We start from the raw sequence: 54,595 nt of genomic DNA, 5'->3' as shown, positions 1-54,595 counted from the left end.
AATGAGCGTAGTGATGGATAGTAAAACGTTCTGCGCGGGCAATTAGCTCAGTTGGATAGAGTGTCAGCCTCCGGAGCTGAAGGCCACAGGTTCGAATCCTGTATTGCCCGCCAATTATTTCAATAGGTTACAGTGAAAAGGTGAGTAAAATTAACAAATTTTACTCACCTTTTTGCTTTCCTGATTGTACCCCGACACTAGGTATTAACACAGGAAGTAATACGGGACTATCCGGGATTAACCGGGAAGATACGGGAGCTAACGAGGGATTTGGGTAGAAATTTCGGTCAAATCGTTTTTGACACTAAAAATGCCGCATTTGGATGAATGCGGCATTTGTTTTTAACACTGATGTGATCTTATTAGCTGATGGGGATCACGTAGTCTCTGCCGCCTGTATCAATGTTTTCGTCTAAGAAAATCCGGGCCGTTTGGGCCTTCTTAAAAATAATAGCCTTTCCATTCTCTGTAAAGCCTAAATGGAGTATGTTTCCGTGTGCTCTGTATTGCGCGGGAACGTCAGCATCGTTAGGGACTTTGAATTGAATCCACGTTACGTAAATCACTTCATTATTGTCTGAGGCTGGATAGTATGGGGAGCCTGTATATATTCTTTCAAACTGCAAGACATCGCCGTACTTGTTCCAGCCGGGGCATTTGGTCTTAAGGGTCGGGATCGCATGATTTATCAAGTCTACGGTGGCTTGCGGGGTGTCCTTGGGCAGCTCCAGCTTTACTTCCGATCCACCGCACCCAACCGCGACAAATAGCAGTAAAATCATCAAGGGAATTAGTTTTCTCATCAGTCCTCCGTGTGTTGTTTTGCTCAGTTTTTAGGGCAAAATGAAATCAGCTTTTGAAATAAAGTCAGTCCATCACCAATAAAATTATACCTAAATCTATTTCTGCAAGCATAGTTAACTCTTTGTAATATCAAAGAATTAACTATGTTTGCTTTGTCGTTTGCTCTAAAAACAGAGCAAAACGAAATCAGTTTGAATCACTGTCTGTAAGGTATCTGTTGGCAGACACTAAAAAAGTTAATCGTCAGAAACTTTAGGAGCGTCCACCACTTCCTCGTTGATATCGCCATTCGGTCCATATGTGGTGATTTTCAGCTTTCCGGTCAATGGTTCGGCATATCTAGCCTGCTGTCGTAGCTCTCTATTCTCCTGTCTTAGTTCCCGGTTGTCTTGCCTTAATTCTCGGTTATCTTGCCGTAATTCCTTTATTTCTTGCTGGAGTTCTTCCAGCTGGTCTTTGTGTCTATTTGTGGCTTCATAGTCCTTGGAGGTCTCGCGGACCAGGTCCTTTTCTGCTTTTTGCTCCCCTTTTTTTTCTCCGTTTCCTGTCAGGAGCCAATCAAACGACACGCCGTAGGTATCTGCAATTGCAACGATAACATCAGCATTTGGTGTACGCTCGTTGCGTTCGTAATTGCCGAGTGTGTTTTGGGCAACCCCGATTGTGCTTGCAAACATCTTTTGGGGTGTTTTGCCGCGAATAATTTTGATTCTTTCGCCTATGCTCATAGTGTTAAAGTTCCATTGCTTAAGATTAACGCAAACTCTAACACCCGAAAGTCTTTGTTAATCGTGTGATATGTAAGACTAATTTTCTAAATATCACAAAATTAAACTTTAACGCAAAAATGAGGTTGAATTGAACTCAATTTTGTGGTTAAAAATAACTTGTGGGTGGTTGAAAAAAACAGCTCTTTTTTAAACTACCTCACTGCACACGGGGCGGTCAACGTCTGAGGGAATGTGTCTCTCGGACGTTAACCCCCTAGAACCCCAGACAGTGAATTGAAAATGCGATCAGAACAGGCCCCTCTTTTTGACCCAGTAGCAACGCAGATAGGCGATCTTGATGCAGCAATAGCAACAGCTATGCATCAGGCGTTTTCGCGTTGTGGGTTGAGCCGTGAGGAGGTTGTTGACCGTATGAATAACGTAGCTGTTCGTGGTGGGTTCAAACTGACTAAGGGGAACGCCCGCAAATTGACGGTTGCCACTTTTGAAAAGTGGTTGTCGGTGGCGGAGAAACATCATCTGCCTACCACCCGCGCTATCAATACATTTTGTGCTGTTGTTAACGATATGAGTCCGTTGCTTGCTCAATTGCAGGTACATGATGCTCAAATCATGACGCGAGAGCAGGCGGTTAAATGCGAACTTGGCGATCTGTATCTCGCCAGCAAGGAGACGAGGAAACGGATGAGAGAACTGGAGGGCCAGTTATGAATCAGGCCGCATCAGGAACAGGTATTGACCGTGACGCATTTGCAATCCGCAGATGTCTGAAGAGGGCAAAGACCAGCATGGCAGGTGTGGCCCGTAAGATTGAACTGTCTCCACAGCTGGTACAGCAGACCGTCAATGGAGCGCGGAACAATCACAAAGTTCTTAGATACTTGCTTTATGTGATTGAATGTCCGCCTTCCATTTTGGGATTGCCAAAGGGGTTGGTGAATGAATTTAACAAATTGAAGGGGAAGATATGATTAAAATTGAAGCAGTTGCAGTCTGTTTTAGTTGTCAGGGTTTGTTTAACGATATTGGACGTGCTCCTATATCAACTCCTTGTCCTAACTGCGGTATGGGGTTGGATTTTGTAGTTGCTCCTATGATTGTTGAGGCCCTCGCTGGCTTTATTGAAACTGACGATGAATGTGAGGACTAAATATGAGACTCGAAATATTACGCAAAGGCGCGAAAGGTAGAGCATGGGACGAATTTATCTACGGCGTAAATCATAACGGAGAGGTTGATGGCAACCTTGATGAAAATACTCTTAAATTTGTCCGGTCTGTGCTTGTTAAAGAACTCGCACGTGTTGACGCTTTGATCGAGGCTGTTGGAGTCAAACCGGATTATACAGCAGCTACAGCTGCATCTTTTGGTCGTGTCACTGACCTGTACGGCTGTGTTTTTGTAAAGGGTAAACAATACGCGACTGGATGCTCTCACGGATCAAGAGTGGCCCTCATAGATCGCGGTGATGTTGTCGAAATGCTGGACCCTGTCACCATGAGCTGGGTTGAATTGCAGCCGCAGCCTCTCGCAATCTCCGCGTAGGTAATTATGACTCAGGTAAACATCACATACACCACCCAAGAGCTTGTCGAGCTGCTTTCTGTTACCGCCATGACTGTCTCCCGCCGTGCCAAGCGCGAAGGCTGGCAGTCACAGCCCCGTCCGGGCCGTGGCGGCGGCAAGCTCTGGGTGGTGGCTTCCATGCCTGAGTCAACCCGTGATCAAATTTCCGCCTCAATCACCTCGCAGATGCAGGCGGAACAGCCGGAGTCCCTAACTCCCTCCAAACCCCAACTCCCGGCTGTTCTGCCTGTCAATCTTGCTGATTGGCAGCGGGAAATCATGGAAGCACGTTTGATCATACTGGCAGAGGTCCAGCGGATCGCGGTCATAGATGGCATCATTAAAGCTGAAAAGCGTTTTGCCAAGATGGCCCGTACCGGGGAACTTTCCCAGTATTATCAAGACCTCATTGCTAAAGCCAATGCCCGCAAGGGTAAAGCGAGGGCTTTGTCCGCTTCTACCCTGCGGAATTGGCGCAGGATCAACAACAAGGAAGGTGCGGAAGGACTTGCCCCCAAGGTGACGCAAGCTCCCCTTGAAAAGCAATTTCCATCATGGCTTTTGCCGTTCCTCCGTGCATGGCGTTTGCCCTCAAAACCGAGCATTTCGCAGACTTACTACGACCATAAAGACGATTTAAATTTGCCTTCTCTGCGCACAGTTGAACGCAAGGTAGCCGCGCTGGGTGAACTGGAGAAGAACAAAGGGCGGCTCCTGCCACGTGAAATTAAAAGGTACAAGGCTTTTGTCCGCCGTGAGACTAAAAACCTTAAGCCTACTGATGTCTTCACTGGCGATGGTCACACCATGGATATGTATGTTTTGCATCCGGCACACGGTAAGCCGTTCAGGCCGGAAGTTACCAGCATCCTTGATGTGGCAACCCGCCGTTGTGTTGGCTGGTCAATTGGCTTGGCAGAGGATTCATGGGGTGTTGCTGATGCCATACGTATGTCGGTTGTAGATCACGGCATACCTGCAATTTTCTATGTTGATAACGGTGGTGGTTTTAAAAACAAACTTCTGGATTCTCCGGGCATGGGCATACTTGCAAGGCTTGCCGTTAGCAAAGAACACTCCCTCCCGTATGCATCACAGGCACGTGGCTTGATTGAACGCTTTCAAAGGGAGCTGATTAGAAATGCCCGGCGCATGCCCGGTTACTGCGGCATGGATATGGACAAGGAAGCCGCGCAGCTCGTGCGTAAAAAAGCCCTCAAAGAGATCAAAGAAACCGGGACCACCCGCCTATTCCCCACTTGGGAACAGTTCATGACAATGATGAACGAGCTTGTGGCTGCATACAATGACCGCCCACATTCATCACTGCCTAAATTTACTGACCCCACCACTGGCAAGAAACGCAATCAATCTCCTAATGAACGCTGGGCTGCTCTGGAATCCAAAGCTGACATCATCATTCCTGATGAATCAGAAGTTGCGGACCTTTTCCGTCCCTACGAAATCCGCACCGTGCGCCGCTGTGAGATCAACCTTTACCGCAACCGCTATTTTTCCAAAGGACTTGAGGACTATCACGGCCAAGAAATGCAGATTGGCTACGACATCCACGATGCCAGCAAGGTCTGGGTCCGCGATCTGGATGGACGCTTCGTATGCGAGGCCGGATTTGAAGCGAACTCGGCTGACTACTTCCCCATGCCGGTCATTGAGCAGGCCCGTGAAAAACGCGCCAAGGGCCGCGAGAAACGTCTGCAAGTTCATATGGACGAGGTTCAGGCCGAGCTGCACGGCATAGGTGGAGCTATTGAGGCTGCCCCGGTTGCCCAGAAGCTCAAGATGACTCCTGAACAGGAGTTGATTGAAGCCGAGCTTACCCGTGAATTTGAAGAACAGCAGCACGGTACCGTGATTGACCTTAAGGCCGAAGAACCAAGTAAAGGCAAGGTGCTGAACCTCAAATCTGAACCGTCCAGCCCCATCCCTTCAGACCCGCTGGAACGCTTCCGTCTTGCCCTTGAGCTTGAAGAACAAATTTCCCAAGGCATTAACGTGGATAGCCGCCTTGCCGTATGGCTGGGCAGCTATCAAACCCATGCTGAATACATCACCAACAAACAGATGTGTGAAGATTTCGGCGTGGCCGCAGTATTAGGATAATTTAGGAGGATTTATGGCACTGGATGCACAACCTGCACTGCTTACCAACGTAACCTTGTTTACCGAGCTGATGAACCGTTTGCTCAACACCCCGGATCACTTAACCCCGCTTGGCGTGTTCTATGGATTCAGCGGCTTCGGCAAGACCATCAGCGCGACTTTTGCCGCCAACAGGCACGGTGCGCTTTACCTTGAGGTCGGGGCATCATGGACCGTCAAAAAATTCTGCCAGATGGCTCTTAAAGAGCTTGGAGTTGTTCCCGCCAAGACCGTAACCGACATGGTTGAGCAGCTTATTGAAACGCTGGCGATTGAGACCCGGCCTTTGATCATTGATGAGTTCGACCACATCGCCCGCATGGGTGAAAAGAGCGTCAACATCATCCGCGAGATTCTGGATAAAGCACAGATTCCCGTCATTTTGATTGGCGAGGAATACCTGCCTAGCAGCCTGAAACGCTGGGAACGCTTTGATAACCGTGTTCGTTCTTGGGTTGCAGCACAGCCTGCCTCAGTGAGTGATGCCAAACGCCTTGCCAAGATGTATGCCCCGGAGCTGACCATTGCCGATCCAGTAATGGAAGACATGGCAACTCAGGCCAACGGCATTGTCCGCCGCATTTGCCACGGTATTGAAACAGTCCGTGAAGCCGCTTCTTTGAAAGGATTATCCGAGGTTGAGCTGAAAGACGTAGCAGACATTACCTACTGGCAGACACGCCCGGCAGCGAGGAAACACTAATGAGCAGACTCCCTGTAGATCAGCAAGCAGCCAAAAACGCACCTCGTGGGCAGGAGCATTACTGGAAGGTAATGCAGCAGCTGGATTGTGAAGCTGGCTTTACTGTGGATGCGGTCTATCGCAAATGTAATGGACCTAAAAATCAAGTTAGAGACTACATCGGCAGGCTGCATAAGGCCGGCTTCTTGGAGGTTGTCCGTTCAGAAAAGGAAGGCATCATCACCCGCCATTACTACACCATAGCCAAGCGGAGCCGTTTTGCTCCCAAAGTGCGTAGGGATGGGACAATTGTTTCACCGACCAAACGGGAAGTTATGTGGCGGACTATCCGTATGCATAAGCGGGTAACACGTGACGACTTGGTTGTCTGGGCATCTCTGCCAGAGGTTCCAGTTAAACCCAATGATGCACAGGACTACCTCAAGCATTTGACGAAGGCCGGGTATCTCAGGAGGAACGGCAAAACCTACACCCTTATCAAAAACACTGGGCCGCTGCCCCCTAAAATTCAACGCATTAAACAGGTGTTTGACCCCAATTTAAACAAGGTTGTCTGGACACCGAAGGAGAAAGCATGAGCCGCACCAGCACAGTAGAAACCGCCAATGAAGCATGGGGCGCGGCCCCGGATTGGGTGCTGGCTTTGGCACAGACATGTGACGAACTGGAATCCCAGCACCAGACAGCAAAGCGGGTCGGTATATCAGCCACCGCAGTTAACCAGATTTTGAAAGATAAATACCCCGGCAACCTCGGCAACGTTGAAAAGAAGGTCAGGGCTGCGCTCATGACCGACAAGGTCAGCTGCCCGGTGCTGGGTGAGATCGGCAGCAGCCAGTGTCTGGAAAATCAGGGCAAGCCGTTCAGCGCGGCCAGCTCGTTGAAAGTCCAGCTCTGGAAAGCCTGCCAGCAATGTGAACAGAACCTTAACCGGAAGGAGTAAATTATGAGTGAAGCAGTAGAAAGCAGCAGCATCAGTTGGAAGCTCAAGAATTGTGTAGGCCGTGTGAGGCTGTTGGCAGACAAGCTGACAGGAAGGGAGCGCGAAGAAGCAAACGAGATCGCATCGGCAATTGGTGCGGAGCTGGAGCGCGTGGCCGGGCTGGAGCACGGAACAACCATTAACTGCGGAGAGGAATAGCATGGAAGGCTATATGGAAGATGCCCAAGGGCGTTTGGTGCCCTTGGGACAGGTAAAAGAGATCGACAAGCAACGGCATGAGACAGTTATGGAACTGGTGGCACAGACCATGTCCATGCGTGAAGCTATGTCCGCTCTCAAGAGTAAGTTTGTGGACGATGTTGAAACTTTTGTCCAGCTCAGTGCCGAAGAATACGAAGTGAAGATCGGAGGCAAGAAAGGCAACATCACCCTGTACAGCTTTGACGGCAAGTACCGCATTCAGCGGTCTGTCAACGAACATTTTGCCTTTGATGAACGCATTCAGGCCGCAAAAGAGCTTGTTGATGAATGCTTGAAAGAATGGACCGAAACAAGCCCCGGTGAACTTAAGGTTGTCGTTAACGATGCGTTTCAGGTCGATAAGGAAGGCAATATCAACGTCAACAGAATCCTCGGTCTGCGCCGCTTGAAGATCACAGACCCACGGTGGAAACGGGCCATGGATGCTATTAGCGACAGCCTGCAAACAGTAGGTTCAAAGGCTTATTTCAGGGTTTCAGAGCGTCAGGAAGACGGCTCCTATAAATATCTGCCGCTGGATATGGCTAAGATTTAAAGGAGGCCGAAAATGGAATTTAACTGGGATTTAAACGAGGAAGAAAAAGCCCTTGTGAATCTGATTGTTGACCGGGCAGTTGACCTTTGCGCTGAGCATGAAATTGAGGTTGGTGACCGGGTTGAACTGACCATGGACATTACCACTACCCATAACCACGCATGCAAGCTGGACTTGGAAAAGTTCCTGAATGCAGAGGATATGGATTTTGCTCATGACCTCATGTTGATTACCAATACCCTGAACAGAAATACCGGGCAGCTTGAAAACGGAGCTATTCCTCGGTGCGTTAAGCGGGAGGGGTAGATCATGAATAAAGAAACAATCCTCACCGTAGTTCTGCAGCAGAACTTCCGGGCGCGGGATCGCGATGTAGAAAAGATCGTGGATGCCACACTGGAAGCTGTTGGTTACGAATACGAAAATGAATCCTACGTTAGGGCCGGATCAGATAAAGAATTCAGACCGATCCCTGCGCCCCAGTACAAGAAGGACTACGCAAGTCGGTTTATCCGCGTAAACCGCGAGTCCGCATATGCACACGGACGGGACAGAGTTAAGAAAGGCACCGTCTGGTTTATCTTGCGCAGGCTGCCCGCCAAGGAGGCTTCCACCTCAGTCAGTCTGCCCGGTGAACCCAATGACCGCTGGCTCCATGTGCAGCGTCTGTGCAAGGAATGCGGCAGCATCCTCAAGGAATACGTTCCTGAAAGCTGGATAGCTGACGGCGGGATCGTGTTCTTGGAAAAGGTGGAAAAGTAAAGCGAAACAGCCCTGCGGGGCTGTCGGCGGAGCGTGGTGGCTTCGTCCTGATGAGCAGCCTGCTCTGATGAAAATTAATAGGTGGATATGATGAATACTGAAATCAAAGAAGAAATGACGGTCGATGTCACACCTGCTTGGGAAATAACTATGCGCGTTCTTGCCGAGTCCATATTTTCCCGTGCTCCAGAAAGGAATAAAACCGCGATCGATGAGATTATCCGAGGCGGTCAAATTTTAGACCAGCTTATAGCTGAAAGAAATCTCACAAGAGTTATCAACCATGCTGACGACAGCAACGACATTATTGAAAAAAGAGTGGCATTAAGAAAGCAGATGAGAGCGGTAAACAATACAGGCGTTGAGCTTGAATGCTTCGATTGCAAACGCAAAGTACGGTTGATGTACATGTATAAATGCCGTGATTGCGGTCTGTATTTTTGTCCTTCTTGCGCCACAAAGCATTTTGAACCGAAGGACTTGCTGAGTCTTTTGTGGGCTGTGGCTGCACAGGGAGAGCGTGGGCCTATGCAGAAAGGTGTGTTTGAAATCGTGCATGGAATTTTTGAACGCCGTGGTCTTTCAGTTAATGATTTGTGTGTTTGGAAGGAAGCACAGGAAGGCTAACCATGGGCGAAAAACGCAAAGAAGCATTTTCTATCCTACTCAAGAAGACGAGCAAGACGTATTTGAAAATTAAGCTCTATGAGTCCTCCTTGTGGGCAGATCAGCCCGGAGCCGAGGACGGCAAGTATCGCGTAAAGGTTGCTGGAAGCTGGTACTCCCCAAGGAACACTAAATACGATTTTATGACCCTGCATGAAGTGCTGGCTTTGTTCCGGGACGGCCTGCTGTCTCTAGTTGATGACACGCCCAAGCCGCAAACCAAGCGGATTAATTTTCCACGCGGGACACGGGTTCGTGTGCCGAATGGTCGGACAGTAGATGGAGTTCCGGTTACTGACCTTGGTTTTGTCTCTCCCCCTTGTTTTCTGGGAGCGGATCAGCAGCACTATATAATGGTCAATATCGCAGGTCGTGGACGAGTTCCGGTCTTAGTTAACGAGCTGGAGGTGGTTTAGATGAAAGCTAAAGAGATTCAAAAGCATCTTTCCAAAATATCAAAACAAACCATTATCGAAGTTTCTGCTGTGATGTTTGAAAAGGTTTTGGATGAAAGTGACCATGAAGACTTTTTCAAGGCGTTAAAAGAAAAGGATACCTACAACAAGCGGCAGCGGCTATGTCAGAAGGCTAAAAGAATGGGGATAGTAAAATGAGTTTCCGCAATAAACTTATCGGCAAAATCAAACTCGGCTGCAAGCAGCTCGGCTTGGACGATCCTGAAAGACGTGATGAGTATGAAGCCATGCTTTTTAATCTTACAGGTAAACGGTCCAGTGCCAAAATGAACGCCAAGCAGCTGCACATGGTCATCAACCATTTGGAAAACTGCGGTGCTGTCTTCACCAACAAGGGCAATAAGCGCAAGCACAGCAAAGCAAAGAATCCGCAAGTCAGAATGGTCTTCGGCTTGTGGGCAGAACTGTACGAGCTGGGCGGCGTTGACGATCCCAGCCGCGATGCGCTGACCGCATGGGTGCGCCGCATGACTAATGACAGTTGCGATGGTCCTGATTGGCTGACCCCGGCGCAGTCCCAGCAGCTCGTTGAATCCCTCAAACAGTGGATAGCACGAATCTCATAGGAGGTTATTATGTCTACATCCTCATGGCCCCCGATGTTGCAAGAACTGGCTGCCACTATTGGCCGGGAGCCTGCACTTGTTCTGGCCGAGGAAATTGGCGGAGTTTCGAAATATATTCCGACCAAGGCCACAGCCAGCCACGAGTTAGCGAAGTTGGTTGGTGTGGAACGTATGGCGGTGCTTTGTGAAGTTTACGGCGGTGTCCATCTGACCATTCCTCGTGGCGTGAATCTTGATCCTGCCAAGCCGCAGATTAAAGAACTGCTGGGCAAGATGTCGGGGCGTAAGATTGCTCAGAAGTTAGGTGTTAGTGAGCGGTACGTGCGCAAGGTAGCCAATGAAGCCCCGAAGCCTCAGCAAAGCATGCTGCCCGGCTTATAGTTGACAGTAATTTAAATCCTCGTTTAAACATCCCTTTAAAGCCCCCGGCCAGAAATGACCGGGGGCTTTTCTTTTGCCCGGAACTGTTCCGGGTGCCTCCTTTCCCGCCTCCTGCCGTATCTATCAAATTCATAAGATTACATATCAAATTACTGATCTACTGATCTAAGGAGGTTCTCGTGTCCAAAAAAATTGTTGATGTGTTCCGGGTTGAGAGGACAGAGGCTGCAACCGTTTCGGCTGTATGCGTGGATGGCAAGGCTATTTGCTGGTTTCTGGAGGAACCGTGGAAAAAGAATCAGCCCAATATCTCGTGCATCCCCGCTGGTCGCTATGTCATGAAGCGTGAATTTTCCCCGTCTAAGCAGCGCGACCTGTGGACCATTAAAGACGTGCCGGGCAGAACCTACGTGCGCATCCATACCGGCAACGATCTGGATGATACCGAGGGTTGCCCTCTGACCGGTTCTACGCCTGACGATAGCGGCGATAAGCGGAGAGTGAATCAGAGCACTGCGGCTTTCAAGCAGTTCATGCAGGCCATGAACGGTGCCACCGAGGCCGAGATTGTCATTACCGAGGTGGCGCGTGCCGTTTATTAAGGGCTGTTTAATCGTTGCATGGGTAAGCTTTGCTTGCTGGGCCGTGTGTTCAGGTTTTGCCCGGCTGCTGTGCTGGATAGGAAGTCACTTTTAATCAATCAGGAGAATCTAATGCTGATGCTGTTTGTGAATCTGGTTATCGTGCTGGCTGCAATTGCGGCATGTGTCTGGGGCTGTTTTAATCCCAAAATCAACAAGAAGAGCTTTAAACTCCTCTTCTTTCTCACCGGGCTTGTACTTGATGTTGTTGCCGTTTTTGCATGGGCATTCAGCGGTATGTGGCCATGGGTTAATTGGGTGCTGCTTGTTCAGGTTGTAGGACTTGTCCTATGGGCTCGTTTCGGTTCGAGGCACTGCGGCACCCATAATTACGATGCCTATGACCCCGTTATACTTGCCATTGTAATTGCGGCAATTGATCTGATTTCTTGGCTTTCATACGCCGTGTGGGGGTAAGTCATGATCGGTTCAATTTTAGACCTCGGCTCCACTATCATTGACAAAATCTGGCCTGATGCCGGGGAGCGCGAAAAAGCCAAGCTTCGGCTCATGGAAATGCAGAACCGGGGTGAACTTGCCGACCTTGAGGCGCGTGTCAAAATCATGCTGGCCGAGATGTCTGGCAACTGGTTGCAGCGGTCTTGGCGTCCGATCCTGATGCTGACCATTATTGCTATCGTAGCCAACAACTACCTGTTGTATCCGTATCTGGCGTTATTTTGGTCCAAGGCTCCGCACCTTGAGTTGCCCACGCAGCTCTGGTCTCTGATGGAGCTGGGGCTGGGTGGATATGTGGTCGGGCGTAGTGCCGAGAAGGTTGCTAAGACTTGGAGGGAAAAGTCGTGAACGCAGTTGAATTGATCTCAAAGCAGGAAGAAGAGCTTGATCGGTTTCGCAGGGTGGAGTTTGCAGCTCTGAGTGCTGGCGACAAACAGCAGCTTAAGGATTTGAACTCCAAGCGCGATATTATGCTTAAACGCCACGAAATGGAACGTGAAGCGTGGAGTAAAGAGAAAGCTACAGGCGGATTGCACGAGCTTCTTATCCGCATAGATGAACGGGTAAAATCCATTCAGGAAGAAGTATCTGAGATTAATGGGGTACGGCGTTGCCATACCTATGCGAAAAAATTTCGCAATCTTGAACGCGCTGTCTGGGGAACCGCAGCTGTGGTGGCCGGGGTGGTTGGGCGTGTTGTTTATGAGGCTTTTAAATGAGTACCGAAGCAAGCCTAATCGCTGAGATCAAGTCGTGGATACCCACCATAGCCTTTGCTGGGCAATTCGTAATTGGCTGGTTTCTGTACAAGCTTGATAAGCGGTTTGTCAGTAAGGACAGTTGCACGAGCTGCCGCAAAGCTATCACCGATGAAGTTGCCAAATTAAGCAAGTCTGTTGACGAACTGGACGATCGTGTTGGCCGAAATGAGGTGTTGCTTTCCAAGCAGCCGACACAAGAGCAGTTCAACCAACTCAACATCTCCATGGAAAAACTATCCGGCGGAATGAACGTACTAACCGAGCGTATTGACGGGGTCAAAGAGTATCAGGCGTCGTTGAAGGAGCTGGTCCTGCGGGTAGAAGATTTTGTCAAGGAAGCTAGTAAGGAATAGGAAATGAAGAAGTACGAAATTTTTGAGCATGAAAATCTGCGAAGCTGCGTTCTGCGCACCCTTGAAGAAACACCTTCCGGCACCATGAATGAATCCCTGCTGGATTCCATAGCGCACGGTGCATACGGCTTTGACTCCAACCGTAAACGCATGGTCCAGATTCTGCGCTGGCTGGAAGATAAGGGACTGATAACCATTGAAGCAATTAACGAGAATTGCCTTGTGGCTGAGATCACCGCAGCCGGTGCGCGTGTGGCTCAGGGTGTTGAAGTCTTCCCCGGCGTGAAACGTCCTGAACGCAAGGCGTAGTCATGGCAAAGCGCAAAGGCCGTGGCCGTCCATCATCCATTGATCTTCTGCCGGAAGATTTACGGGTTGCGATTAATACCGCTTTACGCGAGCGCAGGTTGACCCAGAAGCAGATTCTCGACCACTTCAATGAGCTACTTGAAGGTCGTGGCGCGGAGCCTATCAGTAAGTCTGCACTCAATCGTTATGCCCTGCATATTGAAGAAACCGGATCAAAACTTCGTGAGGCCCGTGAAGCTGCCGCAGGCTTGGTCGGTGGGCTTGGTGAAAGTTCGGATACTGATCTGGGACGTGCTGTAACTGAAATGATTAAGACCATGGTTTTTGATGCCGTGCTTGACCGTAGCGATGAAGATGAAGCAGGGCCGGACCTTGACCGTCTTAAAACTCTTTCCATCATAGTTGAGAAGGTCGCCAAGGCCAGCAAGCTGGACTCGGATCGCGAATTCAAAATCCGTGAACATGTTGAGGCACAGGTCAAGAAAGCTGCTGCCAAAGAAGTTGATAACGTTGGACAAGAAAAAGGACTTTCCACCGACACCATCAGTGCCATTAAATCCTCCATCCTCGGTATCAAGGTAGAGAAATGAGTAAGAACCCGGTAACCCGTGAAGAATGGGCTGATCTACGCACTCAGTCCATGCAGGAGTTCCCGGATGTATTGCAGGCCGGGGGCAGCAAGATCAATATCTTCCTTGATTACCAGAAGGAAGCTCACCTCGCTATTGAGGATCACCCCCTTACCGTTATTTCCAAGTCCCGCCGTATCGGTCTTACATGGGGCATCGGTTCCACTGCTGTCCTGACTTCAGCCGCGACTAAAAGTGCCGGAGGGATGGACACCCTCTACATCGGCTACAATCTGGACATGGCCCGCGAGTTTATCGATGTATGCGCCATGTGGGCCAAGGCATTTAATCAGGCAGCCTCGGACGTAGAAGAATTTGTTTTTACTGATGATGGTAACGCTGGCGATAGGGATATTAAAGCTTTCAGGATTAATTTCGCTTCCGGCTTTGAGATTATAGCTCTTTCTTCCCGGCCCCGTTCTCTGCGTGGTCGTCAGGGCCTTGTCATTATTGATGAGGCCGGATTCCATGATGACCTGCGAGAATTGATCAAAGCCGCAATGGCTTTATTGATTTGGGGCGGTAAAGTTGTAGTAATTAGTACACACGATGGTGATGGTAACCCGTTTAACGAGTTATGTGATGACATCCGCTCCGAGCGCAGGCCGGGTAAATTAGTTGAAATTACATTTGATGATGCCCTTAAGGATGGCTTGTATCAGCGTATCTGTTTGATCACTGGAGAGGAATGGTCTCCAGAAAAAGAGGCCGAATGGCGGCAGGACGTAATTGATTTTTATGGCGAGGATGCTGATGAGGAGTTGTTCTGTATTCCGTCTAAAGGTTCCGGGGTTTATCTTAATACTACTTTGATTGAGGCTCGTGCCGTGGAAGTTCCGGTTATAGAGCTTGCCCTTGAAGATGCTTTTACCTTCAAGCCAGAAGAAGAACGTGAAGCATGGATGAATGACTGGCTGGAAGAGAATATACTTCCGCTGCTGGAAGAACTACCTAAGGGCTTAAATCATTGTTTCGGGGAAGACTTTGCCCGTGTGGGTGACCTTACATCTATCTGGCCCATAACTATTAAGCGTAACTTACGCCGTTTTTGTCCCTTCCTTTTTGAAATGCGCAATGTCCCTTTTGAGCAACAGAAACAGGCTCTTTTTTACATTGTTGACCGGTTACCCAGATTTCAAGGCGGAGCAATGGATGCCACCGGTAACGGTTCTTATCTGGCAGAAGTTGCTGCCCAAAGGTACGGCGAAGGTCGGATTAAGCAGATACATCTTTCCGATAAATTTTATTCTGAACATATGCCCAAATTCCGTAGGGCATTTGAAGACGACATGACTACAGTGCCTAAGAATGCAGATGTTGTCATGGATCACCGAGCAATCAAAAAGGTTAACGGAGTACCTAAAGTCCCAAGGGGAGATCGTACTATTGCAAGTGGGGGTAAAGGCAATAAAAAACGTCATGGAGACTCCGCTATTGCTCATTTTTTGGGGTACTATGCAACGCTTGAATGTGAAGGCTACCAGCCTATGAAATATACCCCTGTAAAAAGTCATACCCAGACAAGGCTCGTCAGAACCGGCCTCGGAATAAAAGGACATAAAGGACTATGGTAACAATACTTGATCAGTACGGGCAGCCTATTAAGAAGGAAGAGCTTACAAAAGAAATTGCAGCTCCGTCCCTGACCGGAGTGCGTAATGTCTGGCAGGGAGCGGTGACAGGTGGTCTTACCCCAGCTCGGCTTGCATCCATCATCAGGTCCGCCCAGGAGGGAGACATACTTGACTATCTGACTCTGGCTGAAGAAATGGAAGAACGTGATCTGCATTACCGTTCTGTTTTGTCTACCCGTAAGCTTGCCCTTGCCGGGCTGGAGCCGACCATTGAAGCCGCCAATGAGGATGACAAGAAAGCCGTAGAAATCAATGAGGCTGTGCGTGAACTGATCGAATCACCTAGCTTTAATATGCTCCTGTTTGATCTTGCAGACGGTCTTGCTAAAGGTTTTTCAGTGGCTGAAATAGACTGGGAGACCCGGTCCGACAAATGGGTGCCACGGGGATACGTATGGCGCGATCCTCGCTTTTTCTGTTTTGATAAGGTCAGTGGTAACCAGTTACGCATGCTTGATGATGCTGATCCGGTTAACGGTGTTGAACTTCCGCCTTATAAATTTATCGTGTTTAAACCCCGTTTAAAGAGCGGGATTCCTATACGCGGCGGTCTTGCCATGCTTGCCGCTTGGGCGTTTGTCTTCAAGTCCTTTACTCTTAAAGATTGGATGGCATTTATTGAAGTCTTCGGCATGCCCGTGCGCCTCGGTAAATACGGTCCGTCTGCCTCTGATAAAGATATTGAAACCTTAATACGCGCCGTTGCCAACATCGGTACCGATGCCGCCGCAGTTATCCCTGAATCCATGGTCATGGAATTTGTGGAAATAGCTTCAAAGGGCGGGGAAAAGGTCTTTGAAGGTAAGGCGCGTTTCCTTGATGAGCAGGTCAGTAAAGGCATTCTGGGCCAGACCATGACCGCAGACAGCGGCAGCTCAGAAGCACAGAGCCGTGTCCACGATGAAGTGCGACAGGACATTTTGACAGCCGATGCTCGGCAGGCTGAAGCCTGTGTGCAACAAGGCTTGATCATACCTTATGTTGATCTGAATTACGGTCCGCAGGAACATTATCCACGATTCCGTTTACCCGTCCTTGACGAGGAAGATGTTAGTGCATTGGTGGACAACGTTGTCAAACTGGTCCCACATGGCCTGACGGTTTCAATCGCTGAGATTCGGTCAAAGCTCGGCTTGCGTGAACCAAAAGATAACGAGCCGGTGATTTGCATAAGCTCTTCAGAAGTACCCCAAGTCAGCACCGAAGAAACCGCAGCCAATCGGGCCATGAATCGTCAGCAGGTAGACGAACTGGACGCGCTCAGGGATGAAGGGCTGAATGAGTGGGAGCCGGTCATGGCCCCGGTGGTGGATCCGATCCGGGATGCGCTGGCCGAGGCTGAATCCTATGAAGAAGCACTGGAGCGGCTGGAAGCTGTTGAAATGGATTCAAGTGAATTGATGCGCTCCCTTACCAAGCAGGCTTTTAAGGCTCGTGGTTTAGGCAACGCTGATGGCTAGATTTACTTTTGAGGACCGTCCGCCCAAGGAAGTGGTTAATTTCTTCAAGGGCAAGCAGCTCACCACCTCTTTTGATTACCGTGAGGTGTGGCAGGAGGAACATGCCTTTGGATTCACCGTAGCCAAGGCCACGGAGACGGACGTCCTTACTTCTATTCGTGACGAGCTGCTGAAAGCGAAGCAGCAAGGGATACCTTTTCCGCAATTTAAAAAAGAGCTGGGACCGCGCCTCCAGAAGCTCGGCTGGTGGGGCAAGAAAGATGTTGTTGATCCATTAACCGGGGAAGTTGTCACAGCGCAGCTCGGTTCTCCGCACCGGCTACGGGTCATTTATGAATCCAACATCAGAAGCGCAGCCAGTGCCGGGCAATGGGAACGCGCTCAGAGAACGAAAAAGGGGCTGCCCTACTTTATATATGAATTAGGCCCGTCCCGTGAGCATAGGCCGCAGCACGTTAGATGGGCCGGGACTATTCTGCCTGTGGACCATGATTGGTGGACAACTCATTTCCCGCCCAATGACTACGGCTGCAAGTGCCGGGTACGTCAGATTACACGTGCTGAAGCTGCTGATCTGGGTGGCGAAAGCACGGCCCCTGAAACCAAGTTCGTTGAATACCGCAACAAGCGCACAGGTGAAGTTACCTCGGTACCGGAAGGCATTGGCCCCGGCTGGGCATCCAATCCCGGCAAGGTGCGTGGCGAAAATCTGGACAACTTTCTGGCCGGAAAACTGGAAGGTGTGAGCCAGAACCACGCGCGGATCGCGATTCACGATCTAGTCAACTCCTTCCGTTTTGAAGGGATTTTTAAGGGAGAGGTTAAAGGCTTTGTCCCGGTGGGAGTTCTGCCGCAGAAGCGCATGGCACAGCTTGGAACGCAGTCCCGTGTAATCAGATTTTCGGATTACACAGCATCAAAGGGCGATGACAAACACCCGGATGTGAAACAGCAGGACTACGCGCTGGTGCAGTGGTTGATGGAAAACGGCGAATGCGTAGAAGACAAGAAGAGTCACTTAACTTTTATAGGTCTTAAGGATGGTAAGCACTGGAAAGCTACGGTGAAGAAAACTCAGGACGGTAAGGAGCTTTACTTGCAGACATTGCATCGCATTATGCCAGATCAGGCGGAAAGGATATTAAAGCGCAAAAAATAACGAGACTGGAGGGGCGCATAATCCTCACGGCTCATTAACTCCGTAGCAACGGAGAAACCGGTTGTGCTGGCTCAGTCTCGTAATTCTTCTATTGATAATTTATAACCTAGTTCGTTAGGAGTCAAGCACTTGAGGTAAACACTGTTACTATACCCGTTTAAATGCCGTTTAATTTTTCATTTTTAGCAATTTATTAATCACGTTACCATGTTGCCAATATAAACGCCGTACACGGCGTTTATATGCGCATAAAAAAAGATCAAGCACCCGGAACTGTTCCGGGTGCTTTTTTTGTTTCCAGCATGCCACAAGCAAACCATGAAAAAACAATTTTCCACAAACCGAGCAACAGCAGTAGCGATCTGCTTTGAGCTGGGAGATTCCAAGGCCGCGCCGGAATGGGTTGAATTGATTCCCGCCGGGGATCGCGTTGAAGGACGTGATGGCCGTAACTGGAAGAACAATCCCGAAGCTGTGCTTGCAGCTTTTGCGGCGGACCTTAAGACGCCGCCCATTGATTACGAGCACTCAACCGAAATCAAAGGGCCGAAGGGTGAACCCGCACCCGCTGTAGCGTGGATTGTGGAGCTGGAAATCCGTGACGGTGCCACATGGGGCCGCGTGGATTGGAACGATGAAGGCCGTGAGGCTGTTGAAAGTCGCAAGTACCGTTATCTGTCTCCGGTGTTTAGCTACACCAAGGATGGGGTCATTTCCCAATTGCACAGTGCTGGTCTTACGAACATGCCCAACCTCCATCTTACCGCCTTAAACCAAGAAAATGAAACCACGGAGGAAGATGTGGACCTGAAAGCGTTGTGCAAAAAATTGGGTCTGCCGGAAGACTCCTCAGAAGAAACCGTAATGAATCGCATTGCGGAGCTTCAGGAGAATGATTCCGGGAAGGCCAGCAATTCCGAGCAGCCGGTGGACCTGCTTAAGTATGTTCCCCGCTCAGACTATGACGCGGCTGTCAACCGTGCCAATTCCTTTGAGCAGAAGCTTAAGGATCGTGACGAAGCAGAGACCGACAAGGCCATCAATAAAGCTGTTGATGATGCTATCGCAGCTGGAAAGATAGCCCCGGCGAATAAGGCGTTTTATGTCGCGTCCTGCAAGGCCGAAGACGGGCTGAAAAACTTTGAAGAGTTCGTCAAGAACGCGCCGGAGATTGTCTCCAGTGCGAATGAAGACAAAAAGCTGGAAACGAAGCCGGGCAGCCTGACTGATGAAGAACGCGCTGCCTGCCGCCTGACCGGGACCAGTGAAGCTGATTTCCTTAAAGAAAAGGAGGCTAAATAATGGCCGCTGTTACAAACGCACTGCTTGCCGCGCTGGGGGTAACTTACCGTACCGACTTTAAAGCCGGTCTGGCTATGTCTCCGAATCACTGGAATCAGGTTGCAACCGAAGTTCCGTCTACCTCAGCATCTAACACATACGGCTGGCTTGGTGAAATGCCCAGCCTGCGGAAATGGATCGGTGACCGCGTAATCAAGGATGTTGCCGCTCACGGCTACTCCCTCACTAACGAGTCCTATGAAGGGACTGTCGGGGTAAAACGCACAGACATCGAAGACGATGCCGTCGGCGTATATAAACCCCTCATGCAGGAACTCGGACGTGCTGCGGGTATTTTTCCCGACCAGCTTGTATTCGCGTTGCTGGGGGCTGGAGAAGCAACACTCTGCTATGACGGGCAGTACTTTTTTGACACCGATCACCCTGTAGGTGCTGGAACTATCAGCAACGTAACTGCTGGAGCTGCACAGCCGTGGTACCTGCTTGACTGCACCCGCGCCATTAAACCCCTCATTTTCCAGAGCCGCAAAAAGCCCAAGCTGGTCAGCATGACCAAGGAAGACGATGAGCAGGTCTTCACCTCAGCAAAATTCCGTTACGGCGTTGATATGCGTTGTAATGCTGGTTTCAGCTTCTGGCAGATGGCCCACAAAGCAAAAGTAGAACTCAATGCAGATAACTTTGAAGCTGCTTATGCCTCAATGCAGGAACTGAAATCCGACGAAGGCAAGCCCATGGGTATTACTCCTTCACTGATGGTTGTTCCCCCGAAACTGCGGTCTGCGGCAGCCAAAATCGTAGCCGAAACCAACGAAAATGCCGGAGCTAACCCCAACGCCAAGATCGTTGATGTTCTGGTTTCACCTTGGCTTTAAGGAGCGTTTAAATGATCAAAATTAAAGTATCCGCAGTTCCTGAAAGAGGCTTTTGTCGTTGCGGTAAACGCTGGCCCCATGAAGGAGCAATCGTTTCCCGTGAAGACTTCACCGATGAACAGTGGGCGATCCTTCAGGCTGAAAAAATGATCAAGCTGGAGCCGGTTGAAGATGAACCGGACAAGGAAGAGCCGGAAGAAACCGCAACCGGCCTCAGTGCCGAAGAAGTGAAAGCAATCAAAGACGGCATTGCCGGTTCCGAATCTTCCGAAATCCTTGAAGACGAAACCAAGAAAGCTTTTGACGCAAGCAAGGAACGCCTTGCCCAGCTTATTGATGTTTTCACTCAGCTCGGTCCCGATGACATGACTCAGTCCGGCACTCCCTCAGTCAAGGCTGTTGAAGCTGCTCTGGGTGCAGATGTTACCGCCGCAGAAATCGGCGAAGCATGGACTTTCTACCAGGCGAGGCTGGAAGAACAGACCGGGAAAAACAACGAATCCGGCGAGGCTGAATAATCATGTACGCGACTGAAGACGATCTGTTGACCCGTGCTCCTGAAGTTGATGCCGATCCCGGTGACGCCAAGATCGTCACGGCTCTGACAGACGCTTCATCGCTTATCGATATATATTTGTGCAAGCGTTGGGCGGTTCCGGTTATGGAGCCGTCCAAGGCACTGGAAGCACTGGCTAACATCTGCATTGATCTGGCCTGCTACAAGGTTTGCCGCCCAGACAGTGCGTTGTCTGAAGACTTGCGCAAACGTCATGAGGACGCAATCAAGCTGCTGGAGAAAATCAGCAAAGGCGATGTGAACCTGCCGGGCATGAATGAGGACGATGATTCTAATGAAGCGACCACCAGCAGTGCGGGGGCCGTGGTTGTAACCGGCCCGCCTCGTCTTTTCGGGCGCAACAAAGGATACTAGAAATGTCTGTTCAGATTGAAGTTGACCTCACAGCCTGCAAACAGCTGGCAGAAGTCATGAATCAGCTTGCGGAGCATCCGCTTTCTCATGATGCGCTGGACACCATCGGGTCGCAGCTTGAATCTGGAGCACGGCGTAGAATCCAGACCGAGAAGGAAAGCCCGGAAGGTGACGCATGGGAGCCATGGGCCGAGAGCTACGCCAAGACACGCGGTGATGAACATTCCCTGCTGGTCTCCGGTGGTTTCATGCAGGATTTGCTTGACCACTTCGTTGATGATGATTCAGCCGTTGCCGGGTCAAATCAGGTGCAGGCAGCTATCCACCAGTTCGGCGGGGAAACCGGGCGTGGACATAAGACCATTATCACCGCCCGGCCCTACTTAGGAATTTCCGAAACAGATGAACGCTATATAGCAGATGCCATCATGGCAGACCTTGAGGGGGCTTTTGATGCCTAACAGTGCATTGGATGGAATGAAAGCAGTTTTTAAGGAGCATTTCCCGGATTGCAAAACTGTGAAGAAATACACCGGACGGTTTACTGCCAAGGATATTTTCACAGTATCTACACGCAACCCGGCAATACTGATTTCCAGCTTGGGCATTATTCAACGTCCCCCTTACAGCGGAGGTCGTCTTGGGATAATGCGCGTAGCGGCATTTGTGCTGGTGACTCCGAGCAGGGACGAAAGCAAGCATAGGGTTGATCCGGGTGACATCGCTTTAAATCTGGTCGGACGCATCATGCTGATGCTGGACGATGAGTGGAAAATGCAAGCACCCGAAAATGTATCTGCCAACAACATGTCCGCATCCTGCAAAGGAACTAATGCCTGCTTGTGGGCCGTGAGCTGGGAACAGTCTATTGAGTTGCAGGACGATAATCCGCTTGTCGAGGAATACGAAGGCGTCACCCTCCGCCCCATCATGCTCGGCCAAGCCCCCAACATCGGCGCGGATCACGAAGACGACTACGTCGAAATAGTCAGCGCAGGGGAAAATGATGCATCGTAATTTGGATAAAACCGTAGCCGATCTTATACGCCGCTTTGAGAATGTCCTGCGCATCGGCAAGATTTGCGAGGCTGATTATGAAAAGGCCTGTGTCCGGGTTAAATCCGGCGATGTGGTCACTGATTGGTTGCCGTGGATCACCCAGCGCGCCGGGAAGGACATCAGCTGGTGGCCGCCCACGATTGGAGAACAGGTCATGATTCTGTCTCCCGGCGGGGATCTCGCACAGGGCGTGGTTCTCCCCGCAATATTTCAGACCGCCGCCCCGGCCTGCGGCAATCGTTCAACGCTGCACCGCCATACATATCAAGACGGCGCGGTAATCGAATACGATGAAGAGGCTCATTTTCTTCATGCCTATGTCCCCGGTTCCTCACTGCTGGAATGCGATAACGACATCAAAGCGGTAGCCGGTGACAACATTATCGCCGTAGCCGGTGACGATATTAAGGCCACTGCGCTTGAGGGCAACATCGATGTCACCGCCAACAAAGGCAACGTCGACATGACCGCAACTGAAGGCCAGATTACAGGCCGCGCCAAAGGCGAGATTGCTTTTGAAAGTGAAACCGGGGTTAGGATGTCCGGCCCCTATCTGGACTTGGACGGAGTTATCAGAAACGGCCTCGGTCAGCATGGCGGTGGTGGTGAGATCAGAGGTCAGATTGATCATCGTGACGGTGATCTGATCCAGCACAACTGCGACACTATTTCTATGGGCGTATCCAATGCGCATCACACCCACCCCGAAAACGGGGATGTAACCAGCGAACCCAACGGAGGAAATGATGGAAACTAAAAAATATAACGTACTCGTGCGTTTTCGCATTCACGGCAAAGGTTGGCAGGAAGCCGGATCAACTGTGGAAATGACCGAAGTGGAAGCACGTTACCTGCTTTTGGAAGGTAAGGTGGAAGTGAAAAAGGAAACTTCCACTAAGACTTCCAAAAAAGCCAAAGCTGAGACCGAGGGCTAATCATGCAGGGCGTGTGTGCGACTACGGGCAAACCGCTGGCCGGTTATGCCCATCTTCATCAATCCATTCAGGACATCCTGACTACTCCCATTAATACGCGCGTGATGCGCCGGGAGTATGGCAGCGATGTTCCTGATTTGATTGACGCGCCCATGAACGCCGACACCCTCATTGATGTGTTTGCCGCTGTGGCCGTGGCTCTGGACCGCTGGGAACCTCGTTTCAGGTTGGAGCAGGTTTTCGTGACCAGTGCGGAGCCGGGCCATTGGGAATTGGCTGTGGAAGGTGAATATCTGCCGGATGGTGAGACCATTAAGCTTGAGAGGATAGTGCTGTGAGTATCGCTGCCGGATTCAGCCGCATTGACCTTGCCAAGCTTCCAGCTCCGCAGGTTGTTGAAGAGCTGGACTTTGAAACCATCTTTCAGCGCAAGCTTGCAAAGTTCAAAAAGGATTACCCTGAGTATTCCTCAATTGTTGAATCCGATCCTATTTATAAGATTCTGGAGGAAGCAGCTTATGATGAAATGAATCTCCGGCAGGAATTCAATGATAGAGCAAAGTCTTTAATGTTGGCCTATGCTTTCGGTCCTAATCTGGACCATCTTGCCGCACTGGTTCCCATTGAACGCAAGCTGCTTGATCCGGGTGATCCTAATGCCGAGCCTCCTATAGCACCCACTTATGAAGGTAATGATGATTTCAAAGCACGCACCCAACTTGCGCCGGAAGGATTCTCCGTGGCCGGGCCGGGTGAGGGCTACAGATTTCACGCATTAAAAGCTGCCGAAGTAAAGGACGCACGTTCCCGGCGCACGGCTCCGGGCTGCATTGAGCTGGCCGTGCTGGGTCGTAACGGCAACGGCACCCCCTCGGCGGAAACCATCACCGAAGTTGAGAACATATTTTCAGACCGCACAGTTCGTCCGCAGGGTGATCTGTTGACTGTCCGGGCAGCTGAGATTGTTGAGTACGAGATTGATGCCGTCCTGACTGTTGCCAATGGCCCGTCCGATGCTGTGGTTGCGGCTGCCGCTGAGGATGCCGCGCAGAAATACGCTGATAATGCCCACCAGATTGCAGGTCGGGTGACTCTTTCCGGCATCAACGCCGCACTGACTGTTGCGGGTGTGGTTGATGTCCAGATGCCGAAGCCGGTTGAAAGTCTGGCCTGTAAAGAATGGCAAGCTCCGTATTGTACTGCAATCAATATTCAGGTGGTGCAGTTATGAGTGAATCTCTGCTCCCCCCTAATGCCAGCCAGCTTGAACGGGCTGCCTCTGATGCTGCCCGAATTGATGACCTTGATCTTACACCGGTTAGCAATCTGTGGAACCCGTGGGAATGCCATATTTCTGTTTTGCCGTATTTGGCTTGGGCCTTGTCCGTGGATGTTTGGGACGAGGATTGGCCGGAAAAAGTAAAGCGCACCGTGGTTGCTGAGAGCATTGGCTTGCACTGGATCAAAGGGACTCCCGGCGCGGTTGAGCAGATGTGTGCGGCCCTTGGTTACGAGGTGGATGTGCTTGAGTGGCCCGAATATGGCGGTGGTCATGACCGCTATAAGCTCCGGGCTTACGGGCGTATGGATGAAGCTGATTACGAAAACATCCTGATAGCTGACCATGTTGCCAAACGGCAAAGTCAAGAGCTTGATGCCATTCAGATTCCTTACACAGAACAGGCAGCCGCAAGTGTAGCCGGGCTACCGCGTATAGGATTCTCCATTACTGGCAGCTTAAGCAGTGATGTTACCTCGGAAGCTGCCCCGGTAGCAGGAGCTGCAATTGTTCGCATGAGCTTTCCGATTACCGGAATGCTGTCACCGACAGATATATCTACATCAATTGAACACATAAACACCGCCGGAATGATCCGGCTAGGATTCAGCATAACAGGAGCTGCGGAATGAGTGATTTCAGAAAAATGCGCTGGCCCAGCAAGGGAGCCGACCTTCTGCTTAAGACGCAGGCTGGTACAAAGTTAGTTTTGAAAAATATTCTGATTGGGGCTGGAACATGGACTGATGAATTTCAGGCCAGCGGTGCTCCTGACGAGCTGGTTGACGTTCGCAGGAAAATTGCCGTTACCAAAGTTGAGCAGGATGGCACCAAAGTAGTTGCCTCTGGATTGGTGACTAACGATGATTTGGAAAACGGATTTCACGTTACCGAGTTGGGTGTTACAGCTGAACATCCTGATTTCGGTGAAGTTCTGTATATGGCCGACTGGGTTCCCCTTGAAAAGGCATCGTACTTTCATGACAAGAGTGGAACTCCGCTGGAGGCCCCAGTCAGTGTTGCGGTCACAGTGTCCCCCAATGCAGAAGTTGGAATTGTAATTGAAGATCGTTTTTACAGCGCATCGTTGCTCGATCTCGATGACCATAACAACGACAAGCACGCCCATCCCAACCTGTTTAAATCCATGGCCGCCCCCCAGCCCACCATGCTGGCTCCGGTCAACGGTGATGACAACGTAGGCGCAACTCCGCTGTTGCGCTGCCTGCCGCACAGCACCATACTCAAGGGGCCGGAACATTACGCCACCACATGGTTGCTGACCGAGGCGGCTGATACAAAATTTGCAACCCCTATCCATGACAGCGGACCGTTGACTACAGCTCTGACTGAATATGAGCTACCCAGCGGTATTGTTGTCGAGTCCCACCAGTACCGCTCCGCATGTATCCACCATGTCTCCGGCGGGCTGATCAGTGTCCGCGCCGAGGCTACACTCTGGACCACCCGCGCAGAATTCACCTATCCCAAACGGCCCACTATGCTGTTATCCAGTACTACCAATGTATACGAACAGCCCATGCTGTCCATGTCCGCATTTGAGGTTGTGGGCGGTGCTGATACTCATGCAGCTGATCAGTATCAGGTTAAAAACGGTGATGGCGTGGTTATTTGGACCTCACCGGAACTGACCGCAGGCGAACCGTATAAACTGATTGCGGGGCTGCTGAAAACAGGCCGTGATTATACAATTGAGGGTCGTCAGCGCGGCACCGTACTCGGTTGGTCTGAGTGGGCCATCGGTGTTGAAATCCATACCGCACCCGCATTTGTATCCGCAGATGAGGCGGTCTATGTGGGCGACACATGGCTGGAGTACATGCAGGCCAGCGCAGCCGGGGTTGCGCTGGATACCGGAGCTGTGCTGCGCAGTAATCCTGTGTTGCAGGATGTGGGCGAGGGGAACTGGATTTCGCATCAGGTGCGAGTTGTTATGCGCCTGATCCAGCTGTGGTCGCTGTTGCCTGACACTTCCAATGCGAAATTGGTGATTGCAGGTAATCCCGGTATCAGCGCAGGGGATAAACTGTTGTTGGATAGCGGTATTGTTAACGCGGGCAGTGTGGCATTCAGCGATTTTTCTGGGTTCAAATCATGGGCGTTGCCTGCTGATGATAAAATCCGCTGTGTTGATTACAGCGCCGGAGAATTATGGATTGGTTGCGATAAAAAATTATATCGTTGGAATGGGACTAGCTGGGACCCATTTGTATCCTCCTATGCAGGATCGCGGGAATGGCAGGGTGTTGCTATTCATCCTAATGGTTCTGTCTGGGCTGTGGATATGTATCGGGCCAAGTTGCATCGGAGGTTGCCGGGTGAAACTGAGTTTACCCCGGTATATACGCATGCTGGATATAACGCAGGCCCCAGAGCCGTGGCGATTATCAATTCAGATACCGTGGGAGTGCTGATCTATAGCGGGGGAGTGCGTACGCATGATGCAAAAACAGGAGCACTGGTAACCGAAGTCCTTGATGGAGGTCCCGGAGTGAGTTTGACTCAAGCATTGGCCGTTGGTCCTAACGGAGAGCTGGTTATTGGTGGTAATGGTTTCCCTGTGAAACGGTCCATTGATAATGGACGGACATGGCAGGATATCACCGCAGCAATACAGTGCAAATCTCTGGATTATGACGATGATGGAAATTTGTTTATCAGCTGGTATGCTCATCCGAATAGATATCTCAAAATGATCCCGGCAGGATCATCGTCCCCATCTGTTGTGGTGGATAACGTCTATGTTAACGATATATCGTTTTCTGCAGGCGGTAAATTTTATGTCGACGCAACAGCGACTACTCCGATTTTGTATGGTGATACATGCGCGACTGAAATTGATATCACGGCTGCCGCTTTGGATAATCCTCCTGATGCCGCCGCCCCAGTACCCGCCATCGCCGTAGCAACCGGAGCCGAGGACGCGGTATTCACCGCTGACGACTACACCGCCGTCAGCATCGAATCCGCCACTCTCATCACCGATGACGATCCCGTCAACCCCAACGCTGTAGTTATCGACACAGCCGAAACGGTCGAGGCCACCTCGTTCCGCAAAATAGCGGTGCAGGTGGAACCGCCTGTGGGAACCCTCACGGCGGCTGATGAGGTTGTTATTAACATGGATAAACAGGGGTAAAAATATGCTCGATATCATCAAAAAAAATATACCGACTATTGCCGGATGGATTTTCGATTACGCCCGTAAACACTCCAGAATGGATGTTGTTTGTGGTGGCAAGGCATACAAAATTGACGTGAGGCTGGTCGACCCTAACATGATCGGCACCCCGACTCATGACGAGTTGGCCGCCGCAGAGACTGCACTGGCAAATGCCCAAACAACTGAGGAAGTACTGGCCGCACAGGGTCAGATGATTAACGTTTTGCGGACTGTAGTTATAGGCCGCAAGGAGGATTAAACATGGCTTTAACTGATTATCTTCACGGATGTGAAGTGCTTGAAATCGACAATGGAGCCAGACCCATCACGGTGGTTAAGTCCTCCGTTATCGGTCTGGTTGGCACCGCACCTGATGCGGACAACGCTGTGTTCCCTGAAAATGAACCGGTGTTGATTGCAGGCAGCCAGCTTAAGGCTGCCAAACTCGGCACCGGCGGCACACTGCCCGATGCCATAGACGGCATATTTGATCATGGCGGAGCTACTATTGTGGTGGTCCGTGTTCCTGAGGGAGCTGATACCGAGGCTACAATTTCCAATATTGTCGGCAGTGGCGCGAATCATTCCGGGGTTCATGCCTTTCTGGCTGCTGAGTCCGAGGTAAAGGTTACACCTCGTATCCTGATTGCCCCCGGCTTCACCTCCCAGCGGATTTCAAACGCAGCCAACCCGGTTGTATCTGAGTTGGTAGGAATATGTGACCGTACACGGGCTGTGACTGTCGCTGACGGTCCCAACACTACCAACGAAGCGGCAATTACATATCGTGAGGATTTTGGCAGTGGACGTGTCTATGTAGTCGATCCTCCGTGCATGGTTTGGGATACAACCCTGAATAAAAACATATGCAAACCCGTCTCTTCACGTGTGGCCGGACGTATCAGCTATACAGATAGCAAGTTGGGTTATTGGTGGTCACCGTCCAACCAGTTGCTGAATGGTGTTACAGGTATTGCCCGGCCTATTCAGTTCAGCATGAACGATGAACACAGTGATTCCAATTACCTGAACTCCCACGAAGTTGCGACAGTCGTTCACCACAAAGGATACCGCCTGTGGGGAGACCGTTCATGCGCGACTGATCCGCTATGGGCGTTCCTGTCCGTCCGCCGTGCTCACGACATGGTTTATGAATCCATTGAAGAAGCCATGCTCTGGGCAATTGACCGCCCGTATTCCTCGCAGCTGCTGCGTGATGTAGCCAAAAGCGTGAATAAGTTCCTGCGTCATCAGACAAATCTGGGTGCGCTGTTGGGTGGCAAGTGCTGGCTGGACCCCGAACTCAACTCACCCGAACAGTTTCGGGCAGGACGTAGCTGGTATGATTTCGACTGCGAAGCTCCCGCGCCTAACGAACGTATGACTTTCAGGGCGCATCGTAACGGCAACTATTACAACGAAATGGTAACGCAGGCCATTGCCGCATAAGGAGGAAACATGCATCGCGATTTACCCAAGGTACTTAAAAATTTTACGGCATTTGTTGATGGGAATGCCTATCTGGGGAAAGTTACCGAGCTTGAGCCGCCGAAGCTCAAGCTGAAGATGAACGGACACCGTGCTGGCAGCATGGATGCCGAGATTAAAATTGATATGGGTATGGAACCTCTGGAAGCAACAGCAACGTTTGCTGAGTATACCCCTGACCTGTTCAAGAAGTTCGGCATACTCAGTGGTGATGACGTCATGGTGACCTTCCGTGGTGCTGTCCGCCGGAATGGAGCTGAGGCAGAAGCGGTCATCATAGACATTCTCGGCACATTCGAAGAGATGGACCCCGGATCATGGAAAGCTGGCGATGATTCCAGTCTGAAAGTAAAAATAGCCATCAACTATTATCAGCTGGAAATTGCCGGAGAAGAACTCATCGAAATTGATGTCCCCAACTCTATCCGCAAGATTGACGGTGTGGATCAGCTGGAAAGTGTCCGTACCGCGCTGGGCATTAAATAACCATTTAAATGAGGCGTTAAAATGAACAATAAAGAAGAAAAAGAACAGAAGGAAACCCAAAAAGGAAAAGTCCTTCCCCCTGAGATCCGCACCATCAAGCTGGCTTATCCTGTCACAATTGAAGGTGTGACCACGGATACCGTGACCATGCGGCTGACCAAGATTAAAGATGTTCTGGAAATGGAAAAAGCAAGCGGATCACCGCTGCTGAAAGAAGTGAACCTCATAGCGAAGCTGTGCGGTGTACCGTCATCTTTTATCGAAGAACTCAAAGAGCACGATTACGAGCAGTTGCAGAAGGTTCTGAACGGAGAAGAGGTAGAGAATGCCCCTTTATCCGATCCGCAGGAGACCTCCGAGTCTGGTGCGCCCGAACAGCCCGCGACTTAGGGCAACCCCTCTCTGAAATATTGGATATGACCATCCCTGAATTAATTGAATGGACTGAGGTAGCAAAGCAGTTATGAAAGAAATGGTAGCCGGAATTCGCGTTACAGCGCGGACAGATAGCAAGCTGACAAGAGCACTGAATGATACCGAGCGCGGGCTTGAGGATGTGGGTAAGACCGCAACCCGGCAGGCCCGTGTCATCACCCGTGCTTCCGAGCGTGAACAACGCGCTACTACTAAAACCAGCCGCGCAACCTCAGTCCTTTCCCGCACGTTTGACCGTGCTGGGCAGTCTGCCCGGCGTTATGGCCAGAAGCTGAAGGCCAATCTTAAGCAGCTCCGTGCAACGGAGAAACTGACGGCTGCCACCGGGCGCGGTCTTGATGCTCTGGATAACCGCTACACGGCAATGGTATCCGGTCTCGGTTTGGGGGTAGCTGGTAAGCAAGTAGGTGATTTGCAGGAGCGCATGGTGCGTTTGAAAAATGCTGCCGGTGCAACTGATGACCAGATGGATAAGTTGAAATCAACTATCTACGCTGTAGCCAAAAACAAGGACATTCGTATCAGGCCAGACGAGCTTCTTGGGGCAGTAGAAGAATACGTTGCCAAAACAGGCGACTTTGAAAGTGCGTTTAAAAATGTACGTGCTTTAGCTTTAGGTATTCAGGCTTACGGCTCTTCTGGCCTTGAGATTGGCTCCTTGTCTGCTTCCAGTGGTAAAAGCTTCGGCATTGAGAATATAAGTGAAATTTTAGCTCTTATCTCTTCTCAGGGTGATGTCGGCGCAGTTGAGGCAAAAGACATGGTTACCTACTTGCCGGAAGTAAGTGGTGCCTATGCTGAAACCCTGAATAGAAAAGGGATGGAAGGTTTAAGGGAAGTGGGAGCGCTATTACAGGGGCTTCACGGGGTTACCAACAATGTGTCTGCTTCTTCTACAGCGGTTCAGGCTTTCCTGCGGGAATATAGCGGGCGCGGTGATCAGATACGCGAAAAATTTGGAGTCGAAGCCACTGGCGATGATGGACGTAAAAAGGCTGTCCATCAGATTGTTAATGAGATTCTTGCTGCTGTAGATGGTGACATAGATAGAATAACCAAAAGCGGGGTTTTCACAGGAGACTCCAGTAAGCTTTTTCTCGCCTTCAAGTCGGAAGAAAATAAAAAGACTCACGATAAAGCTATATCGGTCAGCTCAGATGAAAAAGTTCTGATTGAGAAGTCACGAAACATGGCTAAAACGTTTAATGCTGGCCTGACTTACATGGGTACAATCTGGGAACAATTTGTGGATAACAAATTGTCCGGGATTGTCGGTTGGGCTGGTGACTATCTGAGCAATTTTTCCACTAAAGCCGTTGAGAACACCTTAGGCGTTTTGTCGACTGCCGCCATCGGAGTGGGCGGTCTCCTTGCTGGTCGTAAAGTATGGGGTGGGATCAAAGCTACACGTGATTTTTTCGGCAAGGGCAAAAATGCTTCTGTTGCAAGCACAATTTCCGAAGGTGTCACCGCTGCCTCCAGCGGGATCACGCCCGTCAAAGTCACCAACTGGCCCGGCGATACTTCACTCCGCGGTGCTGATCTGGGTGACGGCAAGAACCGTAAATCCGGCAAAGGCCGTACAGTTCGGGCAGCGCGTACCGCTTCCAAGTCCGGTAGATTCTCACGGATAACCGACAAGGCTGGAGCATTTTTCAGTAAATTCAGTAATAGTAAAATTTTTAGGACGCTTGGCAAAGCAGCCGCCCCCGTTGGCGTTACTCTGAATGCGTTGGACCTCGTTGGCGCGGTCAGCTCCGGTGATTCCAGCCAGATTGGCGGGAGTCTGGGAGGCATGGCCGGTTCCGCAGGCGGAGCCATGGCCGGGGCGGCTCTTGGCTCTGTTGTTCCTGTTGTTGGTACAGCTCTCGGTGGAATTCTCGGCGCGGTCCTCGGCTCATACGCCGGGGAGTTTGCCGGAAGCGAGGCAGCGGAGCTGGTCACCCATACCGAGACAAATAACATTGATAATACCACACGCACAGATTCCACCCAGCAGATAGTTAAAGAGGTCCATCAGCATCAGGGCGACACTGTAAACCACTTCCATATCACCCAGCAGCCCGGTGAATCAGCCGAGGCTCTGGCCCGCAAGGTCATGGCGATGATTGAACGCAAACAGCGGAATAACGGAGCACTGCACGATGGCGTCTAGTAGAGTAATGATGAAGCTGGGAGACTACTATAAATTTTCCATTGATACTGCCGCCTATCAGGAGCTGACTCGTACTACATCATATAGATGGGCAAAGCAGGAGCGCATTGGCAGGTTGCCTGCCCGTCAGTATGTCGGGCCGGGCGATGATGTCATTGAAATGTCCGGCCTGATATTTCCACAATTCCGTTCCGGCCTTGAGCAGCTCAACAAGATGAGAGCTGAAGCAGGTAAAGGCAAACCGCTGGTGTTGGTTGATGGTCGGGGTAAAGTGTGGGGCAAGTACTGCATTGAAGAGGTCAGCGAGAAGCAAGGCCCGGAGTTTTTCAAAGGCGGCGCACCCAAGCGGCAGGAATTTGGATTGAAGCTGGGCATCTACGGCGAAGATAAGAAGGGTAAAAAATGAGCACTACATACATGACCATAGACGGCGATATGCTGGATGAACTGTGCTATCGCCAATACGGGCGTGAAGGTGCCGTCACTGCCGTGCTGGAGGCCAATCCCGGATTAGCCGCTAAAGGTACTAAGTTTGAAGCTGGCGTGGTTATCATCTTCCCTGATCTGGACGAAACTGCCGAGCAGGCCGCAACCATCAAGCTGTGGGATTAGCCATGACACCCAAGTTTAAAATTTTAGCTGACAGCGTAGATGTCACTGCCAAGATTGCCGACAGCCTGAAACGTTTGGTCGTGACCGATAAGGCCGGGCAGGATTCTGATGCAGTTGAGATTGAGCTGGATAACCGCGATGGAGCTATCGCCATTCCGCGCACCGGGGCCGAGCTGGAAGTGTTCATGGGCTATGCAGAAACGGGCCTAACCCGCATGGGGCTATTTACAGCCGGGGATATTACTGTGTCAGGCCCTCCTGATACTCTGACCATTCAGGCTCATGCCGCTAATATGCGTATTTCCCTCAAAGCTCCGAAAACCAAGAGCTGGGATCAAAAAACTATTTCCGACATCGTTAAAACTATCGCCGCAGACCATGATTTAACCCCGGTTGTTGCCCCCGCGCTCGGCGGGATCGCGCTGCAACATATTGATCAGACTGAGGAGTCAGACCTCCATTTTTTGACCCGCGTGGCTGCGGATCACGATGCCGTTGCAAAGCCGGTTGAGTCTAAATTGCTGTTTGTTCCGCGTGGTGAAGCCAAGTCGGTCAGCGGCAAAAAGCTGCCATCCATAGCCCTCAAGCGTACCGATTTGGAACGCTGGGATATGATCGCCGCCAGCCGAGGTAAATATAAAAGTGTCAAAGCATACTGGCACTCGTTGGACGATGCCGAGCGCATGACCGTAAAGGTCGGCAGCGGCAAGCCCTGTTTTTGTCTAGGAGGCTCCAGCGCAACCCCGGCTGAAGCCCGCGCCAAGGCGCAAGCAAAATTCAACGAACTGCAACGCGGTACCGCTACATTATCACTGACCACAGGCGGCAATCCTACCATTGCCGCAGAATGTGCATTGGCGGTTTCCGGCGTTCCCGGTCTGGAAGGAGATTGGACGATTCAGCGGGTGGAACATTCGTTGGATGATAACGGCTACATTTGCCAGATTGAATGTGAAACACCCACCGGGCAGAGCAAGGGACTGGTTTAATGAATAAGGAAAGACCGCTCTTCATGGCTTTGAAGACAGAGCACTATCTGCCGTTCCGTTCTGGGGAAAAGAAATATGAAATACGTCAGTACGGGAAAAGGTGGAATGAAGATACATGCCGTATTGGACGGCTCGTATCAGTTTCACACGGCTACCAAAAACGGGGCCGTTTAATTCGCGTTGTAACCGACTTTAAGAAAATTTCCGGCTCACAGCTCAACGAAGCAGATAGAATGGCAGTAGAGGCCATTTGGGGAGCCGAGGCACTCAAGAAAGAGTATGTTTTGATCTACTGCTAACGCTATAAAAGCTTTTAATTGCAGTTGGTTAAATATATCTTTGACAGCTAAATAAGTCAAGAAAAAGACTGGCGATTCAGCAAAAAAAGTGCTGAATCGCCGGGGTACGATTTGGAGTAGGTCGGGGGCAGCAACCCCCAACCGGCGCGGTGTTCGAGCACCGCACCACGGCCCACCGTGTTGCACCAACAACACGCCGAGATAACCCGCTACTCCGTTAGCGTGATCACGCGGATAAGGTGGTTATCATTTGGGCAGACGTAAAACAACCATAATGAAAGCTGAAATTAGATGCGGCCAGTGCGACAAGCTGCTGGCAAAAGGACATGCGACTGACATTGAGATTAAATGCCCCCGATGCGGGACATACAACCACATGAGGGCCACGAGCACCAACCAGCAAGCCGGTGAGCTTCCCAGAAGGGACTCAAATGGCAAGAAAACCATTTCATCCACCGGAACCGGGAGAAATTACGCTCCCAACTAGTGAGACCAAGGGTTATATCCACGGTACAAAGGCTGTGGCCGGATTCGGCAACAAGGACTATTATGTAATGAAAATCCCGGTTGCTGAGGCAAGGGATGTCATTATTAAACACCATTACTCACATCGGATTGTGAACAACAGCTACGTGCATCTGGGCGTGTTTATGGACGGTAAACGGGTCGGGGTATTGCAGTTCGGCTATGCTCTAAACCCTCATCGTGCTAACAGCATCGTAGCTGACACGGTGGTCGGCCAATATCTGGAGCTGAACCGGATGTGGCTGTCTGATGAGGCCCCGCGCAACAGCGAGAGCATGGCGATTTCATACGCCATTAAGTATATCAAGGCGGCTATTCCGGGCTGTGCATGGATTCAGTCATTTGCTGATGAACGGTGCGGCGGGCTGGGTGTGGTCTATCAGGCTAGCAACTTTGTGTACTGCGGCTTCCATTACACCACATTCTATGAGCTGGACGGCGAGGCTTATCACCCCATGCTGCTGACAGCCCACAAGAAGATGGGGCAGCGTGGCCGCTATCTGCGGGACAATCTGGACAGGGCTGTGAAGTGTAAGCTAAGACAATTCCGGTACATCTATTTCATCAAAAAGAACTGGCAACCACGCCTCAAGATGAAGACGTTTCCGTACCCTAAACCATCGTTAAATTAAGGATATAAAAATGGCCGGGACAGACCCCACAAAAATAGAGGTTCGCCCCGGCCAAAATTTGGCGAGATTGGTGTTAAAAGCGGGTGGCGCGAGTGTCAAAAACGAATGCCGCGCTACACTGATATTTCAAGCCTGTTCGCGTGAACAGGCTTTTTTTATAGTCTTTTAAAAATGTTAGTTTTTCTACAGGAAATGGAAATGACGCTGGATCATAGACTTCTAGACTCAGCTGAAGCTGAGGGTCGCAGCTCAATTACACATGGATGAAAACCGCATCCGTAGAACACAGACGGTGGCATGCATGAAAAAATGGTCATAAACAGCCCCACCCAACTACTTCATTCCTCCCCATACCACAGATGAATACTCACCCTCTGCCGGGAGCTCGCCGCCAAGGCTGCTGCCTATACTCAGTGACTTGAAGACAGACCGGGACTGGGGATCGCATTTACCGCTCTGTTCTTTGCCATCGATGGTTATTCCGATTCCTCCCGCATTCCACGAAACACTTATTTTGTGCGCTCTCCCTTTTTTCCAATCTTTAATCTCCTGACCTATTACGCAGGACGGATTTCCATTTTCCCAGCGAATAAGTTGCAAAAAGTCCTGCGGAGTTTTTTCCAAATACATGGAACCGCGGTTCCAATCCTGACCGTTAAAAGCGAGTAGAACGCGTTGCTTGCCATCACCTGCAGACCAGTCCGGGATAAAAGTGAAAGAAATTTCCCCGGCCTTAGGGCCAGATGAGTCTGTTTGCGGAGTCACAGCGGTAAAAAACTGGTCACGCCCGGAGACAAAACCTTTTTGGCCATTACCTGCAATCCGTCTCCCGCTCAAATCGAGATCATACCAGTACGTAGGAGTACCCTCTCCTGTTTCATGCAAGCGAGCGGATTGCTCTACACTGAGCGGTGCCTGAAAGATCATCAAGTCATCGTACTGGGCTGCTGCCGGGAATTTATTTTGATGATCCGCGCCCAGATGCAGGGTTCTGAAGTCCGGCTGAAATGGCTTTGGCAAGCCTGCGACAGCGTACTGTTTACCATCAAGATAAATGGACGCTTTTTTGCGCTCCCAGACAATGCTCAACGTATGCCACTGTTTTGAAAGCTTTGTGGGCGGTCCCTGCACCATGCCGCTGTAGCCATCTTTAAAGAAAATAGCCTGCAAGCGGTTATCCGGGGTCAGCTCCAGAAATACCGATCCCTTATCCCACTTCGGGCCTTTGCCCATAAAGAGCATACGCTTGATCTTTTCATCCTTCCACTCAGGCAGGATGCGGAAAGATATAGCACCCTCCCCGGCCCGATTTTTCTGAACGAAACGATACCGCAACCTTGAATCCGGACCGGTCTTGAAAGAATGTTCGCCGGTCTGACTGATGTGCTGTTTTTCAATGATCAAATTGTCTGCCAGCCCGGAGACAATACTCGCCTTGGAAGCTCCGGTTGTGGAACCTTCACCGCCTTTACGCAGATAATCCTGCATGCGTCCAGCATCATATTTTGTAGCCCGGATGGATTGGAAATGGACCAGAATGGGGTTGGTTCGTACCCCTTCCTTGAAATCCTTGTGCTGTTTGATGAGCCGGTCCTCAGCAAGCAGGGCCGGGACCTCCCCGCCGGGATCGGAAAAGAACTCATGAGCCTGCACCAGCCAGATGGTATCGTATTTACCTGTTTCGCCACGCAAATCCACATGGCTGAAAGCCTGAATAATTCTCGGATCGCCGTCGTCGCCGAAATAATAGGTGAACGGCTCATAAATCCACGGCGCGCTGAGTACTACAGCCTCGCCGGGCTTGATCTCTTCCGCAATAAACCCGGCAACCTCGCGCCACTGCTCCTTGTCATAGGTGGTGTAGTAAAGCCAAAGCCCATGGGCCGTGGCAGTCAAAAACAGCCCCACCGCAGCCGAGCGCAAAAACAGAGGCGAAAAACCAGACATAACCATCCCCAGAAACATGCAGAATCCGGGCAGGAATTGAATGGCATAACGTTCCACATAGATGGGTGAAAACACCAGCGAAACAGCAAAAGGCGTGACTACCGCACACAAAAACCAAAGAGACAGGAAAAGAACGGACCGGGGTCCTTGCGGGATTTCCAGCGGCGCACTGAACCGCTCCCGCAAAGCCGGAATCAGCTTCACAATCACAAATCCTAGCACTGCCAGCACTGTAACCGCCAACGGGAGCACTCCGCCCGCCAGCTGGATAAAAGTCCTGTAAGCTGTAATGTGGTCCGGGACCATTACCCACGAACCAGGGCCTTCCCCACCAAGCTTGGCCAACACCTGCTTGAGCAAAAAATACATCCACGGCCCGAACAGGACCAGCGCGCCCACGTTCACCGCAACCCAGTTCACGAATCTCTTGAACCGCTCACCGCGCCTGCCAGCCCAGTCCACAATGTAATAAATCTGGTGGAAAAGGATGATGAATACAGTAAAGGTGTGCGTATAGAGCATCAGGGCTACAGCTGAAGCATAATAAGCAATATTTACTTTATCCTGCCGCTCGATGAATTTTAGCAGACCGTGGCAGCTCATGAGAATGGCACAAAGCAACATGGTATAGCTTCGCGCTTCCTGCGAAAAATTGATGCCCATGTAGGAAACTGCCAAGAACAGTGACCCAAGCAATGCACCGTTACGATTCATCAACCGCAGGCCGACTTTATATGTCAGGTAAACCGCCAGCACCCCGAAAATGGCCGAAATCATACGCAAAGCTGTTTCCGAAATGCCGAAAAGATCAGTCCAGATGCGCATGATGAAAAGGTAAAGCGGAGGGTGAACATCACGGGCGCAATATTCAATTATCCCGGCGAAGCTTTTGGTGGCATAAGCAACGGTCTGCCCTTCGTCGATCCACAAGCTTTCATCTGCAATACCGTAAACACGCAGCACTGTTGCCAGCAGTAAGATGAGCCAAAGTGCGTAATTATTTTTATGTGCCATGTTTGCCTCCGGCAGCCCTGCCGGGGGCCTTAAACCCTTTGAAAAGGGTTTAAGAATCCCAAACTTTTTTACTAGGGCTTCGCCGCTTTGTTTGATGCTTTGCGCTGGTTTACTTTCCCTTCTCGATCTCCAACATTTTTCTCGCAAATCTCAACGTTTCCATATCTGTTTTCAATGCTTCCTTGAGCAGCTCCAGCATTTTGCTGGCGGTGTCATACCAGTTGTCCGGGGATTCGTTCAGTTCCAGTCCTCCGGGATCGCCCTTGCTGCGGTTGTAGAGTGCTCGGGCAGCTTCGGGAGCCATGCCCGGCAGGTTCTCGCCATACTGCTCCGCGGATTTGCGCGCGGGCAGGATGTATTTGTTTTTGAGGCGCATAAAATCAGCTCGTTCGGAGGTCAGGTGGTGGAGCAGTTCAAGCGCCTGCTGCGGATATTTGGTACGTTTGTTAATGGCGTAGCCACGGGTCCAGATATGGTTGACCCTATGCGCTTCAGGCTTGAGCATGGGCAGAAATCCCACAGTCACATGTTCAGGATGCACCGGAAAGCCCACGCTCTTGGAAAGGCTGAGCAGGTACCAGACGTAGTTGCCGTTGATGGACAGACCTGCCCGCCCGGAGCGGAATTCGCCCTCAGCTACAACATGATCGAACTTCTCGTAATCAGGCTGGTTTTCCTGCACCAGAATCTTGAAGGTTTTATAGGTTGCAATATGCGCGGCAAGACGGTCTTCCTCTTCCTGACCATCGAGCACAATCTGCAGCAGGGTGTAATAAAATTTGTAGAGATTCAGCCCCTTGGAAGGAAAAATCAGTCCTTGGATGTTGTGCTTCTTTTTGATGTAACGACTGGCGGAGACCAGCTCTTCCAGAGTCTGGGGCAACCCTGAGGGCGGGAGCAGGTCCTTGCGTCCATAAAGATATTGCACCCCGATGAGCGCAGGCAGGCCGTAAAGCTCTTCCCCGCATTTATAGCCGATAACCGCAGGCTCCAGAAAATCCATTTTTTCCCGACGCGGCAGGCTGTCATACCATTTGCCCATGGGCAGGAGCAGGCCTTCACGGGCAAAAGAGGCCGCCCAGCTGCCGGGCATTTCAATAATATCCGGCTGCTCTGCCTGCGGATCGCGCAGCATGCGCAGTGCTTCTTCGTGAATGGTCCACTCGCTGTATTCAGGAATGAGCTTAACTTTAATTTCCGGGTGGGTTTCCATGAAATCATTAATGGAACCAATATCAGTGCTGTTTTTTTCAAAGACCCGGTTCACGTCCCCGTATACTGTCAGTATAGCTGGATTATCAGGAGTTGGAGATTTGGCACAGCCCGCAAATGTAGTGATAAAAAGCATAAAGATCAGTAAAGAATATCTCATTGATTCCTCCTATACATGGCGGATTCCAAGATTAAACCGTTTGTTTCAAGAGTAATCGCTTTATTGATTTGTCCGGTATCATACTTTCCGGCCATGAATCCTTTTTCAATATCGTGCAGGGGAAAAAGCTCCTGCACAAGTTTGCGGGTGTAGGCATTGTTAAACAGGGCGTCCCAGCAGAATGCTGTTGCCGTGGAAACCCAGAACAACGGCAAGGAGGTATCGGCATAAGGGCTGATGCATTGCCACTCGGATTTGCCTCCACTGGTAATAATAGCACTTTGAGCCACCCACGGGCTGCGGTCAATTCGTCCGGTATCGGCTGCAGTAAGCTTTGCGGTTTTCTTGAAGCGTGCAGCCTGAACTTCGTAAATAGTGCGGATAAGTCTATCCTGCTCACTGCCGGATCGACCCAATTCCATAAGCATCAATGCAAAAGGCGTGGACGATATGGCCGGACCGGATTTATTGAACGGGACATTGATCCCGTAGACATTTTTGAAGCCGAGTTGCGGACGGTAATCACGCGTTTTCCACGCATCAAGATTCCAGAATTTACAGGATTCGGCAGCGTATGAAGGAAGGCCGAATCCCGCTTCCGGCTGAAGCTGTTCCTTGTTCAGATAAACGGACATGCTGAAAATCCCACCGTCCTTGACCAGCCGTTCCGTGCGCATGCGCTGGAAAATTTTATCGCAAATGGGCTTAAATTCCGGGTGCAGATCGGCGGTCTTTTTAAGCCAGAGCAGCAGACGTCCGATGTCCGGACCGTTCCAGCCGATTCCGCTGGAGGTGGGTTTCTGATCCTCCCCGACCATGCGTGCGGAATCCGCGAAATAAAGCTTGTTGGGCAGTTCGTTGTTGTAAAGGTCCATGGAAGACAAGGTCTGAAGCATAAGTCCGGCCCGCTGTTTAAACTCAGCATCAGTGATGATTTCCAGAGCGTGAGCCGCGTTAAGCGCGGCAAGAGAGGTTCCAATCTCCCAGACCGTGGTCACCGCATAAAGATCAAGTCCGTTGTAAAGCCCGGTGGCAGGCTGATAATTGCGCTGAAAATATTTCCATGCAATGCGCGCAGCACGCATGTATTGCTCGCTGACTGCGGGCTTTTTCTGCTGTGTGGATGCAGCGTAAGATGCCGCAGCTGCCGCCCCGCTGTGATCGTGAGGAACCTCTTTCAAATGTGAGGGCAGCACAGAAGTCTGATTAAGCACAGGACGCGGAATAGGTATCGCTCCGAAATTCTGCTCATTGAGTTTCGCGGAACTTTGCGGCTGTCCCCAGACGCCTTCGGAATAAGGAATTACCGTAACCGGAGCTTCAACCCCATCGTCCAGTTCATTCCAGATTTGGTCGGCAGTCATTTCCCGACGCAATCCCGGTGCGGGTCGCTGGTAATGTTTCAGCCCGAACAACTTCCAAGCTGTTGCCAGTCTCCCTGCTTCCGGGGGCAGATTAACTGCCGGACCGGCAAATCCCGGCGACTGCCCTGTTCCCACTGCCGCAGGGCCGGAAGCACCGAGCCGGGCCATTTCAAGCTGCTGATCAAGGGTTGAACGAACCTGCTGCCAACTCATGCCTGCGCGGGCGAAACGGGCTGTTGCCATCCCCCATGATTCATAGGCCCTTGCATTTCCGGCATTTTCCGCCGCACGCGAAGCCATGACAAATACCAACCCACTTACTTCCGGAGAAATACCGCGCAGATTGCGGGCCAAATCATCCAGCAACAAGGCCGAAGGATCATATTTTCCGTTCTTGTAAAGAGCCACTGCCTCGGCGAAAGTGGGGCTGGAAACCAGCTGTCCCACCCCATCAAAAGCCGCATGGCTTATGGACACGACAAAGATCAGCAGAATTACGAAAAGAATTGTACGCAAAGACGTAAGCATCACAGATCCTCCCTTTGCCGCTTCGGCAGGCAACGCGGAAAATCACTCATGGGCAATTCTTTACGCAGATAGAAATCTATATAACTCGGCTCCTTGGCCACCTTCACCAGCGCACCGTCCAAGCGGTGCAGCAAAGCCTCGAGGACCACCGCATTTGTCTCCAGCACCATGACCTTATTGATACGCCAGTTCTTCTCGTAGCGCCCTTCGAACCAGCCGCGTCCTTCCTCAAAAAAACAGCAGGCCGCTGCAGCCATGATGAATTTAGTGTAATCCGTATCCCAGAGGGACCACATGCCGAAGATTGCCCGGGTGGAAAACATGGCCAGATCATAATGCATTTCCCCGCCACGGGAGATGGTCGGCCAGAGCTTACCCTCGGCAGTTATGGTGCCGATGACCGCATATGGCGGCTTGTCGACCCCGTTTTCGCTACGGGCAGTCATGATCCCCTCACGGCGGTAACGCTCTTCCTGAATTTCATAAATTCCACGGGCAATGGCGCAACGTTCGAGGGCATCGTCACCGCTGTGATGTTCTTCAGGCTTGCCCAGATCCGAATAACCGAACTCCATCCCCTCCAGCAAAAACGGTGTGGATGTGAGATAAACCGGGACCCCGGTGGTAATGGAATCACGCGGATCATAGGGAATTTTGCGCCCGTAAATTTCAATATACCTGAGTGGCGAAGGAACAGAAGACTTCACACCAATGCCCCACATTTCATAGCCACGCGCGGCATACCCTTCCCAGCCCAACCGGCCTTCATGGATGAACTCAGTCTTGCCGTTCACAAAACGCCCACTGCGCAAGGTGTCGTTTTTATCGATAACCATACAGAAATTCCAACGCAGCACGGCCCGGTCCACACCCTCGGCAAAGAGCGGATATTTGGTTTTCAGCACCCGCAACCAGATCAGCAGCCGCCCGATATCCATGGACGAGAATCCGGCCTTACCCGGTTTCATGTCAAAGCCGACCATGCGCCCGGTATGCGAATTGTAAATAAGATTAGGCAGCTCCCCGGCGTAAAGCTCCATGGCATTGAGCCACTCCACCAACTTGCCCACCCGCTGGCAGAAACGGCGTTCATCCAGAAGATCCATTTCATGAGCCGAAATAAGTGCGGAAAGGTAAGCAGCAATCTCACCTATGGAGGTGTAGGGATAATTCTCCGCCGCGTTGACCAGCCCGGTCTGGGGATTGTAATTCTTCTCGAAATAGGTCCACGCCACCTCGGCAAAAAGTTGCCCACGATCCGAGAGACGGTGGCAATTGGTCAGCACAATATCGCCACGGTCTTCGAAATCGAAGCCGCATTTGACTGTTTCGTACACTGCTCCGCAGCCGGATAAAAGGCTAAGCAGAATTAGGGTGAGTATGACTATATATCGTTTATGGATCATACTTGTGTATCGTTATATACGGTTGATATTTCCATGGAGGCAGGGCCTTTGACGGTAAAGAATTCTTTTCAAAAAACTTGTCCCAATAACTTTTCTTGTTGCTGTATTTAAGCAGCTTGCCCTGCACTTTGTAGAGCAGGATTTCCATGATTACCCCGTTCCCGTTCATGGTGATGGCCCGGTTGATCTTGCCTGTTTTTTCATAACGCCCCACGTAAAACCCCTTGCCCGGTTCAAACATGGTCGAGGCCACTTCGGCTAAAAGGTCGGTGTAATCAGACTTGAAAAGCACCCAGAGGCCGAGAGCAGCCTTGGTGTTCAAACAGGCCAGTTCCGGCATGGCCTTACCTTCGTGACTCAAAGTGGCGTAGGGGATGCCGTGTCCGAGGATGGTGTCGTAAACAAAATATGGAGCCTGATCCACGGCATCCTCGGTCTTGGCGGTGAGGATTCCGGTATTCAGAAACCGCCCTTCCTGCGCTTTGTAAACCGCCCACGCAAACTTGGCCTGCATGGGATCGGTGTGGCGGTATACGTTTGTGTTACGGTTTTCAGGCAGATCCCAATTGTGCTCAATACCGTCGAGCACAAAATTCTCAGTTACAACAAAGTTGGGAGCGTGCTCGTTTTCCGGGTCACGGGCATCGAATGGGATAGGCACGCCGTAAACCGTGACTGTGGAATAGGGATGGATTGCGGAAGCGGCGGTAGTATCCGCGCCCCAGAGGCCGAATCCACGAGCGGCATATTCCTCGTAACCGAGGCGGCCTTCGGCATAGCGGATAAGGTTGTTTTCATCGCGCTGGTAATAGCTGGCCCCGAACATGGTTCCATTGCGATCGAGCAGCTTGGTCCAGTTCCAACGCATGAGTGCCCGGTCGATCTGTTCCGCGTATTCGGGATGGCGTTCCTTGATAATGCGCAGCCAGATAAGCAGCCTGCCAAGATCAAGGGCGGACCAACCAAGTGCGCCGGGCTGGTTGGCCCAATCGACCATGGCTCCGTTGTCCGCGCTGTAAAACTGGTTGGGCAGGTCACCGCGGAAAAGTTCCATGACATTCAGCCATGAAATGATTTTGCGCATGCGCGAATCAAATTCCTTGTCGTCAATCAGCCCCAGTTCATTGGCCGAAAGAATGGCACCCATGTGCGCGCCGAGATCCCACATGGTGAAAGGAGAATAGTTGGGCTGCGCCCCGGCCAGTCCGGTTTCTGGGTTGACGTTGTTCTGAAAGTAGCTCCACGCGGTTCTGGCCCAGTCCATTTCACGCTCGGTAAGCGGTCCCTGACGCGGAATCTGGCGCGTGGCAGGTTTGATTTCCGCCATGCATACAGAAGCACCAAGCAGCGCAAGCAGCACGCTGAGCATGAAAACATATTTGAGAGTCCGTGCGATCATGGCTGCGGCTCCGCTTTTCCGGTGTTCAGCATGGGCTGGATTTGAGACTGGAATTTGGATGCGGGCACCCCCTGCGCACCAAAAGATTCAGCCTCAAGGGTCAGTTCGAAATATCCGGGCTGCGGATTGGTTTTGAACAGCGGACCTTTAAGCACAAAAGCCAGTGACTCCAAAATTACCGCGTTATCATTCAAAGAAATGGCTTTGTTTGTAGCACCTCCATCCTCGTAAAATCCTGCATACCAGCCGCCGTATTGATCAAAGAGCGTTTCCACACTGCCCATGAGCAAGTCGGTGTACGGCCCTTCAAACATGGCCCAGAGCTGGAATGCGGCACTGGTAGATACGCAAGCCTGTCCGGCTTCCGGCTTACCTGATTTATCCATAGTGGCAAAAGGATCGCCCAGTGCAAAAACAGAATCGATTACAAAATACGGCGGGCGATCCAGATTATGAGCAGTACGTGCAGTCAGCTTGCCTTCTTTTTCATACCGTGACTTCTGAACCGCATATGTGGAACGGGCCAGCTGCAAGGATTTTAAGTCTAGTTTCCAAGTCCCGGAATCAATCATAGTAACAGGAATTTTCCAATCAAATTCAAGACCGTCCAGTAACGGTTCAGCTGTGGTCACTGCGCCGATCTGGAGCGGCTCTCCCTGCGGACGGGGAATGGGAGAAATATGTGAATAGCGGTTATCAAAGGGCAGCAAAATGTTGTTGACGGTGATCAGCGAGGTATTGTCCGACTTCATTGATGCAGCAATTTCAAATCCCCAAAGCGCAAAACCTTTCGCGGCATATTGCAACTTTCCAAAACGGCCTTCACGATAGGAATGCAACCCGCCGTCACGGTAATAGGAACCGTAAAGCAACCCATCCGCATCAATTAGTTTACGGAAATTCCAGCGCAGCACCGCACGGTCAATGGCAGAGGCATGGGTGGGGAACTCATTGCGCACAATACGCAGCCAGATCAGCAGCCGCCCGAGATCAAGGGCCGAATGCCCGTCCTCACCGGGCTGACTGATCCCGTTCAGTGATTGCCCGGTGCGCCCGCTGTAAAAACTATTCGGCACACCCAGCGAGTTGAGCTGCATCTTATTCAGCCATGTAACCAGTTTGGTCATGCGCTCATGAAATTCAATGTCTTCCAGCACCCCGATCCGCTTGGCGCAGGTCAAAGCGGCGAGGTATCCGGCCACGTTATCCATGGTCAGGGTGTCGCTGCCCACCGCGCCCTGCGGCAAACCGGTTTCCGGAAAAACCGTGCGAGTGAAGTAAGCCCATGCGCTGGCTGCCATTTGTCGCTGTTTATCAGTCAGTTGTGCGGGGTCATCATTGGACCAGAGAGAATTGGATGATGAAACGCTACGCGGTTTAATTTCTTCCGTGGCAGCGCGGTAAGCAAACGGTTCATTATTGCTGCTGTGCATGTAATTTTTACAGCCGCAGCAAAATAGCAAAAGCAAAATCATAAAAACAGATTTTGATGCGCTAACGCGCTTTTTGATGACCGCACTTCGCCTCCGGCGGCCAAAGGACCTAAGGCCCTTTGGAATTCCTGTTAGGGGGAGGTTAGACTGCTGCGTGTAATTCTTGTTCATCATCAAAATTTACCATTCCATGTATCTTGGTCCCCATGGGGGCCTTGTTTTGCTTGCTTTGTCCCGCTTACGTCCGTTATCACGTCCGGTCAGAAATTCCCAGATAGCCTGCAGATCGAGGTTGTAGCCGAAAAAAAACGAACCATCGAAAAAATCACCGTCCTTTCCGCTGTTACCCCACGGAAAACCGTTGGGCGCATAACTGGAATAGGCCAGAATAAAACCGCCCGGCGACCAGTCATAATACCCGAATCCATAAGTGAAATCCGGGTCCCCGGTGGTGGTCTGGGACGAATCCGGGTAGATATTTCCCTGCGCCCATGCGCTGATATTGCCCCAGATGGGCACGGATACTCCCAGCCCGAACCATTGCTTCCACCACTTGCCCGGCTGGTATTCCGGGGTCAGGTTGTAGGAGGTCCAGCCTAAAATCCGGGCCTCATCGTCCGGATGCAGCAAGTGCACGATATCTTCAGGGACCTCGAACCTGTAGGTGGTGGTTATGGTTCCCTGATTGAGGTCGGTAAACTCCTCACCGTCTTTTGGCGAAAGCCTGTTCCCGCCGTAGTTGGAATATTCAATGGACAAAGTGTCCGGCGCGTAGTTGGCAACCCCGAAACTGTAGCTGAAATCCGGCTCGTATCCCTGTTGGTAATTGGGGTCAGCGTACTGGTAAAAAGTCACCCGCCCGTAGTAGGGCGACAGCCCGTTGAACCCGATGGTCTGGGTAAAGGACTGCTTGACGATCTCCTTGGGAGAATTTCCGTCCTTGTTGGATTGCTTGATACTACGCACCGCAGTGGTATACCCCACATTGACCGACATTTCTCGTGCCAGCACTTCGCCAAAAGAGCTTTTGCCGTTGAATTTTTCCGTATCAATTTTAAAAGAACGTTCCAGCATATCCCAGAAACTCCAGCCTTTTTCGTCGCTGCCATGCAGTTTTTTCAAGCCGGGATCAGGGATATCTTCCATATAAAGGTCAAATGCGTGGCAGGGGGTACTTAAAAAAAGCACCAATAAAATTAACCCCGTACACAATTTACCAACCATTATTTTGCCTAATCAAATGCCACACGCCTAGTTAAACAACGCGGCGAAGCCTATTAAAAAAGTTTGGGATTCTTAAACCCTTTTCAAAGGGTTTAAGCCGTCGGAGGCGAAATCCTTCAATAAAAAACGCGAAGCGTATCAAATCAATTCCCCTTGCCCTGAATACGCAGAAAAGGACCGAATTTCTTGTAATAAAGTGTTTCGAGGATAATACCGTTGGTGTTGCAGGTATTGACTGCATTAACCCGTCCATCATCCTCGTAAATTCCGGCATAAAAGCCGTTTTCATCAGTTGTTAAACCTGAAATTTTCTTTACCAGTTTGGCAGTGTAATCAGTCTCGTAGAGAACATGCCAGCCCAGCGCGCCCTTGGTGGAAAGAGTCCGCCAGTCCGGGGACTGCAAACCTTCGGAAGTAATGCAGGCCCACTTCTTACCTTCGCCGTAAACCGTGTTGTAAACAAAGTACGGGTCCTCATTGAGCGCAGTCTCAGTTACTGCGGTGAGGATACCTTCGTTTTCGTAACGCTGTTCCTGTGCCAAATAGATGCGGTAAGCAAATTCCCGTGAGTAATGATCAAAGCCGAATTCGATGCCGTCCAGAATATACGGCTCGCTGAGCGCATAGGTGTGCGCCCCGAAAATGGCTGAAGGCCGGATATCCACCGGAACCTCGACACCTTCGATTTCCACCCGCCCGGTGTGATCAAGATAGCTGTAAGCCTCACTGATATCGAAACCGAGCAAGGCAAAAGATTTGGAAACGTATTCCTCGTATCCCAGACGCCCTTCCTGATTGAGCTGTTCCACACCATTTTTATAAGTAACCCCGTAGAGCACACCATCCTTGAACATGCGGGTATAATCCCAGCGCGAGATAATCTTGCGCACCCGTGGCGTATACTCGCTGTACTCATAGAGAATAACATTCAAGGGCACGAAAAGCCGTCCAATATCGATAGCACTCCAACCGGTTCCGGTCTCGGAGGGTTTGTTCTGGTAGTCGGTCATGGATAGTGACTTGGTATCGTAGGCCTTGTTAGGCAATTCGCCGTTATAAAGCGGGATGCGTTCCAAAGCATCCAGAGCCTTTTCCATACGAGTGTGGAATTGAGCGTCATCAATGATTTCCAGACGGTGGACTGAGATCAGCCCCAGCAGGTAAGAAGCCGTATCCCAGAGTGTGGTAAAATGGAATCCGGCCACGGAATCGGCCAGCCCGGTATCGGGATTGTAATTACTTTCGAAGTATTTCCATGCCGTGCGGGCCATGGTCATTTCTTCGCCTGTGAGGTTACGCAGGCCCGGGCTTGGAATGTTGTCGGAAAAATCTATGGCGAGGACGGCTTTACCTTTGCCTTCCGTATCAAGAAGCACACGCTTTTCCTGCAGATGACTTAAGTCGGTCAGGAAAAATATGATGAATCCAGTAGTTATCAACCCCAGAACAACTGCAATCTGACTGCGCATTTCCATAATTTGTTGTTTCAGGCTCATAATAATCTACTCTCATCTGTTTTCCATGTGGCGGCGCGGACTATCACCATCAGCGAAGACATGTTCAGACAGGACCAAAAGGTGGCGATGATGAAGCCCATAAGATCGTATTCGTATCCAAGGGCCATGCGGCCCAGATACCAGAGAATCCCTGCCACATTGAGCGCGATCATGCATAGCTGCGGCACAACCAGATCAAGCCTTGCCTGATCGGAGCTGTCTTTGGGCGTGACCTTGAATTTGATGGTTTTCCCTTTAAGCACGGTCCAGATGGCCTTGATATTCAGCGGGAAGAAAGCCACGTAATATTGCACGTTACGCAAGGTATTTACTCCCCATGTTCCGAGCATGAAAGTAATCTGGCTGATGATCTGAAAGGTGAGAATGTGGATAAAGAAATCAAGGTCGAATCCTTTCACCGGAACCAGCCCGGTGAAATAAAAAATGGGCGGGGTGATCAGGAAAATGATCATCCAAAAGGCCGCGAAATAGGAAAAAGTGGAGGCAAAATACATCATCCGCTGCCCCGGATTCAAACCGGGCAGGGTCAGAGGATTATCCCGGCGCAAAAGGTCCAGTGTGCCGCCTGCGTACTTGAAATTCTGGGTCAAATAGGCTTCGAGATCCTGCGGGGAGAGCATCTTGGAAAGCACTTCCGCGTGGTGGATGGATTTCCACTCCCGGCTGCGATCCGCATGCAGGAGCATGGAAGTGTAGATGTCTTCGGAGACGTGGTATTTGTAAGGCGTGACCTCAGTATCGGACATGAAACCGCGCGCCGCCCCAAGCCGCACAGCCTCGGCAAGCTCCGGGTCATCCATGTCCCTGCTGGCTTCGCGGGCATGGTGCTCCACTTCATCCATGTAGCGCAGCAAAGCGGCCCGCAGCACTGCCTCACGCCGATGCAGAGACCCCGCACCGCAGCAGAACGAAGCATTGTAATTCATGCGCCGCCGCTGGATGCAATCGTAAAACATGCGCGGGTCACTGCCAAAAATATCTTTTCCTACATTCACCGGACCAAAGATCCCCTCTATGAAAGTACCCAGTGTCCCCGCCCGTGCGCCAATCTTGCGCTTAAGCAGCGATTCAAGCCGCTCCCCTTCAGGAATATCGTAAAACCATTGCGGAGTCTGAACCCAGGCCACATCCGGGTCCCGAAAATAACCCAGGGTCCGTTCCAGAAATTGCGGGAACGGACGGGTGTCAGCGTCCAGAATGACGATGATGTCACCGTGGGTAAGTTCCATGGCATTGCGCAAATTCCCGGCTTTGAACCCCCGGTTGTCCTCGCGGGTGAGATAATTGACGCCTTCCTCAAGAGCCACAGCGTGCATCTCCTCCCGCTTACCGTCATCCAGCACATGAATTTTTATGTCCACAGGATGGGGATAGCGTACCGCTTTGGTATCGCGGATGGAATAACGCACCAGCTCCGGGTCTTCGGTATAAGTGGGCAGAAAAATATCCACGCTGATGGGCCGGTCTTCGGGCGGACGTTCCTTTTCAGTCACAATTTCACTGACCATGGCCGGAGGCGGCTTAACGAGCTCGTCCTTATTGGACCAAAGATTGACAATAAACAAAGCCGTACTCAGAAAAGCCAAAGTCTCAGCCAGTGCCAGAGGGATGGAAAACCAGAGTGCTTCCGTATTCAGGGAATAGAACCAGCGCCAGTGAAAATACCAGACGCCCATGGCTATATTGATGGTCGCCAGATACTGGTACAGAAACTGCCGCCCTGCCGAAAACGGCACCGGGCGATACGGTTTCCTGTGTTCATATTCCGAGAAATAGAATTGTTTCATATCTATATTGTACTTCTATGGCCTCCGGCGGGTCTGCGACGCTTTAACTTGATGCGCTGACGCGCTTTTTGATAGTCGCAGTTCGCCTCCGGCGGCCAAAGGAGCTAAGCCCCTTTGGAATCCCTATTAGTTTAAAGCAATTACTTTGATAAATCTTAATACCCTTCCAGCGCGTCTTTCTCGTAGGGGAAACTTTCCAGAACCTTGTTAAGTCTGGTCAGCCGCAATAATTCTTCGACCTGTTCGGCTACATCACAGAGCTTGATGTCACCTTTCACGCCTACCTGACGCATGGCGGAAATGATTGCGCCCAACCCGGAACTGTCAATGAAATCCACATTTTCCAAATTAAGCAGCAATCGCAAATTACCTTCCTCAATAAGCTTAAGCAGGGTGTTTTTGAAATCAACGGCAGCACTGGCATCAAGGCGGTGGGTTTTCGGCCTGACCACACAAATGTCGTTTATGTTTTCAATATCAACTTTCAGCATATATACTCCTCCAAATTTAAGTACATACCCCCAGATAAAACGGCGAAGCCCTAATAAAAAGTTTTGGGATTCTTAAACCCTTTTTCCAAAAGGGTTTAAGGCTCCCGGCAGGGCCGCCGGAGGCTTCTTACAAATTCTTATGCAGCATGCGAATGCGCATCACATCCATGAACATGCGTATGGAATCGCGCAGCGGGTCCACTTTTGATCCTTCGGCATGCTCCCATTTTACGGGCACTTCCTTAATACAATAGCCTAGCTTGCGGGCCAGAAAAAGCTGCTCCACATCAAAGCTGAAACCGTAGAGTTTTTGCTTATCCGCGATCTCGTGAGCTACATCATTGCGGAAAGCCTTGAATCCGCACTGGGTATCCTTGATGCCGCGCACGGCAAACAGACCGACCACTGAATTGAAAATAAAGCTCATCAGGTCGCGGTAAAAAGGTTTCTTCTCCACTTCGGACTCCGCCATTCGCCTTGAGCCGATGGCTATGTCGCAACCCTGCTCCAGCACGGGCAGAAGCTTGTTGATTTCCTCAATGGGCGTGGAGAGATCGGCATCAGAAAAAAGCACGAATTTTCCCTTGGCGCGAAGCATACCCCGAGCCACAGAAAAACCCTTGCCCACATTTTTCACGTTTTCCATGATAGCACTGACATTCTGGTCCTTCATTTCCTGATTGTAGATATCCACAGTCTTGACCACTTCAGTAGTCCAATCCCGGCTGCCGTCATCCACGATGATGATTTCGCTCTTGTACGGCTGTGTGTCGAGGAACTCCTTAACCGTGTACAGAGTATCGGCAATACGCTCCTGTTCATTGTAGGCCGGGATGACTACTGAAAGGTAGTATTCAAAGTTTTTATCACTCATCATAAACCTCATTTTTTGGCCGTGAGAACCACTCCTGCAGATATTACCAGAATTCCGGCCCAGCGTGTTGCGGAAATCTGATCCCCGAACATCCACCATGCCCCCAGTGCCACCAGTACGTAACCGGAACTGAGCAACGGATAGGCATAACTGAGATCCAGACGTCCCAACACTGCCACCCAGACCAGCATGGCCAATCCATAAGAGACCAGCCCGCCGAAAACCCATGGCTGAAATACTATTGTGAACGCCGTCATGATGGTCGGCTCTCCCAACGGACCAAGTACGACCATACCTTTTTTCATAAAAAGCTGCCCCAGAACACCAAGAATAACCGAGCAGGCAACAAGAAGGTAGGATTTCATAATCTAGCTCCTTGAAATCAGGACTATGCCCAGTATGATGGTTGCAATTCCAATATAACGGTGCATGGGAATTTCCTCTTTAAAGAAATATCTGGAGACGATGGTCACCAGCACGTAGCCCAGACTCATCATGGGATAGGCAAGACTGAGTTCCATACGCGAAAGAACCATCAGCCAGAGAAAAGCCCCCAGCCCAAGAGCTGTAATGCCCATGAAGATGTGGATATTGGCTGCTGCAGCAACAACGGATTTACCCTCGGCCATTTCCTCCTTAATACGTCCGGCACCCAGCTTCTGGAAAATTTGGCCCAGAGTGGTCATGGTTACTGAGAGGATTACAAGCAGGTATTCCATTTATTTCTCCTCTGAAGCTTCAAGTGAAGCCGCAAGCTGTTTTTCCATGGTCAGGACATTGCAGTCCTGCCTGCGTTCATAGCTGGCTGAATCCATAACCTGCCTGATCAAAAAAAGGCCGTAGCCTCCTTCCTGCGGGATATCCAAATCAGGAGGCTGAACCTGATCAAAATCAAAACCCGGACCGCTGTCTTCCACTTCTACAATCAATCTGGTTCCGTCTGAGATCAAACGGAGCACAACGCTTGAATCCTCCGGGGAGCCTGTGTGGCGGATGGCGTTGGAAACTGCTTCGGAAACAGCAAGGTCAATGTCCTGCCCGGTTTTCTTGTCCATGGACAGTACGGCCCTGCATTGCCTGACCATTTCCGCGCTGATGGATAGATTCTTCAGGTCCGCGCTGAAACGGCGGTTCATGAAAAGCTGCTTGTTCATAATCCGGCCCCTTTGCTGCGCAGGGTATGAATGGTGATTTCCGGCGGACAGTTGAACCGAGCCTGAACGCCGGAGCAGCCGGCCCCGCGTGAAGTGTATCCGGACATGTTTCCGTAATTCCATCGGCCTGCGGCCATGTACCGGGGGCAAGCGGCATGGGTAATGACCGGGATGCCTCCGGGCAGGCAGATCTGCCCACCGTGGGTATGTCCGCAAAGATAGAGAGCAACAGACAGGGCGGAAGCTTCAGCATATAATTCCGGAGAATGGCTGAGCAGAATTGTCGGTATTCCCTGCAGGCGGGACCGCAAGGCCCGTTTAAGGTCGTGAGTACCGTAAAAATGGGGATCATCCACCCCGGCAATAAAAAATTCCGCACCGTTATGCCTGATTATCCCGCCTTCGTTGAGCAGCACCCGTACACCGCTTTCCTCAAGAGCCGGGACCTGCTCCAGAAAATCGTGATTGCCGAGTATGCCGTAGATTCCGTGCGTTGCGTTAATTTTGGTGACCAGCCGGGACATGCCGATGGCTGAAGGCTTGTGGCTGTAGTGGGTCAGCAAGCGGTAATCCCCGGTGAGCACACAGAGATCACAATGCAGAGGCGCAATTGTGGAAAAAAAGGCTTCCCCGCCGTCAATGAATCCGTCGATATGAATGTCGGTAAGATGCAGAATCCTAAAGCCGTCCAACTCCTGCGCCAAGCCGGGAATGGACACTTCGTTCTTCTCAATTCTGAAATCAAGGCTGTTGCGCCTACCCCATTCACGCATTCCGCTCAAGCGCAGGGTGGTATCCACAAAATTTACAAAAGTATCCAGATTTTCCAGATGGATATGACCGAAACCCTTGCCAAACCATGAGGACGCGTGTTCCACCTGCATGCGCAAACGCTGGGAGACTGCTTTTTCTCCCATACGGCGGGCAAGGAAGGAATATAAATCGTGGGGCAACGGATTACGGTTCATTGTCCTGCTCCGGTGAGTTCAAGGCAGCAGAGGGTCACATCATCCTGAAGGGGCTGGTGCCCGCCGAATTCCAGCATTTCATTGTAAATGCAATCCAGCAGACGCTCGGATGCTTCCAGACTGTTAGCCAGCACACAGGATTCCAGACGCGGAGCCCCGAATTGCTCTCCAAGTGGGGATTCATATTCTGAAAGCCCGTCTGTATAACAGACCAAACGGTCACCGGGCATGAACGGGACAGTTTCCTGTTCAAAGGGAATCCCGACTCCGATGCCGATAACACTGCCACCTTTTTCAAGATATTCAATGCTCCCGTCCTTATGCAGCAGAAGCGGGGGCAGATGCCCGGCACTGCTGTAGGCCAGAGTCTGTTCGGATTTACTGACCACCCCGTAGAACATGGTGAAATGTTTATTCATTCGCTCTATAGGGAAATCCGCATCGAGTTGTTGCAACAATTCTGACGGGGGAATAACTATGTTCTGCTGTCCAGTAAAATGGTCGGAACGTGAAAGCAGCCGGGAGACAGAAATTGCGGCAAGAGCTGCGGAAACACCGTGCCCGCTGATATCCATGAGATAGAAAGCGGTGTGGTCATCGTCCAGTTCCACCAGATTGAACATATCCCCACCTACATAGTCGCTGGGCTGGAACAGCCAGTTCAGGCAGACCCGTCCAAACGAGCAGGTCTTTTGCGGAAGAAAACTGTGTTGAATAAATGCTGCGGCTGCGAGGTCTTCCTTGATGATGCGGGCTTTTTCCCTGTTGTCATTGACCAGCCTGTATTGTTCCAGTCCGGCATTGATGACACTGGTAATCGTATCCCGTTCAGCGGGCTTCATCAGGAAACGGAAAACATGCCCCTGATTAAGGGCGGTAACCGCAGCCTGAATATCAGCATGTCCGGTAAGAATTATCCCGATGGTTTCCGGGGCTGTTTTTTCTATTTCAGCGAGAAACTGCAGCCCGTCC

Annotated in this window: 68 protein-coding genes, 1 tRNA gene and 1 other RNA gene (1 of these 70 only partly in view); 52 read left to right on the top strand and 18 right to left on the bottom strand. The window is 50.9% G+C overall.

The window, feature by feature from the left end; all coding sequences use genetic code 11:
• Window positions 1–36: 36 nt before the first annotated feature.
• Window positions 37–113: transfer RNA gene (locus FMR86_RS14005), tRNA-Arg, on the top strand.
• 249 nt (window positions 114–362) lie between these two features.
• Here the strand turns inward: FMR86_RS14005 and FMR86_RS14000 are convergent.
• Window positions 363–803: a hypothetical protein gene (locus FMR86_RS14000; protein WP_163352023.1), complete on the bottom strand. Its 441-nt coding sequence runs from the start codon at window positions 801–803 to the stop codon at window positions 363–365.
• 237 nt (window positions 804–1,040) lie between these two features.
• Window positions 1,041–1,532 carry a helix-turn-helix domain-containing protein gene (locus tag FMR86_RS13995; RefSeq protein ID WP_163352022.1) on the bottom strand — a complete coding sequence of 164 codons (492 nt, stop codon included), beginning with the start codon at window positions 1,530–1,532 and terminating at the stop codon, window positions 1,041–1,043.
• Window positions 1,533–1,946: 414 nt separating this feature from the next.
• Here FMR86_RS13995 and FMR86_RS13990 point away from each other — a divergent pair, with 414 nt between their 5' ends.
• From FMR86_RS13990 to FMR86_RS13740, 51 genes are all read left to right on the top strand, one after another.
• Complete coding sequence (locus tag FMR86_RS13990) at window positions 1,947–2,246, top strand: hypothetical protein (protein WP_163352021.1); 300 nt, start codon at window positions 1,947–1,949, stop codon at window positions 2,244–2,246.
• Window positions 2,243–2,506 (top strand): hypothetical protein, encoded by a 264-nt coding sequence (locus FMR86_RS13985; RefSeq protein ID WP_163352020.1) that lies wholly within the window; start codon window positions 2,243–2,245, stop codon window positions 2,504–2,506. Before FMR86_RS13990 ends, FMR86_RS13985 begins: the two co-directional genes overlap by 4 nt.
• On the top strand, window positions 2,503–2,685 hold the full coding sequence (locus FMR86_RS13980; protein WP_163352019.1) for a hypothetical protein: 183 nt from the start codon (window positions 2,503–2,505) through the stop codon (window positions 2,683–2,685). Before FMR86_RS13985 ends, FMR86_RS13980 begins: the two co-directional genes overlap by 4 nt.
• 2 nt (window positions 2,686–2,687) lie before the next feature.
• Entirely contained in the window at window positions 2,688–3,080 is a 393-nt protein-coding gene (locus FMR86_RS13975) for a hypothetical protein (RefSeq protein ID WP_163352018.1), read from the top strand.
• 6 nt (window positions 3,081–3,086) lie between these two features.
• A complete protein-coding gene (locus FMR86_RS13970; protein WP_163352017.1) occupies window positions 3,087–5,222 on the top strand; it encodes a Mu transposase C-terminal domain-containing protein in 2,136 nt (711 codons plus the stop codon).
• A gap of 13 nt (window positions 5,223–5,235) precedes the next feature.
• Window positions 5,236–5,964 carry an AAA family ATPase gene (locus FMR86_RS13965; protein WP_163352016.1) on the top strand — a complete coding sequence of 243 codons (729 nt, stop codon included), beginning with the start codon at window positions 5,236–5,238 and terminating at the stop codon, window positions 5,962–5,964.
• A complete protein-coding gene (locus tag FMR86_RS13960; RefSeq protein ID WP_163352015.1) occupies window positions 5,964–6,542 on the top strand; it encodes a helix-turn-helix domain-containing protein in 579 nt (192 codons plus the stop codon). The genes FMR86_RS13965 and FMR86_RS13960 overlap by 1 nt, the downstream gene beginning before the upstream one ends.
• Window positions 6,539–6,907, top strand: coding sequence for a hypothetical protein (locus FMR86_RS13955; RefSeq protein ID WP_163352014.1), 369 nt, complete (start codon window positions 6,539–6,541; stop codon window positions 6,905–6,907). The genes FMR86_RS13960 and FMR86_RS13955 overlap by 4 nt, the downstream gene beginning before the upstream one ends.
• Window positions 6,908–6,910: 3 nt before the next feature.
• Window positions 6,911–7,105 carry a hypothetical protein gene (locus FMR86_RS13950; RefSeq protein ID WP_163352013.1) on the top strand — a complete coding sequence of 65 codons (195 nt, stop codon included), beginning with the start codon at window positions 6,911–6,913 and terminating at the stop codon, window positions 7,103–7,105.
• A 1-nt stretch (window position 7,106) separates the two neighbouring features.
• Window positions 7,107–7,703 carry a DUF3164 family protein gene (locus FMR86_RS13945; RefSeq protein ID WP_163352012.1) on the top strand — a complete coding sequence of 199 codons (597 nt, stop codon included), beginning with the start codon at window positions 7,107–7,109 and terminating at the stop codon, window positions 7,701–7,703.
• Between the two features lie 12 nt (window positions 7,704–7,715).
• Window positions 7,716–8,009 (top strand): hypothetical protein, encoded by a 294-nt coding sequence (locus FMR86_RS13940; RefSeq protein WP_163352011.1) that lies wholly within the window; start codon window positions 7,716–7,718, stop codon window positions 8,007–8,009.
• Window positions 8,010–8,012: 3 nt separating this feature from the next.
• Window positions 8,013–8,465 (top strand): hypothetical protein, encoded by a 453-nt coding sequence (locus FMR86_RS13935; protein WP_163352010.1) that lies wholly within the window; start codon window positions 8,013–8,015, stop codon window positions 8,463–8,465.
• Window positions 8,465–8,529: hammerhead ribozyme type II (locus FMR86_RS13930), an RNA gene on the top strand. The genes FMR86_RS13935 and FMR86_RS13930 overlap by 1 nt, the downstream gene beginning before the upstream one ends.
• A 26-nt stretch (window positions 8,530–8,555) precedes the next feature.
• Entirely contained in the window at window positions 8,556–9,092 is a 537-nt protein-coding gene (locus FMR86_RS13925) for a hypothetical protein (RefSeq protein WP_163352009.1), read from the top strand.
• A gap of 62 nt (window positions 9,093–9,154) precedes the next feature.
• Window positions 9,155–9,547, top strand: a complete 393-nt coding sequence (locus tag FMR86_RS13920) for a hypothetical protein (RefSeq protein ID WP_163352008.1) — start codon at window positions 9,155–9,157, stop codon at window positions 9,545–9,547.
• Window positions 9,548–9,745, top strand: a complete 198-nt coding sequence (locus FMR86_RS13915; RefSeq protein ID WP_163352007.1) for a hypothetical protein — start codon at window positions 9,548–9,550, stop codon at window positions 9,743–9,745.
• On the top strand, window positions 9,742–10,173 hold the full coding sequence (locus FMR86_RS13910; protein WP_163352006.1) for a gp16 family protein: 432 nt from the start codon (window positions 9,742–9,744) through the stop codon (window positions 10,171–10,173). Before FMR86_RS13915 ends, FMR86_RS13910 begins: the two co-directional genes overlap by 4 nt.
• A 9-nt stretch (window positions 10,174–10,182) precedes the next feature.
• Window positions 10,183–10,554 carry an RNA helicase gene (locus tag FMR86_RS13905; protein WP_163352005.1) on the top strand — a complete coding sequence of 124 codons (372 nt, stop codon included), beginning with the start codon at window positions 10,183–10,185 and terminating at the stop codon, window positions 10,552–10,554.
• Between the two features lie 179 nt (window positions 10,555–10,733).
• Window positions 10,734–11,156 carry a DUF5675 family protein gene (locus FMR86_RS13900; protein ID WP_163352004.1) on the top strand — a complete coding sequence of 141 codons (423 nt, stop codon included), beginning with the start codon at window positions 10,734–10,736 and terminating at the stop codon, window positions 11,154–11,156.
• 111 nt (window positions 11,157–11,267) lie between these two features.
• Window positions 11,268–11,612 carry a hypothetical protein gene (locus FMR86_RS13895; RefSeq protein WP_163352003.1) on the top strand — a complete coding sequence of 115 codons (345 nt, stop codon included), beginning with the start codon at window positions 11,268–11,270 and terminating at the stop codon, window positions 11,610–11,612.
• A gap of 3 nt (window positions 11,613–11,615) precedes the next feature.
• Window positions 11,616–12,002 (top strand): holin family protein, encoded by a 387-nt coding sequence (locus FMR86_RS13890; protein ID WP_163352002.1) that lies wholly within the window; start codon window positions 11,616–11,618, stop codon window positions 12,000–12,002.
• A complete protein-coding gene (locus FMR86_RS20595; protein ID WP_239057245.1) occupies window positions 11,999–12,373 on the top strand; it encodes a hypothetical protein in 375 nt (124 codons plus the stop codon). Before FMR86_RS13890 ends, FMR86_RS20595 begins: the two co-directional genes overlap by 4 nt.
• Window positions 12,370–12,768: a DUF2730 family protein gene (locus FMR86_RS13880; RefSeq protein ID WP_163352001.1), complete on the top strand. Its 399-nt coding sequence runs from the start codon at window positions 12,370–12,372 to the stop codon at window positions 12,766–12,768. Before FMR86_RS20595 ends, FMR86_RS13880 begins: the two co-directional genes overlap by 4 nt.
• A 3-nt stretch (window positions 12,769–12,771) precedes the next feature.
• A complete protein-coding gene (locus FMR86_RS13875; RefSeq protein ID WP_163352000.1) occupies window positions 12,772–13,077 on the top strand; it encodes an ArsR family transcriptional regulator in 306 nt (101 codons plus the stop codon).
• A gap of 2 nt (window positions 13,078–13,079) precedes the next feature.
• The gene (locus FMR86_RS13870; RefSeq protein ID WP_163351999.1) at window positions 13,080–13,667 is read left to right on the top strand and encodes a DUF3486 family protein; all 588 of its coding nucleotides are present in this window, start codon (window positions 13,080–13,082) and stop codon (window positions 13,665–13,667) included.
• Window positions 13,664–15,280 (top strand): hypothetical protein, encoded by a 1,617-nt coding sequence (locus FMR86_RS13865; protein ID WP_163351998.1) that lies wholly within the window; start codon window positions 13,664–13,666, stop codon window positions 15,278–15,280. Before FMR86_RS13870 ends, FMR86_RS13865 begins: the two co-directional genes overlap by 4 nt.
• Window positions 15,274–16,800 (top strand): DUF935 domain-containing protein, encoded by a 1,527-nt coding sequence (locus FMR86_RS13860; protein WP_163351997.1) that lies wholly within the window; start codon window positions 15,274–15,276, stop codon window positions 16,798–16,800. The genes FMR86_RS13865 and FMR86_RS13860 overlap by 7 nt, the downstream gene beginning before the upstream one ends.
• Complete coding sequence (locus tag FMR86_RS13855; protein WP_163351996.1) at window positions 16,793–17,959, top strand: phage minor head protein; 1,167 nt, start codon at window positions 16,793–16,795, stop codon at window positions 17,957–17,959. Before FMR86_RS13860 ends, FMR86_RS13855 begins: the two co-directional genes overlap by 8 nt.
• A gap of 318 nt (window positions 17,960–18,277) precedes the next feature.
• The gene (locus tag FMR86_RS13850; RefSeq protein WP_163351995.1) at window positions 18,278–19,261 is read left to right on the top strand and encodes a phage protease; all 984 of its coding nucleotides are present in this window, start codon (window positions 18,278–18,280) and stop codon (window positions 19,259–19,261) included.
• Window positions 19,261–20,136: a Mu-like prophage major head subunit gpT family protein gene (locus FMR86_RS13845; RefSeq protein WP_163351994.1), complete on the top strand. Its 876-nt coding sequence runs from the start codon at window positions 19,261–19,263 to the stop codon at window positions 20,134–20,136. The genes FMR86_RS13850 and FMR86_RS13845 overlap by 1 nt, the downstream gene beginning before the upstream one ends.
• 11 nt (window positions 20,137–20,147) lie before the next feature.
• The gene (locus FMR86_RS13840) at window positions 20,148–20,654 is read left to right on the top strand and encodes a hypothetical protein (RefSeq protein WP_163351993.1); all 507 of its coding nucleotides are present in this window, start codon (window positions 20,148–20,150) and stop codon (window positions 20,652–20,654) included.
• A gap of 2 nt (window positions 20,655–20,656) precedes the next feature.
• The gene (locus FMR86_RS13835; RefSeq protein WP_163351992.1) at window positions 20,657–21,067 is read left to right on the top strand and encodes a phage protein Gp36 family protein; all 411 of its coding nucleotides are present in this window, start codon (window positions 20,657–20,659) and stop codon (window positions 21,065–21,067) included.
• Between the two features lie 2 nt (window positions 21,068–21,069).
• Entirely contained in the window at window positions 21,070–21,528 is a 459-nt protein-coding gene (locus FMR86_RS13830; RefSeq protein WP_163351991.1) for a phage virion morphogenesis protein, read from the top strand.
• On the top strand, window positions 21,521–22,084 hold the full coding sequence (locus FMR86_RS13825; protein WP_163351990.1) for a hypothetical protein: 564 nt from the start codon (window positions 21,521–21,523) through the stop codon (window positions 22,082–22,084). Before FMR86_RS13830 ends, FMR86_RS13825 begins: the two co-directional genes overlap by 8 nt.
• On the top strand, window positions 22,071–22,883 hold the full coding sequence (locus FMR86_RS13820) for a phage baseplate assembly protein V (RefSeq protein ID WP_163351989.1): 813 nt from the start codon (window positions 22,071–22,073) through the stop codon (window positions 22,881–22,883). Before FMR86_RS13825 ends, FMR86_RS13820 begins: the two co-directional genes overlap by 14 nt.
• Window positions 22,873–23,061, top strand: a complete 189-nt coding sequence (locus tag FMR86_RS13815) for a hypothetical protein (RefSeq protein ID WP_163351988.1) — start codon at window positions 22,873–22,875, stop codon at window positions 23,059–23,061. The genes FMR86_RS13820 and FMR86_RS13815 overlap by 11 nt, the downstream gene beginning before the upstream one ends.
• 2 nt (window positions 23,062–23,063) lie before the next feature.
• Entirely contained in the window at window positions 23,064–23,399 is a 336-nt protein-coding gene (locus FMR86_RS13810) for a GPW/gp25 family protein (protein WP_163351987.1), read from the top strand.
• Complete coding sequence (locus FMR86_RS13805; RefSeq protein WP_163351986.1) at window positions 23,396–24,292, top strand: baseplate J/gp47 family protein; 897 nt, start codon at window positions 23,396–23,398, stop codon at window positions 24,290–24,292. Before FMR86_RS13810 ends, FMR86_RS13805 begins: the two co-directional genes overlap by 4 nt.
• Window positions 24,289–24,972 carry a phage tail protein I gene (locus FMR86_RS13800; protein WP_163351985.1) on the top strand — a complete coding sequence of 228 codons (684 nt, stop codon included), beginning with the start codon at window positions 24,289–24,291 and terminating at the stop codon, window positions 24,970–24,972. The genes FMR86_RS13805 and FMR86_RS13800 overlap by 4 nt, the downstream gene beginning before the upstream one ends.
• On the top strand, window positions 24,969–27,500 hold the full coding sequence (locus tag FMR86_RS13795; protein WP_163351984.1) for a WD40 repeat domain-containing protein: 2,532 nt from the start codon (window positions 24,969–24,971) through the stop codon (window positions 27,498–27,500). The genes FMR86_RS13800 and FMR86_RS13795 overlap by 4 nt, the downstream gene beginning before the upstream one ends.
• A 4-nt stretch (window positions 27,501–27,504) precedes the next feature.
• Window positions 27,505–27,783, top strand: a complete 279-nt coding sequence (locus FMR86_RS13790; RefSeq protein WP_163351983.1) for a hypothetical protein — start codon at window positions 27,505–27,507, stop codon at window positions 27,781–27,783.
• A gap of 2 nt (window positions 27,784–27,785) precedes the next feature.
• Complete coding sequence (locus FMR86_RS13785) at window positions 27,786–28,973, top strand: phage tail sheath subtilisin-like domain-containing protein (protein WP_163351982.1); 1,188 nt, start codon at window positions 27,786–27,788, stop codon at window positions 28,971–28,973.
• A 9-nt stretch (window positions 28,974–28,982) separates the two neighbouring features.
• Window positions 28,983–29,498, top strand: coding sequence for a phage major tail tube protein (locus FMR86_RS13780; protein WP_163351981.1), 516 nt, complete (start codon window positions 28,983–28,985; stop codon window positions 29,496–29,498).
• A 21-nt stretch (window positions 29,499–29,519) separates the two neighbouring features.
• Window positions 29,520–29,888, top strand: coding sequence for a phage tail assembly protein (locus tag FMR86_RS13775; RefSeq protein WP_163351980.1), 369 nt, complete (start codon window positions 29,520–29,522; stop codon window positions 29,886–29,888).
• A gap of 73 nt (window positions 29,889–29,961) precedes the next feature.
• Window positions 29,962–32,088, top strand: coding sequence for a hypothetical protein (locus tag FMR86_RS13770; protein WP_163351979.1), 2,127 nt, complete (start codon window positions 29,962–29,964; stop codon window positions 32,086–32,088).
• Window positions 32,078–32,494, top strand: coding sequence for a phage tail protein (locus FMR86_RS13765; protein ID WP_163351978.1), 417 nt, complete (start codon window positions 32,078–32,080; stop codon window positions 32,492–32,494). The genes FMR86_RS13770 and FMR86_RS13765 overlap by 11 nt, the downstream gene beginning before the upstream one ends.
• The gene (locus FMR86_RS13760; RefSeq protein ID WP_163351977.1) at window positions 32,491–32,700 is read left to right on the top strand and encodes a tail protein X; all 210 of its coding nucleotides are present in this window, start codon (window positions 32,491–32,493) and stop codon (window positions 32,698–32,700) included. The genes FMR86_RS13765 and FMR86_RS13760 overlap by 4 nt, the downstream gene beginning before the upstream one ends.
• 2 nt (window positions 32,701–32,702) lie before the next feature.
• The gene (locus FMR86_RS13755) at window positions 32,703–33,689 is read left to right on the top strand and encodes a contractile injection system protein, VgrG/Pvc8 family (RefSeq protein ID WP_163351976.1); all 987 of its coding nucleotides are present in this window, start codon (window positions 32,703–32,705) and stop codon (window positions 33,687–33,689) included.
• Window positions 33,689–33,988: a hypothetical protein gene (locus FMR86_RS13750; RefSeq protein WP_163351975.1), complete on the top strand. Its 300-nt coding sequence runs from the start codon at window positions 33,689–33,691 to the stop codon at window positions 33,986–33,988. The genes FMR86_RS13755 and FMR86_RS13750 overlap by 1 nt, the downstream gene beginning before the upstream one ends.
• 274 nt (window positions 33,989–34,262) lie before the next feature.
• Window positions 34,263–34,475: a Com family DNA-binding transcriptional regulator gene (locus FMR86_RS13745; RefSeq protein WP_163352046.1), complete on the top strand. Its 213-nt coding sequence runs from the start codon at window positions 34,263–34,265 to the stop codon at window positions 34,473–34,475.
• Complete coding sequence (locus tag FMR86_RS13740; protein WP_203544897.1) at window positions 34,420–35,145, top strand: hypothetical protein; 726 nt, start codon at window positions 34,420–34,422, stop codon at window positions 35,143–35,145. The genes FMR86_RS13745 and FMR86_RS13740 overlap by 56 nt, the downstream gene beginning before the upstream one ends.
• Before the next feature lie 333 nt (window positions 35,146–35,478).
• On the opposite strand, the gene FMR86_RS13735 is transcribed toward FMR86_RS13740, so the two are convergent.
• From FMR86_RS13735 to FMR86_RS13660, 16 genes are all read right to left on the bottom strand, one after another.
• Complete coding sequence (locus tag FMR86_RS13735; RefSeq protein ID WP_163351974.1) at window positions 35,479–38,106, bottom strand: glycosyltransferase family 39 protein; 2,628 nt, start codon at window positions 38,104–38,106, stop codon at window positions 35,479–35,481.
• Window positions 38,107–38,215: 109 nt separating this feature from the next.
• Entirely contained in the window at window positions 38,216–39,478 is a 1,263-nt protein-coding gene (locus tag FMR86_RS13730) for an ABC transporter substrate-binding protein (protein ID WP_163351973.1), read from the bottom strand.
• On the bottom strand, window positions 39,475–41,370 hold the full coding sequence (locus tag FMR86_RS13725; protein WP_163351972.1) for a DUF3131 domain-containing protein: 1,896 nt from the start codon (window positions 41,368–41,370) through the stop codon (window positions 39,475–39,477). The genes FMR86_RS13730 and FMR86_RS13725 overlap by 4 nt, the downstream gene beginning before the upstream one ends.
• The gene (locus tag FMR86_RS13720; protein ID WP_163351971.1) at window positions 41,370–42,707 is read right to left on the bottom strand and encodes a DUF3131 domain-containing protein; all 1,338 of its coding nucleotides are present in this window, start codon (window positions 42,705–42,707) and stop codon (window positions 41,370–41,372) included. Before FMR86_RS13720 ends, FMR86_RS13725 begins: the two co-directional genes overlap by 1 nt.
• A gap of 58 nt (window positions 42,708–42,765) precedes the next feature.
• Window positions 42,766–44,175, bottom strand: a complete 1,410-nt coding sequence (locus FMR86_RS13715) for a DUF3131 domain-containing protein (protein ID WP_163351970.1) — start codon at window positions 44,173–44,175, stop codon at window positions 42,766–42,768.
• Complete coding sequence (locus FMR86_RS13710) at window positions 44,172–45,608, bottom strand: DUF3131 domain-containing protein (RefSeq protein WP_163351969.1); 1,437 nt, start codon at window positions 45,606–45,608, stop codon at window positions 44,172–44,174. The genes FMR86_RS13715 and FMR86_RS13710 overlap by 4 nt, the downstream gene beginning before the upstream one ends.
• A 180-nt stretch (window positions 45,609–45,788) precedes the next feature.
• Window positions 45,789–46,796: a hypothetical protein gene (locus tag FMR86_RS13705; RefSeq protein ID WP_163351968.1), complete on the bottom strand. Its 1,008-nt coding sequence runs from the start codon at window positions 46,794–46,796 to the stop codon at window positions 45,789–45,791.
• Window positions 46,797–46,975: 179 nt separating this feature from the next.
• Window positions 46,976–48,328 (bottom strand): DUF3131 domain-containing protein, encoded by a 1,353-nt coding sequence (locus tag FMR86_RS13700; protein ID WP_163351967.1) that lies wholly within the window; start codon window positions 48,326–48,328, stop codon window positions 46,976–46,978.
• Window positions 48,325–50,136, bottom strand: coding sequence for a glycosyltransferase (locus tag FMR86_RS13695; protein WP_163351966.1), 1,812 nt, complete (start codon window positions 50,134–50,136; stop codon window positions 48,325–48,327). Before FMR86_RS13695 ends, FMR86_RS13700 begins: the two co-directional genes overlap by 4 nt.
• Window positions 50,137–50,291: 155 nt before the next feature.
• The gene (locus FMR86_RS13690) at window positions 50,292–50,627 is read right to left on the bottom strand and encodes an STAS domain-containing protein (RefSeq protein WP_163351965.1); all 336 of its coding nucleotides are present in this window, start codon (window positions 50,625–50,627) and stop codon (window positions 50,292–50,294) included.
• A 127-nt stretch (window positions 50,628–50,754) separates the two neighbouring features.
• Window positions 50,755–51,501 (bottom strand): dolichyl-phosphate beta-glucosyltransferase, encoded by a 747-nt coding sequence (locus tag FMR86_RS13685; protein WP_163351964.1) that lies wholly within the window; start codon window positions 51,499–51,501, stop codon window positions 50,755–50,757.
• A gap of 8 nt (window positions 51,502–51,509) precedes the next feature.
• On the bottom strand, window positions 51,510–51,866 hold the full coding sequence (locus tag FMR86_RS13680) for a 4-amino-4-deoxy-L-arabinose transferase (RefSeq protein WP_163351963.1): 357 nt from the start codon (window positions 51,864–51,866) through the stop codon (window positions 51,510–51,512).
• A gap of 3 nt (window positions 51,867–51,869) precedes the next feature.
• The gene (locus FMR86_RS13675) at window positions 51,870–52,220 is read right to left on the bottom strand and encodes an EamA family transporter (protein ID WP_163351962.1); all 351 of its coding nucleotides are present in this window, start codon (window positions 52,218–52,220) and stop codon (window positions 51,870–51,872) included.
• On the bottom strand, window positions 52,221–52,655 hold the full coding sequence (locus FMR86_RS13670; RefSeq protein WP_163351961.1) for an ATP-binding protein: 435 nt from the start codon (window positions 52,653–52,655) through the stop codon (window positions 52,221–52,223).
• Window positions 52,652–53,623, bottom strand: a complete 972-nt coding sequence (locus tag FMR86_RS13665) for a metallophosphoesterase (protein WP_163351960.1) — start codon at window positions 53,621–53,623, stop codon at window positions 52,652–52,654. The genes FMR86_RS13670 and FMR86_RS13665 overlap by 4 nt, the downstream gene beginning before the upstream one ends.
• A protein-coding gene (locus FMR86_RS13660; protein WP_163351959.1) for a SpoIIE family protein phosphatase crosses the window boundary here: on the bottom strand, window positions 53,620–54,595 show its 3' portion. It continues 176 nt past the right edge of the window; only the last 976 of its 1,152 coding nucleotides appear in the window; its start codon lies off the right edge, out of view; its stop codon occupies window positions 53,620–53,622. Before FMR86_RS13660 ends, FMR86_RS13665 begins: the two co-directional genes overlap by 4 nt.

The organism is Desulfovibrio sp. JC010, assembly GCF_010470675.1.
Classification (GTDB): domain Bacteria; phylum Desulfobacterota; class Desulfovibrionia; order Desulfovibrionales; family Desulfovibrionaceae; genus Maridesulfovibrio.
This window is presented reverse-complemented; position numbering and strand designations above follow the sequence as displayed.

Excerpts from the sequence above, each read along its gene's own strand:
- FMR86_RS14000 (WP_163352023.1), bottom strand. The coding sequence starts at position 803 with ATGAGAAAACTAATTCCCTTGATGATTTTACTGCTATTTGTCGCGGTT.
- FMR86_RS13995 (WP_163352022.1), bottom strand. The coding sequence starts at position 1,532 with ATGAGCATAGGCGAAAGAATCAAAATTATTCGCGGCAAAACACCCCAA.
- FMR86_RS13990 (WP_163352021.1), top strand. The coding sequence starts at position 1,947 with ATGAATAACGTAGCTGTTCGTGGTGGGTTCAAACTGACTAAGGGGAAC.
- FMR86_RS13985 (WP_163352020.1), top strand. The coding sequence starts at position 2,243 with ATGAATCAGGCCGCATCAGGAACAGGTATTGACCGTGACGCATTTGCA.
- FMR86_RS13980 (WP_163352019.1), top strand. The coding sequence starts at position 2,503 with ATGATTAAAATTGAAGCAGTTGCAGTCTGTTTTAGTTGTCAGGGTTTG.
- FMR86_RS13975 (WP_163352018.1), top strand. The coding sequence starts at position 2,688 with ATGAGACTCGAAATATTACGCAAAGGCGCGAAAGGTAGAGCATGGGAC.
- FMR86_RS13970 (WP_163352017.1), top strand. The coding sequence starts at position 3,087 with ATGACTCAGGTAAACATCACATACACCACCCAAGAGCTTGTCGAGCTG.
- FMR86_RS13965 (WP_163352016.1), top strand. The coding sequence starts at position 5,236 with ATGGCACTGGATGCACAACCTGCACTGCTTACCAACGTAACCTTGTTT.
- FMR86_RS13960 (WP_163352015.1), top strand. The coding sequence starts at position 5,964 with ATGAGCAGACTCCCTGTAGATCAGCAAGCAGCCAAAAACGCACCTCGT.
- FMR86_RS13955 (WP_163352014.1), top strand. The coding sequence starts at position 6,539 with ATGAGCCGCACCAGCACAGTAGAAACCGCCAATGAAGCATGGGGCGCG.
- FMR86_RS13950 (WP_163352013.1), top strand. The coding sequence starts at position 6,911 with ATGAGTGAAGCAGTAGAAAGCAGCAGCATCAGTTGGAAGCTCAAGAAT.
- FMR86_RS13945 (WP_163352012.1), top strand. The coding sequence starts at position 7,107 with ATGGAAGGCTATATGGAAGATGCCCAAGGGCGTTTGGTGCCCTTGGGA.
- FMR86_RS13940 (WP_163352011.1), top strand. The coding sequence starts at position 7,716 with ATGGAATTTAACTGGGATTTAAACGAGGAAGAAAAAGCCCTTGTGAAT.
- FMR86_RS13935 (WP_163352010.1), top strand. The coding sequence starts at position 8,013 with ATGAATAAAGAAACAATCCTCACCGTAGTTCTGCAGCAGAACTTCCGG.
- FMR86_RS13925 (WP_163352009.1), top strand. The coding sequence starts at position 8,556 with ATGAATACTGAAATCAAAGAAGAAATGACGGTCGATGTCACACCTGCT.
- FMR86_RS13915 (WP_163352007.1), top strand. The coding sequence starts at position 9,548 with ATGAAAGCTAAAGAGATTCAAAAGCATCTTTCCAAAATATCAAAACAA.
- FMR86_RS13910 (WP_163352006.1), top strand. The coding sequence starts at position 9,742 with ATGAGTTTCCGCAATAAACTTATCGGCAAAATCAAACTCGGCTGCAAG.
- FMR86_RS13905 (WP_163352005.1), top strand. The coding sequence starts at position 10,183 with ATGTCTACATCCTCATGGCCCCCGATGTTGCAAGAACTGGCTGCCACT.
- FMR86_RS13895 (WP_163352003.1), top strand. The coding sequence starts at position 11,268 with ATGCTGATGCTGTTTGTGAATCTGGTTATCGTGCTGGCTGCAATTGCG.
- FMR86_RS13890 (WP_163352002.1), top strand. The coding sequence starts at position 11,616 with ATGATCGGTTCAATTTTAGACCTCGGCTCCACTATCATTGACAAAATC.
- FMR86_RS13880 (WP_163352001.1), top strand. The coding sequence starts at position 12,370 with ATGAGTACCGAAGCAAGCCTAATCGCTGAGATCAAGTCGTGGATACCC.
- FMR86_RS13875 (WP_163352000.1), top strand. The coding sequence starts at position 12,772 with ATGAAGAAGTACGAAATTTTTGAGCATGAAAATCTGCGAAGCTGCGTT.
- FMR86_RS13870 (WP_163351999.1), top strand. The coding sequence starts at position 13,080 with ATGGCAAAGCGCAAAGGCCGTGGCCGTCCATCATCCATTGATCTTCTG.
- FMR86_RS13865 (WP_163351998.1), top strand. The coding sequence starts at position 13,664 with ATGAGTAAGAACCCGGTAACCCGTGAAGAATGGGCTGATCTACGCACT.
- FMR86_RS13860 (WP_163351997.1), top strand. The coding sequence starts at position 15,274 with ATGGTAACAATACTTGATCAGTACGGGCAGCCTATTAAGAAGGAAGAG.
- FMR86_RS13855 (WP_163351996.1), top strand. The coding sequence starts at position 16,793 with ATGGCTAGATTTACTTTTGAGGACCGTCCGCCCAAGGAAGTGGTTAAT.
- FMR86_RS13850 (WP_163351995.1), top strand. The coding sequence starts at position 18,278 with ATGAAAAAACAATTTTCCACAAACCGAGCAACAGCAGTAGCGATCTGC.
- FMR86_RS13845 (WP_163351994.1), top strand. The coding sequence starts at position 19,261 with ATGGCCGCTGTTACAAACGCACTGCTTGCCGCGCTGGGGGTAACTTAC.
- FMR86_RS13840 (WP_163351993.1), top strand. The coding sequence starts at position 20,148 with ATGATCAAAATTAAAGTATCCGCAGTTCCTGAAAGAGGCTTTTGTCGT.
- FMR86_RS13835 (WP_163351992.1), top strand. The coding sequence starts at position 20,657 with ATGTACGCGACTGAAGACGATCTGTTGACCCGTGCTCCTGAAGTTGAT.
- FMR86_RS13830 (WP_163351991.1), top strand. The coding sequence starts at position 21,070 with ATGTCTGTTCAGATTGAAGTTGACCTCACAGCCTGCAAACAGCTGGCA.
- FMR86_RS13825 (WP_163351990.1), top strand. The coding sequence starts at position 21,521 with ATGCCTAACAGTGCATTGGATGGAATGAAAGCAGTTTTTAAGGAGCAT.
- FMR86_RS13820 (WP_163351989.1), top strand. The coding sequence starts at position 22,071 with ATGATGCATCGTAATTTGGATAAAACCGTAGCCGATCTTATACGCCGC.
- FMR86_RS13815 (WP_163351988.1), top strand. The coding sequence starts at position 22,873 with ATGGAAACTAAAAAATATAACGTACTCGTGCGTTTTCGCATTCACGGC.
- FMR86_RS13810 (WP_163351987.1), top strand. The coding sequence starts at position 23,064 with ATGCAGGGCGTGTGTGCGACTACGGGCAAACCGCTGGCCGGTTATGCC.
- FMR86_RS13800 (WP_163351985.1), top strand. The coding sequence starts at position 24,289 with ATGAGTGAATCTCTGCTCCCCCCTAATGCCAGCCAGCTTGAACGGGCT.
- FMR86_RS13795 (WP_163351984.1), top strand. The coding sequence starts at position 24,969 with ATGAGTGATTTCAGAAAAATGCGCTGGCCCAGCAAGGGAGCCGACCTT.
- FMR86_RS13790 (WP_163351983.1), top strand. The coding sequence starts at position 27,505 with ATGCTCGATATCATCAAAAAAAATATACCGACTATTGCCGGATGGATT.
- FMR86_RS13785 (WP_163351982.1), top strand. The coding sequence starts at position 27,786 with ATGGCTTTAACTGATTATCTTCACGGATGTGAAGTGCTTGAAATCGAC.
- FMR86_RS13780 (WP_163351981.1), top strand. The coding sequence starts at position 28,983 with ATGCATCGCGATTTACCCAAGGTACTTAAAAATTTTACGGCATTTGTT.
- FMR86_RS13775 (WP_163351980.1), top strand. The coding sequence starts at position 29,520 with ATGAACAATAAAGAAGAAAAAGAACAGAAGGAAACCCAAAAAGGAAAA.
- FMR86_RS13770 (WP_163351979.1), top strand. The coding sequence starts at position 29,962 with ATGAAAGAAATGGTAGCCGGAATTCGCGTTACAGCGCGGACAGATAGC.
- FMR86_RS13765 (WP_163351978.1), top strand. The coding sequence starts at position 32,078 with ATGGCGTCTAGTAGAGTAATGATGAAGCTGGGAGACTACTATAAATTT.
- FMR86_RS13760 (WP_163351977.1), top strand. The coding sequence starts at position 32,491 with ATGAGCACTACATACATGACCATAGACGGCGATATGCTGGATGAACTG.
- FMR86_RS13755 (WP_163351976.1), top strand. The coding sequence starts at position 32,703 with ATGACACCCAAGTTTAAAATTTTAGCTGACAGCGTAGATGTCACTGCC.
- FMR86_RS13750 (WP_163351975.1), top strand. The coding sequence starts at position 33,689 with ATGAATAAGGAAAGACCGCTCTTCATGGCTTTGAAGACAGAGCACTAT.
- FMR86_RS13745 (WP_163352046.1), top strand. The coding sequence starts at position 34,263 with ATGAAAGCTGAAATTAGATGCGGCCAGTGCGACAAGCTGCTGGCAAAA.
- FMR86_RS13740 (WP_203544897.1), top strand. The coding sequence starts at position 34,420 with ATGGCAAGAAAACCATTTCATCCACCGGAACCGGGAGAAATTACGCTC.
- FMR86_RS13735 (WP_163351974.1), bottom strand. The coding sequence starts at position 38,106 with ATGGCACATAAAAATAATTACGCACTTTGGCTCATCTTACTGCTGGCA.
- FMR86_RS13730 (WP_163351973.1), bottom strand. The coding sequence starts at position 39,478 with ATGAGATATTCTTTACTGATCTTTATGCTTTTTATCACTACATTTGCG.
- FMR86_RS13725 (WP_163351972.1), bottom strand. The coding sequence starts at position 41,370 with ATGCTTACGTCTTTGCGTACAATTCTTTTCGTAATTCTGCTGATCTTT.
- FMR86_RS13715 (WP_163351970.1), bottom strand. The coding sequence starts at position 44,175 with ATGATCGCACGGACTCTCAAATATGTTTTCATGCTCAGCGTGCTGCTT.
- FMR86_RS13710 (WP_163351969.1), bottom strand. The coding sequence starts at position 45,608 with ATGCACAGCAGCAATAATGAACCGTTTGCTTACCGCGCTGCCACGGAA.
- FMR86_RS13700 (WP_163351967.1), bottom strand. The coding sequence starts at position 48,328 with ATGAGCCTGAAACAACAAATTATGGAAATGCGCAGTCAGATTGCAGTT.
- FMR86_RS13695 (WP_163351966.1), bottom strand. The coding sequence starts at position 50,136 with ATGAAACAATTCTATTTCTCGGAATATGAACACAGGAAACCGTATCGC.
- FMR86_RS13690 (WP_163351965.1), bottom strand. The coding sequence starts at position 50,627 with ATGCTGAAAGTTGATATTGAAAACATAAACGACATTTGTGTGGTCAGG.
- FMR86_RS13685 (WP_163351964.1), bottom strand. The coding sequence starts at position 51,501 with ATGAGTGATAAAAACTTTGAATACTACCTTTCAGTAGTCATCCCGGCC.
- FMR86_RS13680 (WP_163351963.1), bottom strand. The coding sequence starts at position 51,866 with ATGAAATCCTACCTTCTTGTTGCCTGCTCGGTTATTCTTGGTGTTCTG.
- FMR86_RS13675 (WP_163351962.1), bottom strand. The coding sequence starts at position 52,220 with ATGGAATACCTGCTTGTAATCCTCTCAGTAACCATGACCACTCTGGGC.
- FMR86_RS13670 (WP_163351961.1), bottom strand. The coding sequence starts at position 52,655 with ATGAACAAGCAGCTTTTCATGAACCGCCGTTTCAGCGCGGACCTGAAG.
- FMR86_RS13665 (WP_163351960.1), bottom strand. The coding sequence starts at position 53,623 with ATGAACCGTAATCCGTTGCCCCACGATTTATATTCCTTCCTTGCCCGC.